Origin of the sequence: Streptomyces sp. SID10853 (assembly GCF_010548145.1) — a bacterium.
Taxonomy (GTDB): domain Bacteria; phylum Actinomycetota; class Actinomycetes; order Streptomycetales; family Streptomycetaceae; genus Streptomyces.
This window is the reverse complement of the sequence record NZ_JAAGLN010000013.1, coordinates 1-56929: the sequence shown is the minus strand read 5'-3', so window position 1 is coordinate 56929 and position 56929 is coordinate 1. Positions and strand designations below refer to the sequence as shown.

47 protein-coding genes and 1 pseudogene (1 of these 48 cut by a window edge) are annotated in these 56929 nt (G+C 70.8%); 24 read left to right on the top strand and 24 right to left on the bottom strand.

Annotated features, from left to right (window positions below):
- On the top strand, nt 1-1553 hold part of the coding region annotated (locus tag G3I19_RS05235; RefSeq protein WP_164259963.1) for a BTAD domain-containing putative transcriptional regulator (this coding region is incomplete at its 5' end). The annotated region extends 1565 nt beyond the left edge of the window; 1553 of 3118 annotated nt are visible.
- 9 nt (nt 1554-1562) lie between these two features.
- Here G3I19_RS05235 and G3I19_RS05230 read toward each other — a convergent pair.
- The 3 genes from G3I19_RS05230 to panB form a co-directional block, all read right to left on the bottom strand.
- Nucleotides 1563-2399 carry an ABC transporter permease gene (locus tag G3I19_RS05230; protein ID WP_164259961.1) on the bottom strand — a complete coding sequence of 279 codons (837 nt, stop codon included), beginning with the start codon at nt 2397-2399 and terminating at the stop codon, nt 1563-1565.
- On the bottom strand, nt 2396-3436 hold the full coding sequence (locus G3I19_RS05225) for an ATP-binding cassette domain-containing protein (protein ID WP_203599199.1): 1041 nt from the start codon (nt 3434-3436) through the stop codon (nt 2396-2398). The genes G3I19_RS05230 and G3I19_RS05225 overlap by 4 nt, the downstream gene beginning before the upstream one ends.
- Nucleotides 3437-3545: 109 nt before the next feature.
- A complete protein-coding gene (gene panB, locus G3I19_RS05220; RefSeq protein WP_164259956.1) occupies nt 3546-4457 on the bottom strand; it encodes a 3-methyl-2-oxobutanoate hydroxymethyltransferase in 912 nt (303 codons plus the stop codon).
- Nucleotides 4458-4630: 173 nt separating this feature from the next.
- Here panB and G3I19_RS05215 point away from each other — a divergent pair, with 173 nt between their 5' ends.
- From G3I19_RS05215 to G3I19_RS05200, 4 genes are all read left to right on the top strand, one after another.
- Complete coding sequence (locus G3I19_RS05215; protein WP_164259955.1) at nt 4631-6241, top strand: MFS transporter; 1611 nt, start codon at nt 4631-4633, stop codon at nt 6239-6241.
- A 25-nt stretch (nt 6242-6266) separates the two neighbouring features.
- Complete coding sequence (locus G3I19_RS05210) at nt 6267-6893, top strand: TetR/AcrR family transcriptional regulator (protein ID WP_164259953.1); 627 nt, start codon at nt 6267-6269, stop codon at nt 6891-6893.
- A 161-nt stretch (nt 6894-7054) separates the two neighbouring features.
- Nucleotides 7055-8083 (top strand): endonuclease/exonuclease/phosphatase family protein, encoded by a 1029-nt coding sequence (locus G3I19_RS05205; protein WP_164259951.1) that lies wholly within the window; start codon nt 7055-7057, stop codon nt 8081-8083.
- A gap of 202 nt (nt 8084-8285) precedes the next feature.
- On the top strand, nt 8286-9509 hold the full coding sequence (locus tag G3I19_RS05200) for an MFS transporter (RefSeq protein ID WP_164259949.1): 1224 nt from the start codon (nt 8286-8288) through the stop codon (nt 9507-9509).
- Here the strand turns inward: G3I19_RS05200 and G3I19_RS05195 are convergent.
- From G3I19_RS05195 to G3I19_RS05180, 4 genes are all read right to left on the bottom strand, one after another.
- On the bottom strand, nt 9481-11232 hold the full coding sequence (locus tag G3I19_RS05195; protein ID WP_164259947.1) for an NAD+ synthase: 1752 nt from the start codon (nt 11230-11232) through the stop codon (nt 9481-9483). The genes G3I19_RS05200 and G3I19_RS05195 overlap by 29 nt on opposite strands.
- Before the next feature lie 176 nt (nt 11233-11408).
- A complete protein-coding gene (locus G3I19_RS05190; RefSeq protein ID WP_164259945.1) occupies nt 11409-13361 on the bottom strand; it encodes a S53 family peptidase in 1953 nt (650 codons plus the stop codon).
- A gap of 109 nt (nt 13362-13470) precedes the next feature.
- On the bottom strand, nt 13471-14061 hold the full coding sequence (locus G3I19_RS05185; protein WP_239073983.1) for a DUF305 domain-containing protein: 591 nt from the start codon (nt 14059-14061) through the stop codon (nt 13471-13473).
- Nucleotides 14062-14129: 68 nt separating this feature from the next.
- On the bottom strand, nt 14130-14813 hold the full coding sequence (locus G3I19_RS05180; protein WP_239073979.1) for a DUF3105 domain-containing protein: 684 nt from the start codon (nt 14811-14813) through the stop codon (nt 14130-14132).
- A 142-nt stretch (nt 14814-14955) separates the two neighbouring features.
- Between G3I19_RS05180 and G3I19_RS37275 the strand changes: the two genes are divergently transcribed.
- The 7 genes from G3I19_RS37275 (at nt 14956) to G3I19_RS05150 (ending at nt 20239) form a co-directional block, all read left to right on the top strand.
- Nucleotides 14956-15129 carry a hypothetical protein gene (locus G3I19_RS37275; RefSeq protein ID WP_239073984.1) on the top strand — a complete coding sequence of 58 codons (174 nt, stop codon included), beginning with the start codon at nt 14956-14958 and terminating at the stop codon, nt 15127-15129.
- Nucleotides 15126-15584, top strand: coding sequence for a monovalent cation/H+ antiporter complex subunit F (locus tag G3I19_RS05175; protein ID WP_164259943.1), 459 nt, complete (start codon nt 15126-15128; stop codon nt 15582-15584). The genes G3I19_RS37275 and G3I19_RS05175 overlap by 4 nt, the downstream gene beginning before the upstream one ends.
- Complete coding sequence (locus G3I19_RS05170; protein ID WP_164259940.1) at nt 15577-15843, top strand: DUF4040 domain-containing protein; 267 nt, start codon at nt 15577-15579, stop codon at nt 15841-15843. Before G3I19_RS05175 ends, G3I19_RS05170 begins: the two co-directional genes overlap by 8 nt.
- Nucleotides 15840-16589: an MnhB domain-containing protein gene (locus tag G3I19_RS05165; protein ID WP_164259939.1), complete on the top strand. Its 750-nt coding sequence runs from the start codon at nt 15840-15842 to the stop codon at nt 16587-16589. The genes G3I19_RS05170 and G3I19_RS05165 overlap by 4 nt, the downstream gene beginning before the upstream one ends.
- Nucleotides 16589-16936, top strand: coding sequence for a sodium:proton antiporter (locus tag G3I19_RS05160; RefSeq protein ID WP_164259937.1), 348 nt, complete (start codon nt 16589-16591; stop codon nt 16934-16936). Before G3I19_RS05165 ends, G3I19_RS05160 begins: the two co-directional genes overlap by 1 nt.
- A complete protein-coding gene (locus G3I19_RS05155; protein ID WP_239073978.1) occupies nt 16933-18705 on the top strand; it encodes a complex I subunit 5 family protein in 1773 nt (590 codons plus the stop codon). The genes G3I19_RS05160 and G3I19_RS05155 overlap by 4 nt, the downstream gene beginning before the upstream one ends.
- 172 nt (nt 18706-18877) lie before the next feature.
- Nucleotides 18878-20239, top strand: a complete 1362-nt coding sequence (locus G3I19_RS05150) for a glutamine synthetase family protein (protein ID WP_164259935.1) — start codon at nt 18878-18880, stop codon at nt 20237-20239.
- Nucleotides 20240-20341: 102 nt separating this feature from the next.
- Here G3I19_RS05150 and argH read toward each other — a convergent pair whose 3' ends face one another.
- Genes argH through G3I19_RS05120 form a run of 6 tightly spaced genes read right to left on the bottom strand, consistent with a single transcriptional unit; the run spans nt 20342 to nt 26235 of the window.
- Entirely contained in the window at nt 20342-21637 is a 1296-nt protein-coding gene (gene argH / locus G3I19_RS05145; RefSeq protein WP_164259933.1) for an argininosuccinate lyase, read from the bottom strand.
- A gap of 25 nt (nt 21638-21662) precedes the next feature.
- Complete coding sequence (locus G3I19_RS05140) at nt 21663-22352, bottom strand: AroM family protein (RefSeq protein WP_164259932.1); 690 nt, start codon at nt 22350-22352, stop codon at nt 21663-21665.
- On the bottom strand, nt 22349-23599 hold the full coding sequence (locus tag G3I19_RS05135) for an amidohydrolase family protein (protein ID WP_164259930.1): 1251 nt from the start codon (nt 23597-23599) through the stop codon (nt 22349-22351). Before G3I19_RS05135 ends, G3I19_RS05140 begins: the two co-directional genes overlap by 4 nt.
- Entirely contained in the window at nt 23596-24531 is a 936-nt protein-coding gene (locus G3I19_RS05130) for a transporter substrate-binding domain-containing protein (RefSeq protein ID WP_164259928.1), read from the bottom strand. The genes G3I19_RS05135 and G3I19_RS05130 overlap by 4 nt, the downstream gene beginning before the upstream one ends.
- The gene (locus G3I19_RS05125; RefSeq protein WP_203599195.1) at nt 24531-25307 is read right to left on the bottom strand and encodes an amino acid ABC transporter ATP-binding protein; all 777 of its coding nucleotides are present in this window, start codon (nt 25305-25307) and stop codon (nt 24531-24533) included. The genes G3I19_RS05130 and G3I19_RS05125 overlap by 1 nt, the downstream gene beginning before the upstream one ends.
- The gene (locus tag G3I19_RS05120) at nt 25300-26235 is read right to left on the bottom strand and encodes an amino acid ABC transporter permease (RefSeq protein ID WP_164259926.1); all 936 of its coding nucleotides are present in this window, start codon (nt 26233-26235) and stop codon (nt 25300-25302) included. Before G3I19_RS05120 ends, G3I19_RS05125 begins: the two co-directional genes overlap by 8 nt.
- Nucleotides 26236-26430: 195 nt before the next feature.
- Here G3I19_RS05120 and G3I19_RS38215 point away from each other — a divergent pair, with 195 nt between their 5' ends.
- Nucleotides 26431-28071 (top strand): helix-turn-helix domain-containing protein, encoded by a 1641-nt coding sequence (locus tag G3I19_RS38215; RefSeq protein ID WP_164259924.1) that lies wholly within the window; start codon nt 26431-26433, stop codon nt 28069-28071.
- A 379-nt stretch (nt 28072-28450) separates the two neighbouring features.
- On the opposite strand, the gene G3I19_RS05110 is transcribed toward G3I19_RS38215, so the two are convergent.
- Complete coding sequence (locus tag G3I19_RS05110; protein WP_164259967.1) at nt 28451-29014, bottom strand: GNAT family N-acetyltransferase; 564 nt, start codon at nt 29012-29014, stop codon at nt 28451-28453.
- 354 nt (nt 29015-29368) lie between these two features.
- On the opposite strand from G3I19_RS05110, the gene G3I19_RS05105 reads away from it, so the two are divergent.
- Both G3I19_RS05105 and G3I19_RS05100 read left to right on the top strand, forming a co-directional pair.
- Nucleotides 29369-30124 carry a hypothetical protein gene (locus tag G3I19_RS05105; protein WP_164259922.1) on the top strand — a complete coding sequence of 252 codons (756 nt, stop codon included), beginning with the start codon at nt 29369-29371 and terminating at the stop codon, nt 30122-30124.
- A gap of 183 nt (nt 30125-30307) precedes the next feature.
- Entirely contained in the window at nt 30308-33313 is a 3006-nt protein-coding gene (locus tag G3I19_RS05100; protein WP_164259920.1) for a bifunctional [glutamine synthetase] adenylyltransferase/[glutamine synthetase]-adenylyl-L-tyrosine phosphorylase, read from the top strand.
- 266 nt (nt 33314-33579) lie between these two features.
- Here G3I19_RS05100 and G3I19_RS05095 read toward each other — a convergent pair whose 3' ends face one another.
- The 3 genes from G3I19_RS05095 to G3I19_RS05085 form a co-directional block, all read right to left on the bottom strand.
- Entirely contained in the window at nt 33580-34485 is a 906-nt protein-coding gene (locus G3I19_RS05095; RefSeq protein ID WP_164259918.1) for a phosphatase PAP2 family protein, read from the bottom strand.
- A gap of 67 nt (nt 34486-34552) precedes the next feature.
- On the bottom strand, nt 34553-35614 hold the full coding sequence (locus G3I19_RS05090) for a LacI family DNA-binding transcriptional regulator (RefSeq protein ID WP_164259916.1): 1062 nt from the start codon (nt 35612-35614) through the stop codon (nt 34553-34555).
- Nucleotides 35615-35639: 25 nt separating this feature from the next.
- Nucleotides 35640-37244: a glycoside hydrolase family 13 protein gene (locus G3I19_RS05085; protein ID WP_164259915.1), complete on the bottom strand. Its 1605-nt coding sequence runs from the start codon at nt 37242-37244 to the stop codon at nt 35640-35642.
- 289 nt (nt 37245-37533) lie between these two features.
- On the opposite strand from G3I19_RS05085, the gene G3I19_RS05080 reads away from it, so the two are divergent.
- The 7 genes from G3I19_RS05080 (at nt 37534) to G3I19_RS05050 (ending at nt 44842) form a co-directional block, all read left to right on the top strand.
- A complete protein-coding gene (locus G3I19_RS05080) occupies nt 37534-38805 on the top strand; it encodes an extracellular solute-binding protein (RefSeq protein WP_164259913.1) in 1272 nt (423 codons plus the stop codon).
- A gap of 86 nt (nt 38806-38891) precedes the next feature.
- Nucleotides 38892-39872, top strand: coding sequence for a sugar ABC transporter permease (locus G3I19_RS05075; protein ID WP_164259911.1), 981 nt, complete (start codon nt 38892-38894; stop codon nt 39870-39872).
- Nucleotides 39873-39904: 32 nt separating this feature from the next.
- Nucleotides 39905-40810 carry a carbohydrate ABC transporter permease gene (locus G3I19_RS05070; protein ID WP_164259909.1) on the top strand — a complete coding sequence of 302 codons (906 nt, stop codon included), beginning with the start codon at nt 39905-39907 and terminating at the stop codon, nt 40808-40810.
- Nucleotides 40811-40890: 80 nt separating this feature from the next.
- A complete protein-coding gene (locus G3I19_RS05065; protein ID WP_164259907.1) occupies nt 40891-42606 on the top strand; it encodes a glycoside hydrolase family 13 protein in 1716 nt (571 codons plus the stop codon).
- Nucleotides 42603-43625, top strand: a complete 1023-nt coding sequence (locus tag G3I19_RS05060; RefSeq protein ID WP_343234987.1) for a LacI family DNA-binding transcriptional regulator — start codon at nt 42603-42605, stop codon at nt 43623-43625. Before G3I19_RS05065 ends, G3I19_RS05060 begins: the two co-directional genes overlap by 4 nt.
- Before the next feature lie 109 nt (nt 43626-43734).
- Nucleotides 43735-44082, top strand: a complete 348-nt coding sequence (locus G3I19_RS05055) for a 5-carboxymethyl-2-hydroxymuconate Delta-isomerase (RefSeq protein WP_164259905.1) — start codon at nt 43735-43737, stop codon at nt 44080-44082.
- Nucleotides 44083-44233: 151 nt separating this feature from the next.
- Nucleotides 44234-44842 carry a DUF4230 domain-containing protein gene (locus G3I19_RS05050; RefSeq protein WP_343234986.1) on the top strand — a complete coding sequence of 203 codons (609 nt, stop codon included), beginning with the start codon at nt 44234-44236 and terminating at the stop codon, nt 44840-44842.
- 7 nt (nt 44843-44849) lie between these two features.
- Here G3I19_RS05050 and G3I19_RS05045 read toward each other — a convergent pair whose 3' ends face one another.
- Together G3I19_RS05045 and G3I19_RS05040 are read right to left on the bottom strand one after the other, a co-directional pair.
- Entirely contained in the window at nt 44850-45590 is a 741-nt protein-coding gene (locus tag G3I19_RS05045; RefSeq protein ID WP_164259901.1) for a TetR/AcrR family transcriptional regulator, read from the bottom strand.
- A gap of 62 nt (nt 45591-45652) precedes the next feature.
- Nucleotides 45653-46786: a CoA transferase gene (locus tag G3I19_RS05040; protein ID WP_164259899.1), complete on the bottom strand. Its 1134-nt coding sequence runs from the start codon at nt 46784-46786 to the stop codon at nt 45653-45655.
- Between the two features lie 139 nt (nt 46787-46925).
- Here G3I19_RS05040 and G3I19_RS05035 point away from each other — a divergent pair, with 139 nt between their 5' ends.
- On the top strand, nt 46926-48101 hold the full coding sequence (locus G3I19_RS05035) for an acyl-CoA dehydrogenase family protein (protein WP_164259897.1): 1176 nt from the start codon (nt 46926-46928) through the stop codon (nt 48099-48101).
- 12 nt (nt 48102-48113) lie between these two features.
- Here G3I19_RS05035 and G3I19_RS05030 read toward each other — a convergent pair whose 3' ends face one another.
- The 4 genes from G3I19_RS05030 to G3I19_RS05015 all read right to left on the bottom strand — a co-directional run bounded on the left by G3I19_RS05030 (nt 48114) and on the right by G3I19_RS05015 (nt 55475).
- Nucleotides 48114-49607: a PucR family transcriptional regulator gene (locus G3I19_RS05030; protein WP_164259895.1), complete on the bottom strand. Its 1494-nt coding sequence runs from the start codon at nt 49605-49607 to the stop codon at nt 48114-48116.
- A gap of 186 nt (nt 49608-49793) precedes the next feature.
- Nucleotides 49794-53075: a GH92 family glycosyl hydrolase gene (locus tag G3I19_RS05025; protein WP_164259893.1), complete on the bottom strand. Its 3282-nt coding sequence runs from the start codon at nt 53073-53075 to the stop codon at nt 49794-49796.
- Between the two features lie 269 nt (nt 53076-53344).
- Nucleotides 53345-54427, bottom strand: a complete 1083-nt coding sequence (locus G3I19_RS05020; RefSeq protein WP_164259891.1) for a PDR/VanB family oxidoreductase — start codon at nt 54425-54427, stop codon at nt 53345-53347.
- Nucleotide 54428: 1 nt separating this feature from the next.
- The gene (locus G3I19_RS05015) at nt 54429-55475 is read right to left on the bottom strand and encodes a metal-dependent hydrolase (RefSeq protein WP_164259890.1); all 1047 of its coding nucleotides are present in this window, start codon (nt 55473-55475) and stop codon (nt 54429-54431) included.
- A gap of 161 nt (nt 55476-55636) precedes the next feature.
- Between G3I19_RS05015 and G3I19_RS05010 the strand changes: the two genes are divergently transcribed.
- On the top strand, nt 55637-56341 hold the full coding sequence (locus G3I19_RS05010) for a nucleotidyltransferase domain-containing protein (RefSeq protein WP_164259888.1): 705 nt from the start codon (nt 55637-55639) through the stop codon (nt 56339-56341).
- 45 nt (nt 56342-56386) lie between these two features.
- On the opposite strand, the pseudogene G3I19_RS05005 reads toward G3I19_RS05010, so the two are convergent.
- A pseudogene (locus G3I19_RS05005) lies at nt 56387-56929 on the bottom strand (hypothetical protein); the annotation flags it as partial.

The window sequence follows — 56929 nt, the reverse complement described above, 5'->3', positions numbered from 1 at the left end:
CCGTCGGCGAGTACGCGGCCGAGCGGCTGGACGAGGCGGGGGACCGCCCCGACGCCGAACACCGCCATCTGGTGCACTACCGGGAGCTGGCCCGGCTGGCCGACCCCGAGCTGCGCGGGCACGGCCAGCTCGCGGCGATCGACCTGCTGGTGCGCGAGTACGAGAACGTACGCACCGCGCTGCGCCGGGCCGTCGCCGCGGGCGACGAGCAGGAGGCGCTGATCCTGGTGCACTCGCTGGCCTGGTTCTGGCAGATGCGCGATCTGCGCGCCGACTCCCGGCACTGGTGCGGCGCGACCGCGGATCTCGGCCCCGACCCCTTCGAGCCGCCGGTCGCGAAGGCCCCGCCGCTGCACGCGCGGTGCACGGACGCCCCGCCGCCGATGAGCCCCGAACTGCTCGAAGAGGCACGGCGCGGAGTACGGCTGATCCATCTGTCGTCCGCCGACCACGATTTCGACGACTGGACCACACCGGCCAACAAGGAGCGGCTCAGCCGGGTGGTGGCGGCCTACAGCCCCGGGCTGCCGCAGACCTGCCGGTCCCCGGCCTCGCTCTGGTTCTTCGCGATCATGCTCACCGGAGCCCCCGGCCGGCTGCGGGAGGTGCTCGACGACACGGTGCGGTCCTGCCGGGAGTTCGGATACGAGTGGGAGCTGGCCAGCGCCCTGCAGATGCGGGCCAACATACTGGCCAACCGCAGCGACTGGGCGGGTGACGCCACCAGGGACGCCGAGGAGGCCCTGGAGATCTTCATCCGGCTCGGCGACGCCTGGGGGGCGGCCGAGGCGCTCTCCGCGCGCGGCGAGGCCCGCGAGCGGCGGGGCGACTTCCAGCTCGCCGGTGAGGACTACCGGATGGCGTTCGGCTACGCCGAGCGGCTCGGCGCGCGGACCCAGGTCGCGGTGTTGCGGGCCAGATACGCCGGGGTGCTGCTCGAAGCGGGCCGGGACGATGAGGGCGAGACGGTCCTGCGGCAGGTCCTGGAGGAGGAACAGGGGCCCGACGTCGGGCACGAGGTCTGGCCGGTGGCCCGGATGATTCTGGCCATGTGGCTGGGCCGCGTGGGCAGGACGTCCGAGGCGCGCGCCGAACTCGGCCTGCTGCAGGAGAAGTTCATGAAGGGGCCGCTCGCGATCTTCGAGGGCATCGTGCTCGGTCTGATGGCCTGGCTTGACAACGAGGAGGGCCGGTACGCCGAGGGCCGCGGCAAGGCGTGGAAGGCGCTGACGCGGACGGGTGACCCGCTGTCGCAGATGGTGGCCCCGCAGATGCCCGCCACCCATCTGGTCACGTACGCCTGGGCGCTGGCGGGCCCAGGCGAGCCGGCGGACGCGCGGGACGCGGTGCGGCTGCTGGCCGCATCCGACGCGCAGCTGCCGCCGGGCCACTTCAGCGCGGCCACGGAGCGCGCCAACCGCGAGAAGGCCGAGGCGGCGGCCCGCGCCGCCCTGGGGGAGGCCGACTACGAGCGCGCGTACGCCGAGGGCGGCCGCCTCACGCCGGACGAGGCCGTCGCCCTGGTGGAGCGGTGCGAGCAGCCGTCGTCCTGAACGGCCGCGTCAGGTCTTCTTGCGGAACTTACGGATCGCAAGCGGCGCGGTGAGCGCGGTGATCGCCACCGACCAGCCGAGCGTCATCAGGACGGAGTGCGCGACCGGGCCGCCGTTCATCAGGTTCCGTGCCGCGTCCGCGAGGTTGGAGAGCGGGTTGTAGTCGGTGAACGCCTGGAGCCAGCCGGGCATCGTGGTCGGCGGGGCGAAGATCGACGATCCGAACTGCAGCGGCATCAGGACCAGCATGGCCATCCCCTGGACGGCCTGTGCCGTCTTCATGGTCAGTCCGAGCAGGATGAAGATCCACATCAGCGAGGCGCCGAACACCAGCGAGAGGCCGATCGCCGCGAAGAGCGAGAGCACCGATGTGTGGATGGTGAGACCCAGGATGAAGCCCACGGTCAGCAGGATCGTGATGGCGACCAGCATCCGGCCGATCTCGACGACGATCTTCGCGATGAGGACGGACGACCGGGCGATGGGCATGCTGCGGAAGCGGTCCATCACCCCCTTCTTGAAGTCGTCGTTGACCCCGGTGCCGACGGCCATGGCGATGTTCATGCCCATCATCGCCATCAGGCCGGGGACGACGTAGTCGACGTACTGCGTCTGGTTGCCCTTGCCCGCGATCGCGCCGCCGAAGACGAACACGAACAGCAGGGTGAAGATGATCGGCATCAGCAGGACGTCGAACATCGACTCCGGGTCGGCCTTGATCTGCAGCGCGTTGCGCCGGGCCAGTGCTCCGATGTGCCGGAGGTTGCCCCGCAGTCCGATCCGCCCCTCGTCGGCGGTCGCGGCCGGCACGGCCGGTGCCGGCTTCTCGATCGTTGCCGTGCTCATACCGCGGCCTCCTGGACCTGGTCGGTCTTCTCGTCGTAGCCGTCCTGCGCCGCGGTGGGCTTCTGGCCGGTGATGGCCAGGAACACCTCGTCCAGGCTGGGCAGATGGGTGCCGATGTTGGTGATGCCGAAGCCGCGCGAAGCCAGCAGCCCGACCACCGCGGTCAGTTGCTCGTCGCTGAGGATCGGCACATTGAGCAGGCCCTCGTCGGGCACCGCCTGCGAGCCGGCGACACCGTCGAGCCCGGCCTCGGCCAGGGCGCGTGCCATGGCGGGGAGCTGCCCGGGGTCGCTCGGCTGGATCTGCAGGGTGCGGCCGCCGACCTTCGCCTTCAGCTCGTTCACCTTGCCGTTGGCGATGACCCGGCCCTTGTCGATGACCGTCAGCTCGTTGGCGAGCTGCTCGGCCTCCTCCATGTACTGGGTGGTGATGAGCACGGTCGCCCCCTCCGCGACCATGCGCTGCACCTCGTCCCAGACCTCGTTGCGGGTGCGCGGGTCGAGGCCGGTCGTCGGCTCGTCCAGGTAGAGCACCGACGGGTTGCCGATCATCGAGGCCGCCAGGTCGAGCCTGCGGCGCATCCCGCCCGAGTAGTTCATCGCGGCCTTCTTGGCCGCGTCCGTCAGCGAGAACCGTTCGAGCAGTTCGTCGGCACGGCGCCTGGCGTCCTTGCGGGGCAGGTCCAGCAGCCTGCCGATCATGTAGAGGTTCTCCCAGCCGGAGAGCTTCTCGTCGACCGATGCGTACTGCCCGGTGAGGCCGATGACCCGGCGCAGCTGGCGCGGCTGGGTCAGGACGTTGTAACCGGCCACGGTGGCGGTGCCCGAGTCGGGCTGCAGCAGGGTGGAGAGGACCCGTACGAGCGTCGTCTTCCCGGCGCCGTTGGGCCCGAGCACGCCGAGGACCGTGCCCTCCTGGACGTCCAGGTCCACGCCGTCCAGGGCTTTGGTGTCCCCGTAGTGCTTCACCAGCCCCCGCACCTGTACGGCGGGTCCGCCGTTCCCGGGGTTCTTGTCGATTCGCGTCATGCCGACCATCAGACCAGCCGCCACTGACAAGTCACCGACAGAATGCCGACAGCCCGCCGATGGGGGATGTCGGCGGGCTGTCGGGCCGTGCGGCGGTGGCCTGGTCCGGACGGACGGATCAGTGGAAGGTGTGCTGTTCCTGCGGGAAAGTCCCGCCGACGACCTCGTCGGCGAACTCCTTCGCCGCGTCACCGAGCGTCCGGCGCAGATCCGCGTACTGCTTGGTGAAGCGTGGCACCTTGCCGCCGGTCAGGCCGACCATGTCGGTGTAGACGAGCACCTGCGCGTCGCACTCGGGGCCCGCGCCGATGCCGACCGTCGGGATGTGCAGGATGCGGGTGACCTCGGCGGCCAGCTCCGCGGGTACGAGTTCGAGTACGACCGCGAAAGCGCCCGCGTCCTGCACGGACTTCGCGTCGCGCAGCAGCTGCTGCGCGGCCTCCTCGCCGCGGCCCTGCACCCGGTAGCCCATGGAGTTGACGGACTGCGGGGTCAGCCCGATGTGTCCCATGACGGGGATGCCGGACTGCACAAGCAGCTCGATCTGCTGGTGCGAGCGCTCGCCGCCCTCCAGCTTCACCGCTCCCACGCCGGCCTCCTTGACCAGGCGCGTCGCGCTGCGCAGCGCCTGGACGGGGCCCTCCTGGTAGGCGCCGAAGGTCAGGTCGGCGACGACCAGGGCCCGCGAGGTGCCGCGTACGACGGCGGCGGCGAGCATCGTCATCTCGTCGAGGGTGACCGGGACCGTGGTGTCGTAACCGAGGTGGCAGTTGCCCATCGAGTCGCCGACGAGCATCACCGGGATGCCCGCCTCGTCGAAGACGGACGCGGTCATCGCGTCGTAGGCGGTGAGCATGGGCCACTTCTCGCCGCGCTCCTTGGCGCCGCCGATGTCGTGGACCGTGATGCGCCTGCTGCTCCGGCCGCCGTACAGCGCCTTGCTGTCGGCCGGCTTCTCCGCCGATGGGGCGCCGGGCGTACCGGCACCGGATGAGGGGGTGGGGCTCTGAGGGTTCAACGCGCGCGTCATCGCAACGCTCCTGTTCGTCATCTCGAGGCGCCCTGACGGCGTCCCCGGACCGCCTCCATGGTTGCACCCCACCATCGCCGCACGGAAGTGGGCTCCGCGCCCGCCGACCGCCGCCGGGTAAAATCTTTTCGATACGAGACGGTCTCGTATCGAAATTGCTCTACGCTGCTCCCATGACCAATTCCACGGGGCCGGTCGCAGCGCCCCGCATACCCGAAGCCGTCCACCGGCGCCGTTGGGCGATCCTGGCCGCGCTGATGCTGAGCCTGCTGATCGTGGTGCTCGACAACTCCATCCTCAACGTGGCGGTCAAGACGATCGCCTCCCCGGCGCCCACCGGGCTCGGCGCCACCCAGAGCCAGCTCGAATGGGCGATCAACGCCTACACGCTGGTCTTCGCCGGGCTGCTCTTCACCGCGGGCCTCCTCGGTGACCGCATCGGCCGCAAGAAGGTCCTGCTCTTCGGGCTCGCGGTCTTCGGTATCGGCTCGGTGTTCGCGGCCCTCTCCACCTCGCCGGCCGAACTCGTCGCGTTCCGGGCCGTGATGGGCCTCGGCGGTGCCTTCGTGATGCCCGCCACTCTCGCCGTGCTGATGAACGTCTTCGAGCGCGACGAGCAGCCCAAGGCCATCGGCATCTGGGCGGGCGGCGTCGGCCTGGCCATCGCCATCGGCCCCATCACCGGCGGTGTGCTGCTCGAACACTTCTGGTGGGGCTCGGTGTTCCTGGTCAACGTGCCGGTGGTGGCCGTCGCGCTGATCGCGATGGTGCTGCTGGTCCCCGACTCCAGGGACCCCCACCCGGGCCATATCGACCCGGTGGGCGTGAGCCTGTCCATCGTCGGTCTCGTGCTCCTGGTGTACGGGATCATCCGCGGCGGTGAACTGGCCGACTTCACCGCACCGTCCGTACTGCTGACCACACTCGGCGGCATCGCGGTGCTGATCGGCTTCGTGGTGTACGAGAAGCGCAGCAGTCACCCGGCCATCGACGTCACCTACTTCAAGAACCCGGCGTTCTCCGCGGCCGTCGCCGCCATCGCGCTGGTCTTCTTCGCGCTGATGGGCGTCACCTTCTTCTCCGCTTTCTACATGCAGAGCGTCCGCGGCTACAGCGCGCTGGAGTCCGGTCTCCTGCTGCTCCCGCTCGCCGCGGCCCAGATGATCTTCTCGCCGCGGGCCAGGCTCGTCGTCGAGCGGTTCGGCGCCCGCGCCGTCTGCACGGCCGGCATGGTGCTGGTCGCCGCCGGGCTCGGCTGCTTCGCGTTCTTCGGCGCCGATACGCCCGTCTGGGTGATGGAGGCCGTCTTCTTCGTCATGGGCACGGGAATGGCCCACATCATGCCGCCGGTCACCGTCTCGATCATGCAGTCGCTGCCCCGCGAGAAGGCCGGTTCGGGGTCCGCGATCAACAACACCTTCCGCCAGGTGGGCGGGGCGCTCGGGGTCGCCGTCCTGGGGTCCGTGCTGTCGGCCTCGTACCGGAGTGACATCCAGGGCCACCTCGGCGCGGTGCCGCCCGGTGCGCGCAAGGCGGCGGGGGAGTCGATCGAGGCGACGCTGGGCATCGCGGAGAAGCTCGGTCCCGCGGGCCGGACACTCGCGGGCCGTGCGGACACCGCGTTCCTGCACGCCATGCATCTGACGGCACTCGGCTCGGCAGGGGTCGCCCTGCTCGGCGCCGTCGTGGTGGTGCTCTTCCTGCCCGGGCGTCCGAAGGCGGCCGGCGGCGACGGAGCGGCGGCGGACGCCGTCCCCGCGTCGGCGACAATCGGTACGGACTGAACGGACAGTGAGAGGCGGAGCGGGCGTGCCCCCGACGGAACAGCAGAACAGGCCGGCCGAGCACCGGCGCGGCCGGCCCCGCTCGGAGGCGGTCGAACGGTCGATCGTCGAGGCCGTGGTGAAGCTGCTGGAGGAGGGCGTCCCGCTCACCCAGGTGTCCATCGAGCGCGTCGCCCGCACGGCGGGCGTCGGCAAGGCGACCATCTACCGCCGCTGGAAGGGCAAGGAAGAGCTCTTCATCGACGTGCTCAAGGACATCGAGCCCGTCGACCCCGAGCTGCCGGGCACCTCGGTGCGCGACGATCTGGTCGCCCTGCTCGAATCACTGCGCAGGCGGGGCCTCGCCAAGCGCTCGTCGGCCCTGCTGTACAACGTCTTCGCGCAGATGCAGAACTATCCGGAACTCTGGCGCGCCTACCACGACACGGTCGTCGAGGCCAGGCGCCGTACGGGGATGGAGGTCGTACGCCGGGGGATCGCCACCGGCGAGATCCGCTCCGACCTCGCCCCGGACCTGGTCAACGACCTCATCGTGGGGCCCATGCTGCTGCGCACCGTGCTCCGCCCCTACGCAGAGCTCGACGAGGGCCTGTCCGCGCAGGTCGTGGACGCACTGCTCGAAGGGCTCGCACCGCGCGGGAGCGAGGGGTAGCGCGCCGGAATATGCGCATTCCGTCACAGCCGGAACTCCAGGCGCCGCCTGCCACGTCCTCGTGACAGAAGGGCCGTGCCAACACGGCGCGGAAAGTGCCGTCCCATCGCTTAGTGTCAAGGGCGGGACGGCGTGTACGGCAAGGCAGCGAGGGCAACGGTATGGCGCAGGCGCACTTCACGGACACGGAGCACGGCAGCTCGGACCACGGGCATCCCGAGTCCGGTGCCCGGCGTCTGTTCGGCGGCCGCTGGAGGGGTGACCGCGGCATCTGGCGCCGCGGCATCGTCCTCGCGCTCTTCGCCGCCCTGCTCACGCTCACGATGCTCTTCCACGCCCGGATCCCCAACAGCGTCGGCAACCTCGGCAGCCTCACCGAGACCTTCCTGCCCTGGTTCGGTGTCGTCGGGATCCCGGTGCTGCTCGTCCTCGGGCTGCTGCGCCGCTCGGCCACCGCGCTGATCGTCCTGCTGCTGCCCGTCATCGTCTGGCTGAACATCTTCGGCGGGCTGATCTCCGACAAGTCGGCCTCCGGCGGCGACCTGGTGGTCGCCACCCACAACGTGAACGCGGCCAACCCCGACCCGGTGGGCACCGCGAAGAAGGTCGCAGCCTCGGGCGCCGACGTGGTCGCCCTGGAGGAACTGGCCGCGGGCAAGGTCTCCACGTACACGAAGGCCCTCGCGGCCACCTACCCGTACCACGCGGTGGAGGGCACGGTCGGGCTCTGGAGCAAGTACCCGATGAGCGCCACCGAGCCCGTCAACATAAGGCTCGGCTGGGTCCGTGCCATGCGGTCCACGGTGGCCACGCCCAAGGGCAAGGTGGCCGTCTATGTCGCGCACCTCCCCTCGGTACGGGTGAAGCTCGACGCCGGATTCACCGCGTCGCAGCGCGACGAGAGCGCGGACGCGCTGGGTGCGGCCATCAGGAAGGAGCCGCTGCACGATGTGGTGCTCCTCGGCGACCTCAACGGGACGATGAACGACCGTTCGCTGGACGCGGTGACCTCGCAGATGCGCTCCACCCAGGGCGCCGCCGGCAACGGCTTCGGCTTCAGCTGGCCCGCGAGCTTCCCGATGGCGCGGATCGACCAGATCATGGTCAGGGGCGCCGACCCGGTCTCCTCCTGGACGCTCCCCAGCACCGGCAGCGACCATCTGCCGATCGCGGCCCGCCTCAAGCTCTGAACGGCCGCGGGGCGCAGGAAGAGCGCAGGAAGAGCGCAGGAAGAGATACGCATCACTTCACGGGGCATTCACCTGCCGGAACAACGCGGCGGGGAGACTTTGTTCAGCAGGAGAACTTAAGCTGGTCTCTCCGTGCACCGTCGCACCGACGCACCACGCACCGTCCCCCGTGCTCCGCTCTCGTAAGAGAAGGTCTTCCTCCATGCCCCTGGCCCTGCTCGCGCTGGCCATCTCCGCGTTCGGCATCGGCACCACCGAGTTCGTGATGATGGGCCTGCTGCCCAACGTCGCCGACGACCTGGGCACCTCAGTGCCCACCGCGGGCTATCTCGTCTCCGCCTACGCGATCGGCGTCGTCATCGGCGCCCCGCTGCTCACCGCCATCGGCTCCCGTATCCCGCGCAAGCGGATGCTGCTGCTCCTGATGGGCCTGTTCACCATCGGCAACCTGGCGTCCGCCTTCGCACCCGGCTTCGGCTGGCTGCTGGCCGGGCGGGTGCTCGCCGGGCTGCCGCACGGCGCCTTCTTCGGCGTCGGCGCGGTCGTCGCGTCCGGACTGGTCGACGAGGGCAGGCGCGGCCGCGCCGTCGCCACCATGTTCCTCGGCCTGACCATCGCCAACATCGTCGGCGTCCCCGCCGCGACCCTGCTCGGGCAGCACCTGGGCTGGCGCGCCACCTTCGTCGTGGTCGGTGTGATCGGCCTGGTGGCGCTGGCCGCGCTGGCCCGGCTCGTTCCGTACGTCCCCGTCGACGCGCACCAGGGCCTGCGCCACGAGGTACGCGCCCTCGGCAACCGACAGGTCCTCCTCGGGCTGCTCACCGCTGTCTTCGGCTTCGCCGGGGTCTTCGCCGTCTACAGCTACCTCGCCTCGATCACCACCGAGGTCATGGGCTTCTCCGAGTCGTCGGTGACCCTGGTGCTCGCCCTCTTCGGGATCGGGATGACGCTGGGCGCGCTGGCCGCAGGACCGCTGAGCGACCGGGCGCTGCGCCCCACCGTGTACGGCTCGCTCGGCGGGCTGGCCGTCGTACTGATCGCCTTCGACTTCACCGTCCATGTGCAGTGGGCCGCGCTGGTCAGCGTGGTGCTCCTGGGCGCGGTCGGTTTCATGACCACGACACCGCTGCAGATGCTGGTGATGAAGAAGGCCAGCTCCGCGCCGACGCTGGCCTCGGCCTCCAACCACTCCGCATTCAACCTGGCCAACGCCGGCGGTGCCTGGCTCGGCGGGGTCGCCATCGCGGCCGGCTGGGGCTGGATGTCGCCGACCCTGGTGGGCGCGGTGCTCGCCGTGATCGGCCTCGCCGTCGCGGTGACCGCGGGTGTGCTGGACCGGGGTACGCCGAAGGGGGCCTCCCGCGTGGTCGCGGAAGGCCCCCGTACGGAGCGTGCGCTCAGCTCGTCTCGCGCCAGCGGTTCGTGATCGGCAGCCGCCGGTCCTTGCCGAACCCCTTCGCGGAGATCTTGGTGCCCGGCGGGTACTGACGGCGCTTGTACTCCGCGGTGTCCACCATCCGGAGCGTCTTCGCCGTCAGCTCCGGGTCGAAACCGGCCGCGACAATGGCGTCGAGGCCCTGGTCGGCGTCGACGTACCGCGCCAGGATCGCGTCGAGCACCTCGTAGTCAGGCAGCGAGTCCGTGTCGACCTGGCCGGGGCGCAGCTCGGCGCTGGGCGGCTTGGAGATCGAGTTCTCCGGGATCGGCGGGGTCTGGCCCCGCTCGGCCGCCGCCCGGTTGCGCCACTCGGCGAGCCGGAAGATCGAGGTCTTGTAGACGTCCTTGATCGGCCCGTACGCGCCGACCGAGTCGCCGTAGAGCGTCGAGTACCCCACCGCCAGCTCGGACTTGTTGCCCGGCGCGAGGACGATCTGGCCCTCCTGGTTGGAGATGGCCATCAGCGTGGTGCCGCGCAGCCGCGACTGGAGGTTCTCCTCGGCGAGACCGGTGAGCGCCAGCGAGTCCATGTACGCGTCGAACATCGGCGCGATCTCCACGGTCCGGTAGTTCAGCCCGGTGCGCCGGGCCAGCTCCGCCGCGTCGCCCCTGGAGTGGTCCGACGAGTACTTGGACGGCATGGACACGCCGTACACGTTCTTCGCACCGAGGGCGTCGCAGGCGATGGCCGCGACGAGCGCCGAGTCGATCCCGCCGGAGAGCCCGATCAGCACCGAGGAGAAGCCGTTCTTCGCGGCGTACGCCCGCAGGCCCACGACCAGCGCGGTGTACAGCTCCTCGTCGTCGTCGAGCCGGTCGGCGTAGCCGCCCGGCAGCTCGGCCGGGTACGCGGCGACCGGTTCGTCCGAGAGCGTCACGTGCTCGATACGCAGCCCGTCGGCGACCACGCCCGAGGGGACCGGGCCCGCGGCGGGCAGCTCCAGGTCGACCACGACGCAGCCCTCGGTGAACTGCGGCGCCCGTGCGACGACTTCGCCGTCCTTGTCGACCACGATCGAGTCGCCGTCGTAGACCAGCTCGTCCTGGCCGCCGGTCATCGCGACGTACGCGGTGGTGCAGCCGGCTTCCCTGGCCCGCTTGCGGACCAGTTCGAGGCGCTGGTCGTCCTTGTTCAGCTCGTAGGGCGACGCGTTGATCGAGACCAGCAGCCCGGCCCCTGCGGACCGCGTGGCGGGCACCCGGCCGCCGTCCTGCCAGAGGTCCTCGCAGATGGCGAGGGCGACATCGACGCCGTGCACCCGGATCACCGGGAGGGTCTCGCCGGGCACGAAGTAGCGGAACTCGTCGAAGACGCCGTAGTTCGGCAGATGGTGTTTGGAGAAGGTCAGCGCGACCTCACCGCGGTGCAGCACGGCCCCGGCGTCCCGCGGGGCGCCCGCGGGCTGCCCGTAGCGGGGCTGGGCCTTCTCGGTCCGGTCGAGATAGCCGACGACGACGGGGACCTCCCCGAGCCCCTCGGCGTCCAGCCGTGCGGCGAGCGCGCGCAGCGCGGCCCGGGACGCGTCGACGAAGGACGACCGCAGGGCCAGGTCCTCGACGGGGTATCCGGTCAGCACCATCTCGGGGAACGCCACGAGGTGGGCGCCCTGTCCGACGGCGTGCCGGGACCAGTGGACGATCGCCTCGGCGTTCCCGGCGAGGTCACCGACGGTCGAGTCGATCTGATTCAGTGCGAGGCGTAGTTGAGGCACGGGCCCAGTGTAATCGTCTCTCTGACGCGATGTCCTGCTGGGCGGGTGCGCGGTATGTCACTGCCCCGGGCCGTTCCCTCCCGGGGCCGCAGCGCCGCCGCCCCGCCCCCTCCCGTGGTCACGGGGTCGCAGGGGACGGGGCGGCGGCTGGTGCTGTGCTGTCCGCGGTGGCGGTGTCAGCGCCTGGCGTACGAGCTGATGTAGCTCCGGCCCGGGCTGCCGACGCCGGTCACATCGTCGTAGCCGACGGTGGCGACCAGCGAGGAGTCGGCGCCGAGCGTCCGCAGCGAGGTCAGCAGACCGCCGCTCGCGTCGACGCTGTTGGCGAAGTCCACCCGGACGACCGACTGGGTGCGGCCGGCGCCCAGCGGGTGGTCGGTGACGTCGTGGTACGCCGCCGTGCCGTAGCGGGAGTAGATCGACGGGTTGGCGAACCCGATCGGAACCCCGTGCTGCGCCTGCTGCGCCAGGGCCTGGATACCCGCGATGACCGGAGCGGCCAGGGAGGTGCCGCCGATGCGGTACTCGCTGTACTGCTGCGAACCGTCCGGGAAGGTCTGCGTCTGGCCGACCAGGAAGCCGGTGTTCGGGTCAGCGATCGCGGAGATGTCCGGGATGGTACGCATGGCCGTCTTGCCGTTGGCCTTGGCGAGCTTCCCGGGCACCACACCGCGCTGGTAGAACGGCTGCGCCACGGTCTTGCTCGTGCCGCCGCCCGCGCCGCCGTTGTAGCTGCCGGGGAAGGACGTCCAGGTCTTCTGGTCGTCCGAGAGGTTCGACTTCAGGGTGCCCCAGCCGGTCTCCCACTGGTACTTGTCACCCTTGCCCACGGCCAGCGAGGTGCCGCCGACCGCCGTCACCCAGGCGGAGTTGGCCGGGGTGTCGACCTGCTTCGTACCGGTGTTGGCGACCTCGTCGCCGTTGTCGCCGGTGGAGAAGTAGAAGCCGATGCCCTCGACCGCGCCCAGCTGGAAGACCTGGTCGTACGCGGCTGCGACGGCCGGGGTCTCGTTGGCCTCGATGTCGCCCCAGGAGTTGGAGACGATGTCGGCGAGGTGGTTGTCGACGACCTTGCCGAGCGAGTCGAGCAGCGCGTCGTCGTTGCAGGAGGCGGCACCGACGTACACGATGTCCGACTTGGGCGCCACCGCGTGCACGGCCTGCACGTCGAGGGTCTCCTCGCCGTACCAGCCGGCCGCGCCGCACTCGTCGATGTCGGTGTAGTCGCTCGGCAGCACCTGCGAGAGCTGGCCGGCCGCGTACTTGCTGTCGCCGTTGCGCTTGGCGTATTTGGCCGAGTCCTGCGCGATGGTCGGCGAAGCGTAGGCGTCCGTGATGGCGACCGTGACGCCCTTGCCGGTCTTGTTGCCCGCGCTGTAGGCGGCGCGCAGCTGCTTGCCGGTGTAGCCCTTGACGGCGTAGGGGGCCTTCTCGCCGTAGGCGTTCGGCAGCTTCTTGTTGACCTTCGAGCCGTAGTACGACGACATCGGCCCGGCGTTCTTGAAGACCGCGTCGGGCGGGGGCAGCGTCGTGGTGTCGTGCTTGACGTTGTGCGGGGCGTTGTCGAGGCCGGCGACCGTCAGCACCGCGTCCTGGAGGGAAGCGGGCGCGGAGGCCGTCGTCGTCGGGGCCCGGTAGGTCTTGCTGCCCTTGCGGTAGTTGTGCAGCTGGGTCGAGAACGCCTTCTCGGCCGCGCTCACGTCACCGCTGACCGACACGTAGTGCTGGTTCGAGCCGGTGACCTTCAGGCCCGACGCCTGCAGCCAGGCGGTGACCCGCTTGATCTGCTCGGGTGTGGCGCCGAAGCGCGCCTTGGCCTGCTTCGCGCTCAGGTACTTGCCGTAGGAGGCGGACTGCGGGTCCGACACCTGCTTCGCGTACGCGGCCAGGCCCTGGGCGTCGCGCCCGGCCAGATAGACGCGCGCGTTCACCTGGCCCGAGTTCGCGCTCGCGCCGCGGTCGGCCGACGCCTTCGCCCACTGCGGCTTGGTGCCCTGGAGCGTGTGGCGGCTGCCCGTACCGGAGTCGGCGTTGGCGCTGGGTATGGACAGAGCGAGCGCGCCGGCGAGCAGTGGCAGTGTCGCTGCCACGCTCAGCCCGGCGCGCATTCTTGAGCGGCTGGATCTCATGGAACCCCCTGTGTTGCGGTTCGTCGCAGGTACGCGTGTACGCCACACCTTGCCCGATGAACTGCTCATGCCAGGGGCATGCGATGACCAAGAAGACACCAAGGAACGGTCATGAACCGGCAGTTGATCCCGATGTTGCCGAAGCGCCCCTTTCCTTCAGCAGATCGGCTATGAGCTGCACCTCGGACTGCTGCGCGGCCACCATGCCCTGCGCCAGCTTCTTCTCCGCACCGGTCCGGCAGAGCTGTACGCACCCCTCCGCCATATGGATACCGCCCCGGTGATGGGCCGTCATCAGCTGGAGGTAGCTGATCTCCGCCTTTCTGCCACTGAGCTTCCGCAGGGTGTCGAGCTGCGCCGTGGTGGCCATCCCCGGCATCAAGGCCCCGTCGGTGGACGGCTCCTGACCCATCCCCATCCACTGCATCGGCAGCCGCTCTGCGTCGCTCACCGGCAGCCCCCAGAGATTCAGCCAGCCCGTCATCATGCCGCGCTGGTTGGCCTGGGTGTTGGCGATGTCGTACGCGAGACGGCGCACATCGGCGTCCTTCGTGCGGTCCCGCACGATGAACGACATCTCCACGGCCTGCTGGTGGTGGACCGACATGTCACGCGCGAAACCGGCGTCGGCCGAGCCCGCCGTGGGTGTACGGGCAGCGGGGGCGGCGGTCTCCTTGTCACTTCCGGTGGTGAACGCCATGGTCGCGGCGGCCGCGCAGAGCAGGACCAGAACGGCGGCGGCGACGGCCATCAGCCGGGTGCTCCTGCTCACTGGCCGTCCAGCCCGCCCGTGCACGCGGCGCCCGGTTCCGGGGTCTGCGGGCCCTGTACGTACTTGGTGAAGAACTGGTTCACCCTCGGGTCGTCGGCGCCGTCCACCGTCACCTGCTTCCCCCAGGCGCTCAGCATGATGGCGCCCGACTGGCCGGGGTAGGGGCTCATCAGCGAGTACGGGGTCCTGGCCACCTTCGCGCCGAGCTTCTTCACATCGGCGGCCGGGGCCTTGTCCGTGTAGGTGACCCAGACCGAGCCGTGCTCCAGCGAGTGCACGGCGTTCATGTCCGGGAGCGGCTTGGTGTAGACGTTCCCGTTGCAGTTCATCCAGACCTGGTTGTGGTCCCCGCCCACCGGCGGTGTCATCGGGTAGTCCACCTTCGTGGTGACGTGGGTACGGCCGAGCTTCTTGATGTCCCAGTCCTTCTCACCCTTGATGGGCCCGGCCGTCGTACCGCCGTCCCCCTTGGCGTCGGACGCGGTGCTGCCGGCGGTGCTGTCGGACTGCGACGAGTGGTCGCTGACGAGATACGTGCCGAAGCCGATCAGCCCCGCCACGGCGACGGCCGCCACCGTGATCACGGCGATGCGCACCCGGCGCTCGCGCGACCTGTCCGCACGGCGCATCTCCTCTATACGGGTCTTGCGATCGTTCTTCGAGCTCTGCGTCGAAGCCATCGATGAGTCCTCAAGTCCTGGTGGGATACGGACGGTCCGGGGGCTCAGATCGTAATGGCGGGGCACGCGGCATGGCACAGGGCCTGAGCGGCCGGAGTGCGGCACTGTGGCCGGGGCACCGGCACACGGAGGTGGACGAAGGGTGCACAAGTACGCGATCGCTGCGGAACTGCTGCTCTGGTGGGCGGCCCTGACGGGATTGTGGCTGATTCTCATCAGTACCGTGGACGGACTGGAAGCGGTGGTCGGAACAGCGCTCGCGCTGCCGACGGCGGTCGCCGCCCGCGCGGCGCGGACCGCGGTGAGGCAGCGGTGAACGGCTGGCTGTTCGCCGCCGCCACGCTGCTGGTGTGCGGGGTCGCGCCCGCCCTGTGGGGCGTGGCCACCGGGCCGCTGCGGCGCCGTGTCGTCGCCCAGAACCTGGCCACCCTGCTGGTCTGTCTCGCCCTGCTGCTGCTCGCCCAGGGGTACGGCCGCCCCTCCGCGTACACCGATCTGGCCCTGGTACTGGCGCTGCTCGGCCCGGTCGGGAGCCTGGTGTACGCCCGGCTGCTCGCCGACGACCTGGCGGACGACCCGCCGCACAGCTCCCGGACCACCTGGCCCGCGATCGCCGCCACCGCGCTGGTGGTGCTGCCGCTGTGCGTGGTCACAGGTCCCGGCCGGGCGACGGCCAAACTGCTCGTCATCGGGGCCCTGCTGGTCGCCGGGAACGTCGTCGCGTCCCGGGCACTCGACGACCCGGCCCCGGAGGCGGCGCCCCATGACTGACGCACTGACCGTCATCTCCCTGCTGCTGGTCGCGGCCGCGGCCACCGCGGCCGTCCTGGTCCGCGACCCCGCAAGACAGGCGTTGGTCCTCTCGCTCCTCGGCCTCGCGCTGGCCGTCCTGTTCACCGTTCTCCAGGCCCCGGACGTGGCGCTCTCCCAGCTCTCGGTGGGCTCGGCGCTCACCCCGCTGCTGGTGCTCCTGTCCGTACGCAAGGTCCGCCGCAGGCGCCGGGGCGAGCACAAGGAGCACAGCGGATGACCCGGCGGCTGCGCCTGTGGGTCCTGGCCGTGGGCCTGGCCGGGCTCGCCGCCATGCTCGCCGGCGCCTACCGGCTCCTCCCGCGGTTCGGCGGCGCCGTCCACCCGTACGGCGACCGCGCGGTGCGGGCCTCGCTGAGCCGGCACACCGCCAACGTCATCTCGTCCGTCAACTTCGACCAGCGGGCCTTCGACACCCTGGGGGAGGAGAGCATCCTCTTCGGCGCGGTCCTCGGCACGGTCGTGCTGCTGCGCCAGACCCGGGGCGAGCGGCAGTACCGCCCCCAGCCCGCGCCGGTCCTGCGGTCCGTGCGCCGCTACGCGCTGGTGGCGCTGCCCGTCACGCTGCTCGCGGGGGCGTACGTGGTCGCGCACGGCCAGCTCAGCCCCGGCGGCGGATTCCAGGGCGGCGTCGTCATGGCCACCGCCCTGCACCTGCTCTACATCGCGGTCGACTACCGGGCGCTGGAGCGGGTCAGGCCCATCGGCGTCTACCACATCGGTGACGCGGCGGGCGAGGGCGCCTATCTGGTCCTGGGGCTCGCGGGGCTCCTCTGCGGGACCTCCTTCCTCGCCAACTTCCTCCCGTACGGCACCTTCAACACCCTCGCGTCGGGCGGGACCGTGCCGCTGCTCAACGCGGCCATCGGAGTGGAGGTCGCCTGCGCGGTGGTCGTCCTGCTCGCCGGCTTCCTCGACCAGGCACTGGAGATCGAGGAGACGGACACGGAGAAGGAGACACAGTGATGTCCGTACTGCCGTACGCGATCGCCGGGTGGATCTTCATCATCGGCGTCTACGGCCTCGCCACCAGCCGCAACCTCATCCATGCCGTCGGCTGCCTCGCCGTCTGCCAGTCCTCCACCTATGTGCTGCTGCTCTCCGTCGGCTACCGCGACGGCGGCACCGCCCCGGTCTTCTCCGATCTGCAGCCGGGCTCGCGGCCCCTGGTGGACCCCATCGTGCAGGCCCTGGCCCTGACCGACGTGGTGGTCGGCGCGACCCTCACCGCGCTGCTGCTCGCCCTCGTCGTGCAGGTCGACAAACGGCACGGCACCGTCGACCCCGACGAACTCTCCGAGCTGCGCGGATGACCGGGTCCCGGCAGCTGAACGAGCTGCTGCCGCTCATCGTGGCGCTGCCGCTCGTCGGCGCCGTCGTGCTGGTCGCCGCCGGGCGCAGGCTGCCCAGGATCGCCGCCGAAGGGATCGCCGCCGCCTTCGCGGCGGGCACCGCCGCGCTCGCCGCCGTACTGCTCACGGGAGGCACGGACCACGCCGCCGAGTGGGTCGGCGGCTGGACCCCGGAGCACGGACAGAGCGTCGGCATCGTCCTGGCCGGCGACCCGCTCGCGCTCGGCCTCGCCACCCTGATCTCGCTGCTCGTCGTCGCCGTACTCGCCTACTCCTGGCGGTACTTCGCCGAGCCGCCGCTGCGGCACGCCGGGGCGTTCCCCGCGCTCGTCCTGCTCTTCCAGGCCGGCATGTGCGGCTTCGTCCTGACCGGCGACCTCTTCAACGCCTTCGTCTTCTTCGAGCTGATGAGCGTGGTCGCCTACGCGCTCACCGGCTACCGGGTCGAGGAGGCGAAAGCGGTCCAGGGCGCGCTCACCTTCGGCATCGTCAACTCACTCGGCGCGTACGCCACACTCACCGGGATCGTGCTGCTCTACGCCCGCACCGGTGAGCTGGGCATGCGGGCCATCGGACGGCGCCTCGACGAACAGGGCGGCCCCGACGCCCTCGTGATCACGGCCTTCGTCCTCATCCTCACCGGACTCCTCGTCAAAGCGGCCGCCGTCCCCTTCCACTTCTGGCTCCCCGACGCGCATGCCGTCGCCCCCACCCCGGTCTGCATGCTGCTCTCCGGGGTGATGGTCGAGCTCGGGGTGTACGGGACGGGACGGGTCTACTGGACCGTCTTCGGCGGTCCCGGTGGTGTCCCGGCGCCCGCGGCCGAACGGGCCCTGGTGACGCTCGGCGTACTGACCGCGCTGGTCGGGGCCGTCATGTGCTGGTACCAGCGCCATCTCAAACGGCTGCTCGCCTTCTCGACCGTCGCGCACACCGGGCTCTTCCTCGTCGGTACCGGCCTGCTCACCCCGCAGGCGTCGGCGGGCGTCGCGCTGTACGTACTCGGACACGCGGGGGTGAAAGCGGCGCTCTTCGCCTGCGCCGGGATCCTCCTCGACCGCTACGGCTCCATCGACGAGCACGAACTGCACGGCAGAGCGCGTGGACTCCCCGCCGTCGGCGTGCTGTTCACGGCCGGCGGCCTCGCACTCGCCGGGCTGCCGCCGTTCGGTACGGCGCTGGGCAAGGCGGTGATCGAGGAGTCGGCGGGACCGCCTCTCACGGTGCTCTGTGTCGCGGTGTCGGCGCTCACCGGGGGAGCGGTGCTGCGCGTGGCCGCACGGGTCTTCGGCGGGTTCGGCCGGCGCCCAGGCGAGCAGCGCGGCGGGCCGTACGAGACGAGCGGCGAGCACGAGGAGCCGGAGACCGGCGGGCGGCCGCTGTCCCGGGTCCCCGACACCATGCTCGTCGTACCTGCGGTCCTGCTCGCCGGGGCGCTGGCCGCAGGTCTGGTTCCGGGCATCGCGGGCGGGATCGGCCACGCGCTGGACGAGGCGCTCCCGGGGAAGGCGGAGCACGCACCGCAGTGGTCGGCTGCCGGGGTGCTCCTGGGGCTGCTGTCCACGGTGCTCGCCGCCGCCCTGGCCACGGTGGCCGTACGGCGGCCGGCCCGCGCGGGCGGCCCCGCCAGGTTCCAGCCACTGCGCCGGCTCCACTCGGGGCACGTCGGCGACTACGTCGCGTGGCTGGCCGCGGGGGTGTCCCTGCTGGGTGCGCTGGTCCGCTGGTAGCGCACGCTTCCATGTGACTCACAATGGAGGCTGCGGGACACCCGAGCGGGGTGAGATGTTCGGACGAGGGTTCGCAACAAGCTGGAAATCGTGTGGTGGGATGCTCATGAGCCCCGGGGACTCCGGAGGCGTGGGAGCAGGTGGCTGACCAGCAAGGATAGGTAGGAACGGTATGGATAAACAGCAGGAATTCGTGCTCCGTACGCTGGAGGAGCGCGACATCCGCTTTGTGCGCCTGTGGTTCACCGACGTCCTCGGGTTCCTCAAGTCGGTCGCCGTGGCACCCGCCGAGCTTGAGCAGGCGTTCGACGAGGGCATCGGCTTCGACGGGTCGGCCATCGAGGGCTTCGCCCGGGTCTACGAGTCCGACATGATCGCCAAACCGGACCCCAGCACCTTCCAGATCCTGCCGTGGCGTGCGGAGGCTCCCGGCACCGCCCGGATGTTCTGCGACATCCTGATGCCGGACGGCTCCCCGTCCTTCGCCGATCCCCGCTACGTACTGAAGCGGATCCTGGCCAAGACCTCCGACCTGGGCTTCACCTTCTACACCCACCCGGAGATCGAGTTCTACCTCCTGAAGGACAAGCCGCTCGACGGCACCCGCCCCACCCCCGCCGACAACTCCGGCTACTTCGACCACACTCCGCAGAACGTCGGCATGGACTTCCGCCGCCAGGCGATCACCATGCTCGAATCCATGGGAATCTCGGTCGAGTTCAGCCACCACGAGGGTGCGCCGGGCCAGCAGGAGATCGATCTGCGGTACGCGGACGCGCTGTCGACCGCCGACAACATCATGACCTTCCGGCTCGTCATGAAGCAGGTCGCACTTGAGCAGGGGGTGCAGGCCACCTTCATGCCGAAGCCGTTCAGCGAGTACCCCGGCTCGGGCATGCACACCCACCTCTCGCTCTTCGAGGGCGACCGCAACGCCTTCTACGAGTCGGGCTCCGAGTACCAGCTCTCCAAGGTGGGCCGCTCCTTCATCGCGGGCCTGCTGACGCATGCCGCCGAGGTCTGCGCGGTCACCAACCAGTGGGTCAACTCGTACAAGCGGATCTGGGGCGGCTCGGCGCGCAGCGCGGGTGCGGGCGGCGAGGCCCCCTCGTACATCTGCTGGGGCCACAACAACCGCTCGGCGCTGATCCGCGTCCCGATGTACAAGCCGGGCAAGACCGGCTCGGCCCGGGTCGAGGTCCGCTCCATCGACTCCGGGGCCAACCCGTACCTGACGTACGCGCTGCTGCTCGCCGCGGGCCTCAAGGGCATCGAGGAGAGCTACGAACTCCCGGCCGGCGCCGACGACGACGTGTGGGCGCTCTCCGACTCGGAACGCCGCGCGATGGGCATCGAACCGCTGCCGCAGAACCTGGGCGAGGCGATCGAACTGATGGAACGCAGCGAGCTGGTGGCCGAGACGCTCGGCGAGCATGTCTTCGACTTCTTCCTGCGCAACAAGAAGCAGGAGTGGGAGGAGTACCGCTCCGAGGTCACCGCTTTCGAGCTGCGGAAGAACCTGCCGGTGTTGTAGGGGCGGGGCGGTGGTGCTTCTCCTCGTGGAGCGACGGCTGCGGGCCGGCGGCGCGATGCTGCCGGCCCGCAGCCGTTCCGCCGGCCCTGACGGCCGCCGCGCCTACGGCACGAGGTCGTCGAGGCGCGCCTGGAGCCGGTCGAGCTGCTCCCGGTAGGCGGCGGGCATACCCCGCGCGTGACGTGCGGCGACCGCCTCCTCGACCGTGGGGGACATGAACTGCTCGCCCGCCGCGACTCGCGCGGCGACGGCGTGGTGGGCGTCACGGAAGGTGCTCCCCTCGACGACCAGCCGTTCCGCCACATCGGTCGCCACCGTGCGCCCATCGGCCGCGGCCGCGTGCATGGTGTCGGCGTTGAATCCGATCGTGCCGTAGGCCAGCGAGAACACCTCCGCGGACTGCCGTACGGCATCGATCTGCTCGAACGCCTCCGGCCTGGTGTCCTGCAGGTCGCGGTTGTACGAGAGAGGAATCCCCTTGTGCAGGGCGAGCAACCCGGTGAGCCTGCCGATGGCGATGCCCGTGCGTCCCCTCACGAGTTCGGCGACGTCGGGGTTCTTCTTCTGCGGCATCATGCTGGAACCGGTCGCGACGGAGTCCGCCAGTTCCGCGAAGGCGAACTCCTGCGAGGTCCACAGCACGAGCTCCTCGGCCATGCGTGAGAGGTGCACCATCGTCACCGTCGCCGCGTAGCACAGGTCGAGCAGGAAGTCCCGGTCGGCCACGGCGTCGAGGCTGTTCTCGAAGCTCGCCGTCATGCCGAGTTCGTCCGCGCTGAACTCCGGGTCAAGACCGAGACTGCTGCCCGCGAGAGCCCCCGCGCCGAGCGGAGAGACGGCGGCGGCTTCTCCTGCGGCGCCGAACCGGGCGATGTCACGCAGGAGTGCGGTGGCGTGCGCCGCGAGGTGGTGCCCCAGGGTGATCGGCTGTGCACGCTGCAGGTGGGTGTAGCCGGGGAGGATCAGATCGCCGTCGCCGCGTGCGCGGTCGAGGAGGGTCTGTACCAGCTTGCCCACCGAGTGCGCCGCCCCGGCGGCGGCGTCGCGGGCCCACAGCCGGGTGGCCACGGCCGTCTGGTCGTTGCGGGAGCGCCCGGCGTGCACGCGCTTCCCGAGTTCACCGAGGCGCTCGACGAGGATGCGCTCGATCATGGAGTGGATGTCCTCGTCGCGGTCGGGCGCGAACTCCACATCGGCCAGCGCGTCCCGCAGCGCCCGCGCATCCGACGCGTCGAGCAGCCCCTGGCGTTCGAGCATGCGGACGTGGACGATCGAGGCCCTGATGTCGTACGGCAGCAGCCGGCGGTCCTGCTCGACGAGCACGCTGAAGTCGAACACCTGTGGATCGAGGCCGCGTTCCAGGCGTCCGCTCCACAGGGGCTTGGGTCGGGTCGTCATTCCTACTCCGTTTCGTCGGGTCTCGTCAGCGTGCGCGGTGCTCGGGGTCCGGCACGGTGAGAGCGGTGAGCGCGTGGCCGAGCACCACCGCGGGGCAGATCACCGGGAGGGCGGAGCCGCGTGCGGCCTCCGCCTGGTGCCCGGCGTCGAAACCCATGCAGTCCAGTACCAGGAGCGTCGCGCCGGAATCGGCCAGCTCGCGTGCGGCCTCGGTCACGGGCGGCCCGTCGCCGTACGGGTCGGCCGCCGCGTACAGCACCTCCGGACCATGGTGGGCCCAGGACTCGGGCGCATCGGCGAGATCGGAGGGAAGGCTGATCACACCCAGCCGCCGGCCCTGCGCGGTGGCGGCGACAGTGCCGTGCAGGATGGCGCCGGAGTCGAGGAGCAGCAGTCCCTCGCGCGCGATGTCCGGGAGCGCGCCGGTGCACAGATAGGCCGCGAGCCGTACGTCGGACGGCAGCCTGGCCACGGCAGCCCGCAACAGCGAAGGCAGTGCGTCCCGCCGGACCACGACGGTGCTGCCGTCGGCGAGCCGTGTTTCGATGCCCGCCGGGCCCGCCGGGGCCTCCAGCTCGCCGAGCTGTTCGGACGACAGGCCGTCCAGCGCGCCCTCACACACCAACGGGACATTCGCCCCGAGGATGCCGGCGAGGGCCGGCTCGATGTCGGTTCGCGGGCTCTGGCCGATGGTGAGCAGGCCGATGGGCCTCATGCGGAACCGCCCAGGACGACGCGTCCCTCGATGACCACCGCGCCGAGGGGCGCGGTGCCCATGCTGACGCAGATCTCGTTGGGATGCGGGCAGTCGACGATGGTGAGATCGCCGCGCTTCCCGAGGTCGATCGAGCCGCGGTCGTGGCCGCGTGCGCAGGCGTAGGCGGCGTTCAGTGTGGTCGCGACGATCGCTTCGGCAGGGGTCATGCGGAACCAGCTGGTCCCGAGCGCGAGGCTGAGCAGGGTCGACGTCGGGTGGAGGGCGGAGCAGTAGTCGGTCGCCAGCGCCACCGGGACTCCCTCGTCGATGAACAGCCGTGCGTTGGCCCGGCGTTCGTCGAGGTAGAGCTGCTCGGCGACCGGCAGCAGCACGGCGACCGTGGAGGTGGTTCCCACCTCGCGGATCTCGGAGTCCGGGGTGTAGGTCAGGTGGTCGGCGGCGATCGCGCCACCGGCGACCGCCGTCGCCCAGCCGCGCGAGGCGGCATTGGCGTCGGCGTGCACCCGTGCGGGGAGTCCCGCCTTCCGGGAGGCGTCCAGCAGCTCCGCGGCGACGCCCTCGTCGAAGACTCCCCTCTCGCACACGAGGTCGTGCAGGTCGGCGATGCCCTGCTCGACCACGGCGGGGAGCATCTCGTCGCGCACGAGCCCGGCGTAGCTCTCCGCGTCCGCCGCCTCGGGGGGCACCACATGCGCACCGAGGAAGGTCAGCACCAGCGACTGCGGCGTCGTGGCCCGCGAGCGGTGCAGCAGGTCGAGTGCGCGCAGTTCCTGACGCGTCGACTGTCCGTACCCCGTCTTCACCTCGACGGTCGTGGCGCCCCCGCGCAGCAGCCTCGCGTAGGCACGTGCGGCGTCGGAGAGCAGCGCACCGTCATCGGCCTCGCGGGTGTGCAGCACGGCCGCGCCTATCCCGCGCGGCGCGGTCGGGTCCCGCGGGACTGTGCCGGAGAGCTTCTCCGCGTACTCGTGGTGCCGGTCACCGCCGAAGAGCGGGTGGGTGTGGGACTCGACCAGCCCCGGCAGAACGGTGCGTCCGCGGGCGTCCAGCGTCGGGGCGGGGCCCGCGGCGCGCAGCACCTCGTCGGTCGGTCCTGCGGCTACGATGCGGCCGGACCGGATGGCGACCGCGCCGTCGGTGAGGATCTCCACCTCGCCCTGCGCCCGCCCGCGCCTGGGGCCGCCGTCGTCCCGGACGAGGACGAGGGCCGCGGCGCCCACCACGTTGAGGTCTTCTCCGCTCATTGCCTTCCCTTCAGGTTCAAGCCAGGTTTCGGTAGCGCGGACCCCTGCAAGTTCCAGGTCCTCAGCAACTCGGCGTACACGCCGTCGCCGAAGAGCTTGCGGGCCGCGTGGAGCACCGCCGTTGTGAGCTGCTTCTTGTGCTTCGAGATCGCTATCGCGTACGGGGCGGGGTTCAGCGGCTTCCCCAGCCGGACGAAGGTGCCGGGCGCCTGCTTCATGACGTAGGCAAGCGTCTCCGGTTCCTGTACGGAGGCGTCCACCCGGCCCTGCTGCAGCTGCAGTCGGGCGCTGGCCGACGAGTCCACGCCGACGATGTCGATCGGTGGCTTCCCGGCCGCCACACACTGTTCGGCGCTGAACTTCTGGATCGTGCCGTAGTTGTCGGTGGTCTTGCTCAGCCCGATCGACCGTCCGCAGAGCTGACCGAGGCCGTGCTGGGCGCCGGCCTTCCGCGTGGTGGTGAAGACCTGGGCGCCGGACTGGAAGTAATCGATCATGTCCAGGGTCTGCTCCCGGGCCCTGGAGTCGGACAGCCCGGAGATCACCAGGTCCACGCGGTCGGTGTTGAGCGAGTTGATCAACTGGTCGAACGGCGAGACCGATACCTGCAGGCGGACCCCGAGCGTCCTGGCCAGCGCCCGCGCGAAGTCCAGGTCGAATCCGTGCATCTCCTCCGAGCCAGGTGGCTTGAACTCCATCGGCGCGAAGATGGGGTTCAGGCCGAGGACCAGGCGGCCGCTCCTGCGCACATCGGCCGGCAGCATCTGCCGCAGCCGTGGGTCGACCTGTACGGAGTCGAGCGCCTTCCGGTTCGACGGGGGATGCAGCGCCGGGGTGTCCCGCGGGCTGCCGCATCCGGCGATGGCGAGCAGCATGACGACGGTCGGCACGATCAGCGCGCGCGGCGTGCGCCGCCTGGTGGGGATCGCCATCACAGCACCTTGGACAGGAAGGAGCGGCAGCGGTCACTCCGGGGGTTCTCCAGCACGTCGGAGGGTTTCCCCGCCTCGACGATCACGCCGCCGTCCATGAAGGCGACCGTGTCGGCGACCTCACGGGCGAAACCCATCTCGTGGGTGACCACGATCATCGTCATGTCGCGCGCGGCAAGCGCGCGCATCACGCCGAGCACATCGCCGACGAGCTCGGGGTCGAGCGCCGAGGTCGGTTCGTCGAACAGCAGCACTGCCGGATCCATCGCCAGTGCGCGGGCGATCGCCACCCGCTGCTGCTGGCCGCCGGAGAGCTGCGAGGGGTAGTTGCCCTCCTTCCCGGCGAGGCCGACCTGGGCAAGCAGCTCACGGCCATGCGTCGCGGCGGCCGCCTTCGGGTGCCCGAGTACGTGCACCGGCCCCTCGATCACGTTCTCCAGCGCGTTCATGTGCGGGAACAGGTTGAAGTGCTGGAACACCATGCCGACGCGCGCGCGGAACGCAGCCACGTCGCGCTCGCTGAGCTGGTGGAGCTTGTCGCCCTTTCGGCGGTAGCCGACGAACTCGCCGCCGACTTCGAGCACACCGCCGTCGATGGCCTCCAGCCGGTTGATGCACCGCAGGAACGTGGACTTGCCCGAACCGGAGGGACCGATCAGACAGCACACCTCCCCGGCCGACACCGAGAGCGAGACCCCGTTCAGCACATCGACGTGGCCGAAGCGCTTGCGCACCTCGCGGGCGAAGACCAGTGGTTGCTGTGGTTGCTCATCCATGTGCGTCTCCCGTCCGCCGGTTCCCGCGCCGCGTCCGTCGCGTCGAGGTCATCGCCTTCCACACCGTTTCGGCCAGCGTCGGGCTGGAGCCGTGTGTGCTACCGCGGTTGAACCGCCGCTCGACGAAGTACTGCGCCACGCTGAACACCGAGACGACGACCAGGTACCAGACGGCCGCGACGATCAGCAGTTCCATCACCTTGCTGTTGATGAAGTAGATCTGCTGCGCGCTGTTGAGCAGTTCGCTGTAGGAGATCGCGCTGGCCAGAGCGGAGGTCTTGAGCAGGTTGACGAAGTCGTTGCCCAGCGGCGGGACGACCACTCGCATCGCCTGCGGAAGCACGATCCGCCGCATGATGCGCATCGGCCGCATCCCGATGGCCATGGCCGCCTCACGCTGGCCCGGGGCGACCGAGGAGATCCCGGCGCGCACGATTTCCGCGATGTAGGCGCCCTCGTTGACGCCAAGTCCCAGAACCGCGGCCACGAACGGCGTGATCAGCGACACCGTCGGTGCGCTTCCCAGGCCGGGGAGACCGATGCGCGGCAGGATGATCGCGAGGTTGAACCACATCAGCAGTTGCAGGTACACCGGCGTACCGCGGAACAGCCATACGTACAGCCACGAGATGGCCCGCGTCACCGGGTTCTCGGAGAGCCGCATCAGTGCGAAGACGATCCCGAGCACGACACCGAGCACCATCGAGACGACGGATATGAGGACCGTGTTGCCGAGGCCCTTCAGGATGACGCCGATGGTGAGGAACGAGCGGACCGTTCGCCAGTCGATCGAGCTGTGACCGAACAGCCACACTATGTATCCGAACACCACGAGCGCGATCGCGCCGTAGATCCACCGTCCGTAGTGACGCAGCGCCACCATCTCCGGTTCGCCCCGGAGAGTCGTCTCCGGGGATGTCTGCACCATGGTCTCCCCTTTGGTCGTGCCTGTTCATGCCTGGTCGTGTCTGTTCGTGCCCGGTCGTGTCTGTTCGTGCCGGATGGCTGGGCGGCGCCTCTTGTGCGGGTGCCCGTGGTCACTCTTCACCACGGCGTACGGCGCTCGCATGCTCGTGACGGAGAGAACCTGGGCCCCCGATTGCTCGTATGCGAGCATGCTCGGGTGACGACTCTTCATGAGCTGCTGCGGGGTGTCGGCGCGCGACGGCTGCGGCTCCGCACCGCGGAGGACGACGACCGGCCGATATCCGGCCCGGTCTTCGTCCACGAGCGCCCCTCGGCCGGGTGGGACAACCACGACCCCCTGGCGGGAAGCTGCCACGGGGGTGTCGCCCTGCTCGTCGGTGCGGTCCCGCAGGGCTCGGCCGTCCAGGAAACGGTCCGGTCGCTCACTGCGAGCGGCGCCGGTGCGGCGGTGGTCCGGGCATCGCCGGACGCCGGGCTCGCGTCCGCCGAGCTCGCCCGTGGTTGCGCGGAGGCCGGCATCGCACTGCTGGAGCTGGCCGATGAGGTGCCCTGGCTGGATCTGGCGGGGCAGCTCAGGGACGTTCTGACGATCACGGCATCGGCGCCGCAGCTGGGCACGGGAGCCGGCGAAGGCGTCGCCGACCTGTTCGCGCTCGCCGACATGATCGCCGCGACGGTCGGCGGCGCTGTGGCGATCGAGGACCAGCACGAGCGAGTGCTGGCCTACTCCAGCCTCGCGGACCAGCCCACCGACGAGGTCCGCAGATCATCGATCCTCGGCAGGCAGGTGCCCGATCTGCCGTACAACCCGAACACCTACGAGCGGCTGCTGAAGTCCGTCTCGGTCGTGCGGTTCGCCGGGGTCGCGCCGACCCTGCTCCCCAGGCTCGCCGTCGCCGTACGGGCGGAGGGCGAACTGCTCGGCGCGTTGTGGGCCATCGACGCGGGAGGGGACCTCGGCGCTGCCGCGGAAGACGCGCTTCAACGCGCCGCGAACCTCACCGCGGTTCACCTCGTGCGAGCCCGCCAGGCCCGGGACGCCGAGCAACTGCAGCGGACCCGGGCACTGGAAGCGATGCTCGGCGGCACGATGACACCCAGCTCCTGTGCTGCGCAGCTCGGCACAGATGTGTCGGCCACGGCGCTCGTCGTCAGCTTCGGCGTCACTGCCGGGGAACGCTCGCCGCGATCGGTCCCGGCGCGACTCGCTCAGGTGGTCCACAGCCACTTCGAGGTCTACCGCAGGCCCGCGTTGTGCGGTGTGGTGGACGACCGGGCCTACGCGGTGCTCGCGGAACCACAACGCACCGGGGAACTGCTCGGACTGATCAGGTGGACGGCCGCGAACGCGTCCGTGGCGCTCGGTACAGCGGTGCAGGCGGGCGTCGGCCACGACACCGCGAACTGGACGGCCCTCCCACGAGCACGCCGGGACGCCGACCGGGCCCTGCGGGCCGTCTCGGCCGAGCCGTCGAGCGGTCCCGTCGCCACCTGCGCCGACGTCGCCTGCCTCGTCGTGCTGGAGGAACTCGCCTCCGACCCGAATGAGGCGCTCGCCGACCCCGTCCCCGCGGTCACGGCGATGCTCGACCACGACCGGCGATTCGGTACGCACTACGCCCGCACGGTCCACACCGTACTGGCGCACGGCCCTCGCGGCGGCGACGCGGCAACGCTGCTGAAGGTGCACCCGACCACACTGCGCTACCGCATGCGGCGTGCCGAGGAACTGTTCGGTCTCCGTCTCGACGATCCCGACGCCCGCCTCGTCACGTGGCTCCAGCTACGGCTCCGCGGCACGGCGGATTCCGCCCCTACCCGCACCGACGGGCCGTAGCGGAATCGCCTGTCATCCGCACAGCGGCGACCTTCGACGTCGGGATGCGCTCCTCCGTACGAGGTGGGTCACCGGGGGCGCCGGGACTCGGCACGCAAGTGCGGTCGCTCCGGCCTCGGTTGCGAGCCCGCCCAGCAACGCCACGCCCCCGGCCCCGGCCCCGGAGCGCAGTGTGCGGTGCACGGGGCGCGCGAATGTCAGGAAGAGACCGGCTTCCTGAGCCGCCAGAGCCGAATCCACCCAGCTCACAGCAGCGTGGATGCCGGGCGATTCTGACGGATGATCCGCCCACCAGGCTGTGCGGAAGGGCTTCTCCTGATGGAGTGACGACTGCGGGCCGACGGCGCGATGCCGCCGGCCCGGAGCTGTGTGAGGAGCCCTACTGCTGCTCCCACTGCTCCTTGGTGATCTCGTACCGTACGCCGCCGTGCTGGGCGCCCTCGACCATCTCCATGTCGGGGGGAGTGGGGATGGTGTCCGCGTGCGTCATCCGGAGCTTCTCCATGATGTTGCGCGAACCGTGGTTCACGGACATCGTCTCGGCCCAGACCATGCGCACACCGAGTTCGGTGAACGCCTTGCCCAGCAGAGCCCGCGAGCCTTCGGTGGCGTACCCCTTGCCCCAGGCCGCCCGCCGGAGCCGGTAGCCGAGTTCGACCTCGTCCAGTGGGCCCTCCCGCTCGGGACGCAGGATGAACCAGCCGATGAACGCGCCGCCGTCCTTCTCCTGTGCGGCGAACAGTCCGAGCCGGCCGTGCCACTTCTCGTAACCGGCGATGATATTCGGCAGGTAGCTCTCGCGGACGACCTCAGGCGGCGTCGGCTCGCCGCCGGTCAGATAGCGCATCACCGCCGGGTCGCTGTCCAGCTCGATCAGCAGGTCCGCGTCGTCGGCGGTGAAGTGGCGCAGAGCCAGACGCTCGGTCTCCAGATAGGTGTCCACGGAACGGATCATGCCGGATGCGGATCGGCAGCTCAACGGCTTTAATCGAACACCGGCGCTGCGACGCCAACTGCCGGGCTCAGCAACGCCGGGACCGGCCCAGGCCCAGCCCCCGCGCCTCAGGGCGGACTGTGAACTCGCCCGTCGGGGAACGGTGTTGACCGATCGCCCGCCCGGCGAAGTGCTCTTGGACTTTGCGGAGGCACCTGTTGTCTTTTCGTCGTCAGGCGTTGACGGGGTGTCAGTTGGTGCGTGAACGTGCTTGTTCAGTGCCTTCGGTGAACAGAACCACTCACCGGTAGTCCATCAGCGAGCAGTCCATCAGTGCACTCCACCCCCACTCAGGAGACACACATGCGGATCCGGCACCTGATCACCTCCGGAACACTGGCCACCGCGGCGGGCGCCGCCGTTCTGCTCATGGGGCCCGCCGGTCCCGTGCAGGCCGCCGACACCGGGCAGACCCCCGGTACGTACGCCTACTGGAGCGCACCCTCCGACGTCACATCGGTCTCCATCCCGATGACGCTCCAGCACTCGCCCGGCGACTACAACGCCTACTGGTCGACCCAGTTCGACTTCGCGGGCAGCGGTGCCTCCGGGTACATGGGGTTCCAGACCCACGCGGACGGCGGCGGGATGTTCCTCGTCTCGATCTGGAACGGTACCGAGGCCACCGCGGGCGGCTCCGGCACCTACTGCCAGGACTTCGACGAGGGCGGCACCGGCAAGACCTGCCGTCTCGACCAGCGGCCCGTCGAAGGGCACCAGTACGCGATGGAGGCGGCGCAGCAGTCCGGCTCGTACTGGAAGTACTCCATCGTCGACAGGACCGCGGGCACCACCACGGTCCTCGGCACCATCAAGATCGACGGCGACCATCCGATGGCCGGGTCCAGTTTCAACAGCTGGACCGAGTACTTCGACTGGAACAACCCGGCCACCGTCTGCGCCGACGCCAAGTACTCCAAGCTGCTGTTCGGCATCCCCACCACCAGCGCGGGCAAGGGCACTTACAACTCCTCCAGCCTCAGCGACACCTGCCAGTCCATCGCCAAGGTGACCCTGGACGCCTCCGGGGCCACCGAGGAGAACGGCATCGGGCAGTAGGCCCGGGCCCCGGCCGTCCACTACGGCATTCATCCGCGGGCGGCCGGGTCCTCCGAGGGCCCGGCCGGACCCCGCAGCGCGATGCGGCAACGCCACCGCGGCCCGCTGCGACTACGCTCGGCACCGGACTTCGATCAACCGGTGTTCCGGCCAGCCGGGTGCCACGTGACGAGAGGCGGCAGCATGAGCGTGCCGGGACGCAGAGGCAGTACGTTCACCCGGCTGCTCCGGCACGGATTCACCGATCCCGCGGCGGCCGAGCGGCTGCTCGACGCCCCGGAGCTGGCCTCCGTACGCACCGACCCCGTCCTCCTCGACGCGCTCGGTGCCACCGCCGACCCGGACCTGGCGCTGCTCGGCCTGGTCCGCATGGCCGAGTCGCAGCAGCCCGACGAACGGCAGACGCTGCTGGACACCCTGATCGCGGCCAAGCCGCTGCGCGACCGGCTGCTCGGGGTGCTCGGCGCGTCCGAGGCGCTCGGCGACCATCTGGCGCGGCACCCGCACGACTGGCACGCCCTCGTCACGTACGAGACAGCCGACCTGCACCCCGGCATCGCCGAGTTCGAGCAGGGGCTCGCCGAAGCGACCGACGCGGTGGAGCTGCGGATCGCCTACCGGCGGTGTCTGCTGGCCATCGCCGCCCGGGACGTCTGCGGCACCACCGACGTCAGGCAGGCCGCCGCCGAGCTGGCCGACCTGGCCACCGCCACCCTGCGCGCCGCCCTCACCATCGCATCGGCCGCGGCCCCCGAGGACGCCGCTGCCTGCCGTCTCGCCGTCGTCGCGATGGGCAAGTGCGGCGGTCACGAACTCAACTACGTATCCGACGTGGACGTCATCTTCGTCGCCGAACCGGCCGACCCCACCGGCACCGGGCAGGGCGCCGACGAGACCGCGGCCATGCAGGCCGCCACCCGGCTCGCCGCGCACCTGATGCGGATCTGCTCCGACACCAACATCGAGGGCACGATCTGGCCCGTCGACGCGAACCTGCGGCCCGAGGGGCGCAACGGACCGCTGGTCCGTACGCTCTCCAGCCACCTCGCCTACTACGACCGCTGGGCCAAGACCTGGGAGTTCCAGGCGCTCCTCAAGGCCCGCGCGGTGGCCGGTGACGCGGCGCTCGGCTTCGAGTACACCGAGGCGGTCCGGCCCCTGGTCTGGCAGGCGTCCGAGCGGGAGAACTTCGTCGCCGACGCCCAGAAGATGCGCCGCCGGGTCATCGACAACATCCCGCCCGACCTCGTCGACCGCGAGCTGAAACTCGGCCCCGGCGGGCTGCGCGACGTCGAGTTCGCCGTCCAGCTGCTCCAGCTCGTGCACGGCCGTAACGACGCCACCCTGCGCAGCGGCAACACCCTGGACGCCCTGGAGGCCCTGGCCGCGGGCGGCTACGTCGGCAGGACCGACGCCGCGCAGCTCGACGCGGCCTACCGCTTCCTGCGGACCATGGAGCACCGGATCCAGCTGTACCGCCTCCGGCGCACCCACCTGGTCCCGGACGACCCGGCGGACCTGCGCAGGCTCGGACGCTCCCTGGGGCTGCGCGCCGAACCCGTCGCCGAACTCACCAGGTCCTGGAAGCGCCACGCGACGGTCGTCAGGCGGCTGCACGAGAAGCTGTTCTACCGGCCGCTCCTCGACGCCGTCGCCCAGCTCGCGCCCGGCGAGAACCGGCTCAGCCCCAGAGCGGCGGGCCAGCGCCTCGAAGCGCTCGGCTACGCCGACCCGGTCGGCGCCCTGCGGCACCTGGAGGCCCTGGCCTCCGGGGTCTCCAGGAAGGCCGCCATCCAGCGCACCCTGCTGCCCGTGCTGCTCGGCTGGTTCGCGGACTCCGCCGACCCGGACGCCGGGCTGCTCGGCTTCCGCAAGGTCTCCGACGCGCTGGGCAAGACCCCCTGGTACCTGCGGCTGCTGCGGGACGAGGGCGCCGCGGCCGAGAACCTCGCCCGGGTCCTCTCGGCCGGCCGGCTCGCCCCCGACCTGCTGCTGCGCGCCCCCGAGGCGGTCGCCCTGCTCGGTGCGCGCGGCGGCCTCGAACCGCGCCCCCGCGAGATCCTGGAGCAGGAGGTCCTCTCGGCGGTCGGCCGTGCCGAGACCCCGGAGGGCGCCGTCGCTTCCGCGCGCGGGGTGCGCCGCCGCGAACTGTTCCGTACGGCCGCCGCCGACCTCATCGGCTCGTACGGCACCGAGGAGAACCCGGCGGAGTCCGACCCGGGTGCGCTGGTCGACCGGGTCGGCAACGCCGTCACCGATCTGAACGCCGCCACCATCTCGGGCGCCCTGCGCGCCGCCGTACGGGCGCAGTGGGGCGACACCCTGCCCACCCGGTTCGCGGTCATCGGCATGGGCCGTTTCGGCGGCCACGAGCTGAGTTACGGCTCGGACGCCGACGTGCTCTTCGTCCACGCCCCCCGGGACGGCGTGGACGACCAGGAGGCGGCCCGCGCGGCGAACGCCGTCGTATCCGAGATGCGCAGGCTCCTCCAGCTGCCGACCGCCGACCCGCCACTGCTGATCGACGCCGATCTGCGCCCCGAGGGCAAGAGCGGACCGCTGGTACGGACCCTGGCGTCGTACGCCGCGTACTACCGGCGCTGGTCGGGGGTCTGGGAGAGCCAGGCGCTGCTGCGCGCCGAGCCGATGGCGGGCGACGCGGAGCTGGGCCGCAGCTTCATCGAGCTCGTCGACCCGCTGCGCTATCCCACCGAGGGGATCGGCGAGGACGCCGTACGCGAGATCCGCCGCCTCAAGGCCCGCATGGAGTCCGAGCGGATGCCGCGCGGGGCCGACCCGACGCTGCACGCGAAGCTCGGCCGGGGCGGGCTCAGCGACGTGGAGTGGACGGTGCAGCTCCTGCAGCTGCAGCACGGGTGGGAGCTGCCGGGGCTGCGGACCACCCGTACCAGGACCGCGCTGGCCGCCGCGCATGCCGCGGAGCTGCTCTCCACCGAGGACGCACAGACCCTGGACGAGGCGTGGGTGCTGGCTTCGCGGGTGCGCAACGCGGTGATGCTGGTGCGGGGGAGGGCCGGCGACACGTTTCCCTCGGACGGGCGGGAGCTGGCTGCGGTGGCCCGGTATCTGGGGTACGAGACGGGGCACGTGGGGGACATGCTGGACGACTATCGGCGGGCTACGAGGCGGGCCCGGGGGGTTATGGAGGAGCGGTTTTACGGGGCGTGACAGGGGTGCGGTGGCGTGGTGCGGGCCGTCTGCTCGGGGCTCTGCCCCGGACCCCGGTCCTCAATCGCCGGACGGGCTTGAATTCGGGCCTCAGTCGGCGGACGGGCTGAATTCGGGCCTCAGTCGGCGGACGGGCTGAATGCGGGCCTCAGTCGGCGGACGGGCTGAATGCGGGCCTCAGTCGGCGGACGGGCTGAATTCGGGCTTCAGTCGCCGGGCGGGCTTGAATGCGGGCCTCAGTCGGCGGGCGGGCTTGAATGCGGGTCTCAGCGGTCCGATGGGACCTGCTTGGCCGGTACCGGCTTCAGCGTGCCGTGGATGCCCTGGGTGAAAGTGCCGCCCGTTCTGACCTTTTCCGGGGCCCGGGGGAGCCGGTGCGGCAGGGCTCCGTACCAGGCGTACGAGAGGCCCGCTCCGAAGGTCAGGCAGAGTACGCCGCCCACCGCGTCCAGCCAGAAGTGGTTGGCGGTCGAGACGATCACCAGCAGGGTCAGCGCGGGGTAGAGCAGGCCCAGGATCCGGACCCAGGGGGCGCGGGCCAGTGCGAAGATGATCAGGCCGCACCAGAGCGACCAGCCGATGTGCATCGAGGGCATCGCCGCGTACTGGTTCGACATGTTCTTGAGGTTGCCCGAAGCCATCGAACCCCAGGTGTGGTGCACCAGCACCGTGTCGATGAAGTGGCTGTGGTTCATCAGCCGGGGTGGCGCCAGCGGGAACAGGTAGTAGCCGGCCAGCGCCACCGCCGTGGTCGCGAAGAGCGCGAGCCGGGCCGCCGCATAGCGCCCCGGATGGAAGTGGAACAGCCAGACCAGGACGCTGATGGTCATGATGAAGTGCAGCGTCGCGTAGTAGTAGTTCATCCCGATGATCAGCCATGTCACCGAGTTCACGGCGTGGTTGATGTTCTGCTCGACCGAGATACCCAGCAGGTGCTCGGCGTGCCAGATCCACGTCGCGTTGCGCAGTGCCTCCGCCTTCTGCTCCGGTACCGCGTTGCGGATCAGGGAGTAACCCCAGTAACTCACCGCGATCAGCAGTACTTCGAACCAGATGCGGGGGCGGCGGGGCGCGCGCAGTCGCCCGATGAATGAGATGTGAGGCTCCTTGGCCACGACGGGTGACGCGGTGGCCTGATGGCCGTCCAGTGTCTTCACGGTCGTTTCACCCATAGGGGAAGAGTCTGCCAGAAACCAACTACCCACAGATCATCCCTCGGGAGGGACGCGCCCGCACCCGCTACGCCTTGTTGACGCTCTCGCCCCGGGATTCCGGGCCCGTCGAGGATCCCGGCCCGGACGCGGTGGAACCACGGACTACCAGCTCGGTCATAAAGACGAATTCGCTGTGCGGCGCGGGGGTGCCGCCGACCTCTTCGAGCAGGGTGCGGACAGCTGCCTGGCCCATGGCGGTGACCGGCTGTCTGATGGTGGTCAACGGCGGGTCAGTGAACGCTATGAGCGGGGAGTCGTCGAAGCCGACCACCGAGATGTCGCGCGGAACGTCGAGCCCCAGCCTGCGGGCGGCTCTGATGGCACCGAGTGCCATCATGTCGCTGGCGCAGATCACCGCCGTACAGCCGGACGCGATGAGTTCGGACGCGGCCGCCTGCCCGCCCTCCAGCGTGTACAGCGAGTGCTGGATCAGCTTCTCGCTCCCGTCCGCAGGCAGGCCGAACCGGGCCTCCATCTCCGCCTGGAAGCCCTCCGTCTTGCGCAGCACGGGCACGAAGCGCCGCGGTCCGAGCGCGAGCCCGATCCGGGTGTGGCCGAGCGACGCGAGGTGCGTGACGGCCAGCCGCATCGACGCCCGGTCGTCGGGTGAGATGAAGGGCGCCTGCACCTTCGGCGAGAACCCGTTGACGAGGACGTACGGCACGCCCTGCGCGCGCAGCTGCTCGTAGCGCCCCATGTCCGCCGTGGTGTCGGCGTGCAGCCCCGAGACGAAGATGATGCCCGCGACCCCGCGCTCCACCAGCATCTCGGTGAGCTCGTCCTCGGTGGAGCCGCCGGGGGTCTGGGTGGCCAGCACCGGCGTATACCCCTGCCGGGTCAGGGCCTGCCCGATGACCTGCGCCAGCGCCGGGAAGATCGGGTTCTCCAGCTCGGGCGTGATCAGACCGACCAGACCGGCGCTGCGGCGGCGCAGCCGCACCGGGCGTTCGTAACCGAGGACGTCGAGTGCGGCGAGTACGGACTCGCGGGTGGCCGCGGCAACCCCGGGCTTGCCGTTGAGGACCCGGCTGACCGTCGCTTCGCTGACCCCCGCCTGGGTTGCGATGTCGGCAAGCCGTGCGGTCATGGGAATGGACTGTACCGGGCGTGTGTCAGATTGCCCACCAGGTGCAGGAATCACCGGGAACGCGCACCGACTCACCGGAGATGTCCGGGGCTGCCGACGACAGCAGCGGCCGCCCGGGTACGCGCAGTTCGACCGCGCCCGGCAGGGTGTTGACGGTGCAGACGAAACCCGGCCGGGTGAAGACCAGTACCCCGGGGGGCCCTTCGAGCCAGCTCATCGGGCCGTCGCCGAGACCGTCCAGCCGGCGCCGGAGCGCGAGCGCGGCACGGTACAGCTCCAGGGTCGATCCGGGGTCCCCGGTCTGCGCCCCGACGGAGTACCCGCCCCAGCTCTCCGGCTGCGGCAGCCACCCCGGGCCCGGCCCGAATCCGTACGAGGGCCCCTCCTCGGTCCAGGGCACCGGCACCCGGCAGCCGTCCCGCAGCCCGTCCTGCCCGGCGCCGCGGAAGAACGACGGGTCCTCGCGCAGCTCGTCGGGCAGATCGGTGACTTCGGGCAGCCCGAGTTCCTCGCCCTGGTAGAGGTAGACCGAACCGGGCAGCGCCAGCATCAGCAGCGCCGCCGCCCTGGCCCGGCGCAGCCCGGCCGCGCCGCCCCCGTACCGCGTCACATGGCGTACGACGTCGTGGTTGGAGAGGACCCAGGTGGTGGGCGCACCCACCGAGGCCGTCGCGGCCAGCGATTCGTCCACCACCGTGCGCATCGCCGCCGCGTCCCAGGGGCACCGCAGGAACTGGAAGTTGAACGCCTGGTGCAGTTCGTCGGGGCGTACGTACAGGGCCAGGCGCTCGGAGGACGGGGCCCATGCCTCCGCGACACCGATGCGTTCGCCCGGGTAGGAGTCGAGCAGCGTCCGCCAGGAGCGGTGGATCTCGTGCACGCCGTCCTGGTCGAAGAAGGGGAGCGTCTGCGAGCCGATCATCCGCACCTGCTCGGCGGTGCCGATGTCGGGCAGCCCGGCGGCCTTGACCATGCCGTGCGCCACATCGATACGGAATCCGTCGACCCCGCGCCCGCCCAGCTCCAGCCAGAACCGCAGGACCGAGTCGAACTCGGCGCGCACCTCCGCGTTCTCCCAGTTGAGGTCGGGCTGCTCGGGGGCGAAGAGATGGAGGTACCAGGAGCCGTCGGCCACCCGGGTCCAGGCCGGGCCGCCGAACACCGACTGCCAGTCGTTGGGCGGCAGTTCGCCCTCGGGGCCGCGCCCCGGCCGGAAGTGGTAGCGGGCGCGGGCCGGGCCGCCCGCCAGCGCCTCCCTGAACCACACATGCCGGTCCGACGTGTGGTTGGGGACCACGTCCACGATCACCCGCAGCCCCAGCCGGTGCGCGGTGCGCAGCAGCGACTCGGCGTCGGCCAGCGTCCCGAACAGCGGGTCGACGACGCGGTAGTCGGCGACGTCGTAGCCGCCGTCCGCCTGCGGCGACGCGTAGAAGGGGGTGAGCCAGACCGCGTCGGCGCCCAGCTCCGCGAGGTACGGAAGCCGCTCCTCGATGCCCCGCAGATCGCCGATGCCGTCGCCGTCGCTGTCCGCGAAGGACCGTACGTACACCTGGTAGATGACGGCGTCCCGCCACCATCGGGTGCGGGCCCCGGATGTGGTGGCCGCGCCGGTGAGCTGCTGCGTCATGTGATCCCTTTCGGAGGTCCTGCAACGTACGGGAACAACGCCGGTGCGCCCCGAAAGTAACAGCCTTGCAAGCTCTTGCGTAGACCGCCGCGACCTCAGGCGCGGGCCCACGAGACCCCCAATGCCCCGTTTGACAAGGGCTGTCACGGCAACTGTGCGGACACGCCGAGGTAACGAAGACGGCTTCTTGCGGAAATCCTTCGCAAGGTCTTTCGGTCTTCTTTCATCCTTGTTACGTTCCTCGACGACCCGGAGCCGTGACGGAACGGCACCCCTCGAAGGAGTTCACATGCGACGTGGCATAGCGGCCACCGCCCTGGCCGGGGCCCTGGCGCTCACGGCGACTGCCTGCGGCGGCGACAGCGGCAGTGACAAGGCGGACGGCGTCACCACCATCACCTGGTGGGACACATCGAACGCCACGAACGAGGCCCCCACGTACCGCGCCCTGGTCAAGGAGTTCGAAGCGGCGAACAAGGGCATCAAGGTCACGTACGTCAACGTCCCCTTCGACCAGGCACAGAACAAGTTCGACACGGCCGCCGGTGCCAAGGGCGCCCCGGACGTGCTGCGCTCCGAGGTCGGCTGGACCCCGGCCTTCGCCAAGAAGGGCTACTTCCTCCCGCTGGACGGCACCGAAGCCCTCAAGGACAAGGCGCACTTCGAGCCCAACCTGCTGAAGCAGGCGCGGTTCGACGGCAAGACCTACGGTGTCCCGCTGGTCACGGACACCCTCGCCTTCGTCTACAACAAGGCGCTCTTCGCCAAGGCCGGCATCACCAAGGCCCCCGCCACCTGGGGCGAGCTGAAGAGCGACGCGGCCGCGGTCAAGTCCAGGACCAAGGCCGACGGCTACTGGGCCAGCACCGCCGGCTACTACGCACAGCCCTTCCTGTACGGCGAGGGCACCGACACCGTCGACGTCGCGCAGAAGAAGGTCACCATCGCCGGCGCCCCGGCGGTCAAGGGCCTGCAGACCTGGCAGGGCCTCTTCGACGGCCCCGGCCTGCACAAGGCGGACACCACCGCCGACGCCTACGCCCACCAGCAGGACGCCTTCGTCAACGGCAAGGTCGCCTCGATCATCCAGGGCCCCTGGGAGATCACGAACTTCTACAAGGGCTCGGCCTTCAAGGACAAGAAGAACCTGGGCATCGCCACCGTCCCGGCCGGCTCCACCGGCAAGGCGGGCGCCCCGACCGGCGGCCACAACCTCGCCGTCTACGCGGGCTCGGACAAGGCGCACCAGACCGCGTCGCTGAAGTTCCTGAACTTCATGACGTCGGCGAAGAGCCAGGAGCAGATCGCGCTCAAGAACTCCACGCTGCCGACCCGCTCCGACGCCTACACCGCCAAGGTCACCGCGGACCCCGGGATCGCCGGGTTCCAGAAGGTACTCGGCGCCTCGCAGCCACGGCCGGAGCTGCCCGAGTACAGCTCGCTCTGGGGCCCGATGGACACCGAGCTGCCCAAGGTCGCCGACGGCAAGGAATCACTCCGGAGCGGCGTCAAGGCGCTCAACGAGGCCATGGCCAAGCTGGTCCCCGACTTCACCAAGTGATCAGCCGGCCGCCGGCCCGCAAGCACCCGCGGGCCCGGCGGCCGATCGCCGTGCGTCCCGCCGAACTCCCCTGAAAAGGTGTCAAGATGACCGTTGCCGTCGCAGGCGCGGGCCCCAAGCGTCGTGGGCCGGCGCAGCGCATCAAACAGTCCTGGCAGAAGCACTGGTACGCCTACGCGATGGCGGCCCCGGTCGTCGTCGTCCTCGGCGTGCTGGTGGGCTACCCGCTGGTCCAGGGCCTCTACCTCACCCTGACCGACGCGAACAGCCTGAACTCGGCCCGCACCATCGGCGTCAACCACATCGACGCCACCTACAAGTTCATCGGTCTGCACAACTACGCGGACATCCTCTGGGGCCCGACGGCCTGGGACCGCTTCTGGTCCCACTTCCTCTGGACCGTCGTCTGGACCGCCGCCTGCGTGGCCCTGCACTACTGCATCGGCCTCGGCCTGGCCCTGCTGCTCAACCAGAAGCTCCGCGGCCGGACCTTCTACCGGATGCTGCTGATCCTGCCCTGGGCGGTGCCCACGTTCGTCACCGTCTTCTCCTGGCGGATCATGCTCGGTGACTCCGGCATCGTGAACGCGGTGCTCGGCGGCCTCCAGCTGCCCCAGCCCGCCTGGCTGGAGGAGCCGCACTTCCAGCAGCTCGCCGCGATCATCGTCAACACCTGGTGCGGTGTGCCCTTCATGATGGTGTCGCTGCTCGGCGGACTCCAGTCGATCTCCGCCGACCTGTACGAGGCCGCCGAGATGGACGGCGCGAGCCCCTGGCAGCGCTTCATCAACGTCACACTGCCCGGCCTGCGCTCGGTCAGCTCCACCGTCGTCCTGCTCGGCATCATCTGGACGTTCAACCAGTTCGCCATCATCTTCCTGCTGTTCGGCAACGGCGCACCCGACGCCCAGATCCTCGTCACCTGGGCCTACCGCCTGGGCTTCGGCCAGCAGCCCAGGGACTACGCCCAGTCGGCGGCGTACGGCGTACTGCTGCTCTCCATCCTGATCGTCTTCACCTCCTTCTACCGGCGCTGGCTGGCCCGTAGCGAGAAGGCCAACAGCTGAGACCGGCCGGAACCCCGAAGGCAGGAACCCCGATGACTCTCACCACGGAGACCACACCGGCCGAGCGGACGCCGCAGCCCGTGCGGCGGCCCGCCCGCCCGGTCCGCCGCGACCGGCCAAGCCGCAGGGCCACCGTGCTCTCGCACACGGCGCTCAGTATCGCCAGTCTGATCGCGCTCTTCCCGATCGCCTGGCTGGCCTTCCTCTCGCTCGGCCCCGACAAGAGCGACTATCTGCACCCGGGCCGGATCTGGTCCAAGCTCTCGTTCTCCAACTACTCCTTCGTCCTGGAGCACACCCGCTTCTTCACCTGGCTCGGCAACACCGCCCTGATCGCCGTCGCGACCAGCGTCATCGGCGTGTTCATGGCCGCCACCGCCGGCTACGCGGTCTCCCGGATGCGGTTCCCCGGTCACAAGAAGCTGATGTGGCTGCTGCTCGTCACCCAGATGTTCCCGGTCGCCGTCCTGATGGTGCCGATGTACGTGATCCTCGCGGACCTCGGCCTCATCGACACCTTCGGCGCCCTGATCCTGGTGTACTGCTCCACCGCCGTGCCGTACTGCGCCTGGATGCTCAAGGGGTACTTCGACACCATCCCGTACGAGATCGACGAGGCGGGACGGGTCGACGGGCTCAGCCCCTTCGGCACCTTCTGGCGGCTCATCCTGCCGCTCGCCAGGCCCGGCCTCGCGGTGGCCGGCTTCTACACCTGCCTGACCGCCTGGGGCGAGGTCGCCTTCGCCTCGACGTTCATGCTCGACGACAGCAAGTACACCCTCGCGGTGGGCCTCTCCAGCTTCGTCAGCGAGCACGACGCCCAGTGGAACTACATGGCGGCCACCGCCGTCCTCATCGCCATCCCCGTCTCCGTCATCTTCTACCTGGTGCAGAAGCACCTGGTCACCGGCCTGACGGCGGGCGGGACCAAGGGCTGAGCCCCTTCCGCACACCCCCCATGACGCATCTGACACATCTGACGCATCTGACTGACGCATCTGACTCACCCAGGGAAGACATGACTCAGCACTCCGCCGCCCCCGCCGACCGCGCCGCCGCCCCGTCGGCCGCTGACCGCACCGGCTGGTGGCGGGACGCGGTGATCTATCAGGTCTATCCGCGCAGCTTCGCCGACAGCAACGGCGACGGCATGGGCGACATCGAAGGCGTCCGCAGCCGGCTGCCGTATCTGCGCGACCTCGGTATCGACGCGGTCTGGCTCTCGCCGTTCTACGCGTCCCCACAGGCCGACGCCGGATACGACGTCGCCGACTACCGGGCCATCGACCCCATGTTCGGCACGCTCCTGGACGCCGACGCGCTGATCCGCGACGCCCATGACCTCGGGCTGCGGATCATCGTGGACGTGGTGCCCAACCACACGTCCGACCAGTACGAGTGGTTCAGGCGCGCCATCGGCGACGGCCCGTCGTCGCCGCTGCGCGACCGCTACCACTTCCGCGCGGGAAAGGGCGAGAACGGTGAACTCCCGCCCAACGACTGGGAGTCCATCTTCGGCGGCCCCGCCTGGACCCGGGTGGCCGACGGCTCCTGGTACCTCCATCTCTTCGCCCCCGAGCAGCCCGACCTCAACTGGGAGCACCCGGCGGTCGCCGACGAGTTCCGCTCGATCCTGCGGTTCTGGCTCGACATGGGCGTCGACGGCTTCCGGGTCGACGTCGCCCACGGGCTCGTCAAGGCGCCCGGCCTGCCCGACCTCGGCGGCAGCGACCAGCTCAGGCTGCTGGGCAATGACGTCATGCCGTTCTTCGACCAGGACGGCGTCCACGAGATCTACCGCTCCTGGCGCACCATCCTCGACGAGTACCCGGGCGAGCGGATAGCCGTGGCCGAGGCATGGACGCCGACGGTGGAGCGCACCGCACACTACGTACGCCCCGACGAGCTGCACCAGGCGTTCAACTTCCAGTACCTGGGCACCCACTGGGACGCCGCCGAGCTGCGCGAGGTCATCGATGGGTCGCTGGCGGCGATGCGCCCGGTGGGTGCCCCCGCCACCTGGGTGCTCTCCAACCACGACGTCACCCGGCACACGACCCGCTTCGCCAATCCGCCGGCCGGCACCCAGATCCGTACCCCGGGCGACCCGGAGCTCGGCCTGCGGCGGGCCCGTGCGGCGACCCTGCTGATGCTGGCGCTGCCCGGCTCGGCCTACCTCTACCAGGGCGAGGAACTGGGCCTCCCGGACGTCACCGACCTGCCCGACGAGGTCAGGCAGGACCCGTCGTTCTTCCGCGCGGCCGGCCAGGACGGCTTCCGCGACGGCTGCCGGGTGCCCCTTCCGTGGACCGCCGAAGGCTCCTCGTACGGCTTCGGCAGCGGCGGCAGCTGGCTCCCGCAGCCCGCGGGCTGGGGCGCGCTGAGCGTCGAGGCGCAGACCGGCGACAGCGGATCCACCCTGGAGCTGTACCGGCGCGCGCTCTCCCTACGGCGGGAGCTGCCCGGCCTCGGCGCAGGCGAGTCCGTCGAGTGGCTCCCCGGCACCCCGGACGGTGTGCTGGCGTTCGCCCGCCCCGGCTTCCGCTGCACGGTCAACACCACCGGCCGCCCGGTGCGCCTGCCCGTGCCGGGGCGGATGGTACTGGCCAGCACCGAGGTCACCGGAGCCACCGGAGCTGCCGAAGTCACCGGAGCCACCGGAGCCACCGGAGTCCTGCCGGAGAACAGCGAGTTCGAGCTGCCCGCGGACAGCACCGTCTGGTGGTCGGTGTGACGGCACCTCCCCGCCTCGCGCACATCGCCGCGCAGGCCGCCGTCAGCGAGGCCACCGTGAGCCGGGTGCTCAACGGGAAGCCGGGCGTCGCGGACACCACGCGCCAGCGGGTGCTCGCGGCGCTCGACGTCCTCGGCTACGAGCGGCCCGTACGGCTGCGCCGGCGCAGCGCCGGGCTGATCGGTCTGGTGACCCCCGAGCTGACCAACCCCATCTTCCCGGCCTTCGCCCAGGCCGTGGAGCAGGTGCTCGCGGGGCACGGCTTCACCCCGGTCCTCTGTACGCAGATGCCGGGCGGCGCCACCGAGGACGAACTGGTCGAGCAGCTGGTGGAGCGCGGGGTGGGCGGCATCGTCTTCCTCTCGGGACTGCACGCCGACACCTCGTCCGACCCGGAGCGGTACGCCGGTCTCACCGAGCGCGGGGTGCCGTTCGTCCTGATCAATGGCTACAACGAACGGATCAGCGCGCCCTTCGTCTCGCCCGACGACCACGCGGCGGCCCAGATGGCCGTGCGCCATCTCGCCGACCTCGGGCACCGCAGGATCGGTCTGGCCATCGGCCAGCTCCGCTATGTGCCGTCGCGCCGCAAACGCGAGGGGTTCATCGAGGCGGTGGCGGCCCGGCTCGGACAGTCGGCCGACGAGGCCGGAGCCCTGATCCAGCACACCCTGTTCAGCGTCGAGGGCGGCCGGGCCGCGGCGGGCGCGCTGTTCGACCAGGGGTGCACGGCCGTGGTGTGCGGCAGCGACCTGATGGCGCTGGGTGTCGTCCGGGCGGCCCGCGAGCGCGGACTCGAAGTCCCCGACGACATCTCGGTGGTCGGCTTCGACGACTCGCAGCTGATCGCCTTCACCAGTCCGCCGCTGACGACGGTCCGCCAGCCCGTCCAGGCGATGGCCGCGGCTGCGGTGGGCGCGCTCCTGGAGGAGATCGGCGGAAACCCGGTCCAGCGTACGGAGTTCGTCTTCCGGCCCGAGCTGGTGGTACGGGGCTCCACGGCCCGGCGTACCGGCTGACCGGCGGCGGGAGCGGCGTGCGAGGCTGGGCGGTGGCAGCGCGCCGCTCCGCCCTGCCGCCCCGGGGCGGGCGCCGTCCGTCCCCGACCGCAGCCGGGAGGAATCCGCCATGCCGCAGATCACCGTCGAGTACTCCGACTCCCTGGAGGACGCGTTCGACCGTACGGGCTTCGCGCTCGGCGTGCACCCGGTCGTCGTGGAGACGGTCGCCGCCCGGCTCCCCGCCTGCAAGACGCGCTTCGTCAGGACGGCCGGATTCGTCGTGGGTGACGGCGCCGGTGACGACGCCGTGGTGCATGTCGACATCGCGCTGCTGGCCGGCCGCACGGACGAGGCCAAGGCGCGGCTCAGCGAGGCGGTCATCGGCCTCGTACGCCGGCATCTGAAGCCCACGCCCGGCACGGTGCACCTCTCCGCCGAGACCCGCGATCTGGACCCGTCCTACCGCAACGGCTGAGCAGGGGCCGAGTGTTCATGGAGTACGGGGGAACCCGGACCCCATGACGCAGACCCGAGCAGAGACCGAAGCGGAGAGGGACCCAGCGAGGGGCGCGGCGAGTGATCAGGGGCGTCGCGGTACCCGTCGCTCCTGGTGGATCAAAGCGCCGGTGGGCCTGGTCCTGGTCCTCGCGCTGCTGCTGCTCGGCAGCAGGCTCGACCTGCTGCCGGGCCTCGGCGACGTGTTCGGCGAGAAGACCCAGGACCGGTCGGGCCCCGCCCTGCTCAAGTCGATCCAGGACATGAGCCGGTACGAGGCCGCGTCAGGGAACTTCCAGGTCGTCGTGGACCTGGAGAAGGACACCAAGTTCCTGCCGGACGCGATCCGCGGCTCCCGGATGCTGTACGTGGGCGCCGGCACCGTCGGCTCCTATGTCGACCTCGGCAGGACCGGCACCAGCGGGGTGACCGTGAACAAGGACCGCACCACGGCCACGCTCCGGCTGCCGCACGCGGTGCTCGCCAAGCCCGCCATCGACCCGGACCGCTCGTACGCCGTCTCCAAGCAGCGCGGGCTGCTCGACCGGCTCGGCGACTTCTTCTCGGACAACCCCAACAACGAGCACGCGGTGCAGAAGCTCGCGGCGCGGCACATCGCCGACGCGGCCAAGGACAGCGGCCTGGCGGCACGCGCCGAGAAGAACACCACGAGCATGCTCCAGGGGCTGCTGCACTCGCTCGGCTTCAAACAGGTCACCGTGGTCTACGGAAAACCCTGAGCTGGACTCAGCCGGTCCGCTGGGCGGGCAGCTCAGCGGCGGGCGGCTCAGCCCCGGGCAGCGGTGCCAGGGAGAGCAGCCGCCCCACCAGGTCCCCGAACGGCCCGTCGGCGGGTTCCTCGCTCAGTATCCGCCGTACGACCGACGCCATCGCTGTGTCGTACGCTGCGCTCACCGCGGCCAGCGCCGCGAAGTCGTGCACCAGCTGCAATTCCAGCTCGGCCCGCGGAATGCTCCGCCCGTCCAGCCAGATCAGCGCGGTCGACTCGGCGAGCGACACCCAGGATCTGACCACCAACTGGAGCCTGGCGGGCGGCTCCTGGACATCCAGATGGGACAGGATCTGGAGATACGCGGCGGTGCGCACCTCGTCGATCATCGCGCTGGTGGTGGTGGAACCCACCGCGGGGCCGCCGCGCATCAGCGCCGAGAAGCCGGGGCCGTGCTCGTCGACGAAGTCGAAGAACCGCTGCATCACCCGCAGCAGCCGTGCCCCCAGCGGCCCTTCGCGCGGCTCGACGAACCGCTCGGCCAGCTCGTCGGCGGCGCGGCGCAGCGCCGCCTCGTACAGACTCTGCTTGCCGGGGAAGTAGTGGTAGACGAGCGGCCGCGAAATGCCCGCGGCCGCGGCTATCTCGTCGATGGAGACATCGTCGGGGGAGCGGTGGCTGAACAGGTCGAGGGCGACGCTGATCAGCTGCTGCCTGCGCTCTTCGACGCCCATCCTGCGGCGTACCCCGGTCGTCATGGAGAACAGGGTACCGACTGTGGTGCCGCCGGGTGTTGGGCGGACCGGCTCCCCCGTGAGCATCAGCCGCCGGTCCAGTCGCGGATGATCTCCTCGTGGTGCGCGTCCAGGTCCGGGGTGCTGGACGGCGCGGCGCCGGACGCGCCCTGGAACACGACGGGTTGGCGCAGGGCGGTCATGCCCTCCAGCGAAGGATGCAGGAACCCGCCGGTGACGCCCCGCGGGCGGACACTGTCGATGGCCTGCTGGAGATCCTGCACCGGGCCCGCGGGAACGCCCTGTTCCCCGGCGAGCGCGACGATCTCGGCCGCGGAGTGCTGCCGCGTCCAGCTCTCGATGGTGGCGCGGACCTCCGGCTCGTGGGCCGTACGCGCCTCGTCGGTGCGGTAGACGGGGTGTTCGGCCAGCTCGGGGCGGCCGATCAGATCCAGCAGCCGGTGGAAGGTGCGGTCGTTGGCGGCGGCCAGGACCACCGGTGCGTCGGCCGCCCGGTAGACACCGAACGGCGTGGAGACCGGATGCCGGTTGCCGACCCGGGTGGGCGGGGCGCCGTCGGCCGCCAGCAGGCTGGCGCCGGTGAGCTGGAGCGAGACCATCGCGTCCAGCATGGCGATGTCCAGGTGCTGGCCCCGGCCGGTGCGGGCCCGTTCGACCAGCGCGGCGCAGATCGCCCACGAACCGTAGAGACCGGCCTGCAGATCGGCGATGGACTCACCGACCTTGGTCGGCTCGCCGTCCGGACTGCCGGTGGTCTCCATGATCCCCGACATGGCCTGGATGATCAGGTCGTAGGCGGGGCGCCCGGACATGGCGCCCGACTGCCCGAAACCGGAGATGCTCGCGTACACCAGCCGCGGGTTGTGGGCGAGCAGCGCCGCCGCGCCGATGCCGAGCCGGTCGGCGACGCCCGGACGGAAGTTCTCCACGAGTACGTCGGCGTGCGCGGCCAGCGACCACAGGGTCTCCAGGTCCGCGGGATCCTTGAGGTCGAGTGCGATGCTCCGCTTGTCCCGGTTGAGCATCGCGAAGTAGACGCTGACGTCCTTCGCGAACGGGCCGAGCCGCCTGGTGTCGTCACCGCCCGGCGGCTCGACCTTGACGACATCGGCCCCGATGTCGGCCAGCAGGGACGTACAGAACGGGCCGGCCAGTACCCGCGACAGGTCCAGCACACGAATGCCGCTCAACGCCGGCATGGCAACTCCTCAGTTCGACTGCGCCGAACGCTAGGAGCGCGGGCGGGCCCGGGGATATGTGCATGAACACGGAGATCGCTGCCACTGTTGTGCACGCGCACATGGTGCCGGGCGGTGGAGGGGTGGATGACTTGAGGCCATGAGCACCTCTGAACAGACACCGCAGGAACAGCCCGCGTACCGGATGCCTGACGAGTACGAGGACTTCCGTGCCTCCGTACGCGCCTTCGCCGAGGACCGGATCCAGCCGCTGGCGGACCGCGCGGACACCGAGGACGTCTTCTCCGCCGACGGCTACGCGGAACTCGTCTCCGCCGGATTCCACGCGCTCGGCGTCCCCGAACGGTACGAGGGGGCGGGCGCCGACACACTCGCCCAGGCCATCGCCATCGAGGAAGTGGCACGGGTGTCCGCGGGCATCTCCACCGTGCTCAGCTCCAACAAACTCGGCGTCACCCCGCTGCTGCTCGCCGGGTCCGACGCACAGCTCGACCGGTATCTGCCGCAGGTGGCTTCGGGCGATGCGCTGTGCGCGTACGCGATCTCCGAGCGCGAGGCGGGCAGCGACGTCGCGGCGATGACCTGCCGGGCGGAGCCCACTGACGACGGCTGGCGGCTCTCCGGCACCAAGAGCTGGATCACATCGGCCGGCGAGGCCGCCGTGCTGATCGTGTTCGCGGTCACCGACCCCGGCCAGGGCAAGCGCGGCATCTCCGCTTTCATCGTCGAAGGGGCCGACGAAGGCATCTCCTACGGTGCCCCGGAACGCAAGATGGGCCTGCACGGTTCGGTCACCAAGGAGGTCCACTTCGACGGTGTCCACCTCCCCGCCGACCGGCTGCTGGGCGAGCGGGGGCGCGGGCTGCGGCTGGCGCTCGGGACGCTGGACCACACCCGGATCTCCATCGCGGCCCAGGCCGTGGGCATCGCCCAGGGCGCCCTGGACTACGCGGTGGACTACGTACGCGAGCGCCACCAGTTCGGGCATCCGGTCGCGGAGTTCCAGGGCGTCCAGTTCATGATCGCCGACATGGCGATGCGTATCGAGGCGGCCCGCACTCTGACCTACCGCGCCGCCGCGGCCTCCCAGGCCGGGGCCGCCGACCTGACCTTCCTCGGCGCCGCCGCGAAGTGCCTCGCGTCCGACACGGCCATGGCCGTCACGACCGACGCCGTTCAGCTGCTGGGCGGGGCGGGATACGTCCGCGACCACCCGGTCGAGCGGATGATGCGCGACGCGAAGATCACCCAGATCTACGAGGGCACCAACCAGATCCAGCGGGTGGTCATGGCCCGCCAGGTGCTGGGCCGCTGACCCGCGGCGCCCTCAACCGTCGGCGGGGCCCAGCACCTGGAGCGCCAGCCAGAGCTCCAGCCGGTCCTGGGTCACCGTGAGCCGCTTGCCCAGCAGGCGCTCGATCTGCCCGAGGCGGTACCGCAGCGAGTTGCGGTGCAGATTCATGGCACGGCAGGTCTCCGTCACCGAACCGTCGTGTGCGAGATAGCTGCGCACGGTGGCCTCCAGGGCGGCGCCGTGCACGGCGTCGTAACGGCGCACCGGTTCGAGCAGGGCCGTCGCCAGCTCCGTCAGCGGCAGATCGGCGCTGCTCAGCAGCAGCCCCGGCAGCGACAGCGTGCGGCACTCCTGCACGCCCGGCCCCTGGCGCTGGGCCTGCCGGGCCTCGTGGTAACCGATCCGGATGCCTTGGGCCCCCTGGTGCGGCCCGCTCACCCCGACCGCCGTCGTCGTGCCGGGCCCGCCGCCGATGTGGTGCAACAGCCGGCCGGCGACGGTCCTGGCGTCGCCGTCCGCACCGACGAGCACGACGATCCCGTCGTCCAGCGGGCACATGGGGTACGGGTCGGACTGCCCGCGCAGCAGCGCCGCCAGGTCGAGGGGCCGCTGCCGCAGCAGCGATGCGGCCTGCCCGGAACTCGCCACGACCACCCGGTGGCTGCCCTGCGGATCCACCCCGATCCTGGCCAGCTTCCGCTCCGCCTCGTTCCCCCTCAGACCGTGGTGCAGGATGTCGGTGACGACCTGGCCGACCAGTTCACGGCGGCCGGACAGCAGCGCCTGGCGGCGGGCGATCTCCAGGCCGGCCAGACCGGCCACCGGCGCGAGCAGCGTCACCTGCTCGTCGGGGCCCCGGGCCACGAGATACCCGGCGACGGTGCCGTCCGCCCGTACCGGGAAGGACACCAGGCCCGGAGCCGCTGTCCGCGGCGCGTCCGAGGCGGCGGCGACCTCGTCCACGGACCACCGCGCCGACCGCGGGTGCTGTTCGAGGACCGCGCCGGCCGGATCGAGGACGGCCACATCGGCGCCCAGCCGGCGGGCCAGCACCGACACGAGGTGGCGCAGCCCGCGGCCGGCGAGCAGGGCCTCGGTGATCTCCTCCTGCAGATGGATCATCAACCGGGTACGGGCGTACTGCTCGGCGAAGATCTGGTCCGCCGTCCACCGGCTGATCTGGATGAACGGGATCTCCACCGGCGACCTCAGAAGCGCCAGCCCGTGCCGTTCGGCGGCGGCCCGCAGCCCGGCAGGCACCCGGTCGTGGACCAGCCCGGTCCCGACACAGAGCGCCGCGACCGGCACCGCCACCAGGTCACGCACCAGCCGGTCCCACTGGTCACGCGTGCGCCTGCGCAGCGCGGTGGTCAGCACCAGCTCACCGCCGCGCAGAAACGGGACGGGGTCCTCCAGCTCGGTGGTGGACGACCAGCTGATCGGCACGTCGGGCCAGGAGTCGGGGGAGGTCACCGCGGTCAGCCGCAGTTCACGCTGGGCCAGCAGATCGGACGCGAGGACGGGCACCAGCCCAGAGTGCCACAGCCGCTCCGGCCACCGGCGCGGTGCACCGGCCCCGGGGGAGGAGAGGGCAGCGAAGGGGGAATCGGGGGAGACGGGGAGGGTAAACGGGGACGGGCGAGGGGAGAAGCGAACGGGCCGGCGCCGCACGGAATCCGTGCCGCGCCGGCCCGCCGGCCGGTGGCCGCCCCGTCAGGCGGTGGCCACCGCGAAGACGTGCAGCACACCGCCGTCCGTCGAGGACGGCAGCGTCACGCTCGCCAGCTGCTTGCCCGCCTGGAGCGCGATCGGCGCGGTCGCGAAGACCTCCGTGCCGACCGGGTCCGTGCCGCCGCCCTGGACATCGCGGTACGCGGTGTGGACCGCGACCGTGTTGCCGAAGGACGGCTTGTCGGCCCCGCCGCCCAGCGTCCAGTCGCTGAAGCCGATGTCCGCCTTCTGCGTGGTGCCGTCGGTGTACGTCAGCGTCGCCGTACCGCTGGCCGAACCCTCCGCCGCGCTGCCCAGCAGACCGAGCTTCGTGGCACCCTGCGCCGCCGGGACGTTCAGCACCTGCGGGGTGTCCCCGGCCACCTCGATGTTGTCGGGGTCGCCCGCCGCCACCTTCGGCCAGCTGAAGTCGAAGCCGCCGGACGACACCGTGCCGCCGGGGGCAGCGCCCGCCGCTGCCAGCGCCTTGCCCGAGTAACTCCAGCCCTCACCGTCGAAGTTGGCCTGCGGGTTGTCGTCGTCGGTGGAGATCGCCGTGCTGTTCCGGTTCCAGAGCATGCCGTTCTTCGCGGCGACGGTCACCGCGACCGACGTCTTCGGCAGCTCGGTGCCGGTGGACGACTGCAGCGTGACCGGCACGGTGTAGTGGCCCTCCGCCGTACCGGACGCGGCCGACACGGACAGCTTCGCGCTCACCGAACCGCCCGCCGGGACCGTGAAGTCGCCCTGCGCGGGAGTCACCGTGACGCCGGCCGGCGGGGTCGCCGTCCAGTGCACCGTGGTCGGCTTCTTCTCCAGCGTCTGCACCTTGACCGTGGTGTCGGCGCCGGCCGAGCCGGGCTCGACCTTCAGCTGCTCGGGGGTGGCACCGGTGAAGTACTTCAGACCGCCGCCCGGGAAGGACGGCGGGGCGTCGGCCGCCGCGCTGCCCCACGAGGTGTCTGCCTTCGCACCCAGCGTGTAGTCGAGGGTGCCGCCGCGGGTGACCAGCGAGGCCGGGACCCAGGGCTTGGCGGACGTGTGGCCGTTGACCTTCAGCCCCTGGATGTACGTGTTGTCCGCCGATGCGGCCGGGGCGTTGACGGTGATGGTCCGCCCGTGCCCGGTGTGCACCACCGCGTGCGGGAACAGCGGCGCCGAGAGTGTCATATCGGCGCGGCTCGGGTTCTGCGGGTACATGCCGAGCGCCGAGAAGACGTACCAGGACGACATGGTCCCGGCGTCGTCGTTACCGGGGATGCCGCCCGGAGCGTCCGTCCACAGCTGGTCCATCTCCGCGCGGACGGTCTCCTGCGTCTTGTACGGGGCGCCCAGGTAGTCGTACAGATAAGGCGTGTTGATGTCCGGCTCGTTGGTCGCGTCGTACCGTGTGTCGTCCTTCGCCGAGAAGTCGAACTTGCCGTCCGGCGTGCGGAAGAACGCGTCGAGCCGCTTCACCGCGGTGTCGTTGCCGCCCATCGCGGACGCCAGGCCCGCCACGTCCGAGTACACCATCCAGGTGTAGCGGGCGCTGGTCCCCTCGACGAAGCCGCTGCCGGTGCCGGGGGTGAAGGTGCCCGCCCAGGTGCCGTCCGCCTTGCGGTCGCGGATATAGCCGCCCTGCGGTGTGGCGTTGGCGTCGAAGACGTTCGTCCAGTTCCCCGAACGGTCGAGGAACTTCTTCGCGTCGGCGTTCTTCCCGGTCTGCCGGGACAGCTCGGAGAGCCCGTAGTCGGCCGCCGCGTCCTCCAGCGTCTCGGCGGCGCCGCCCCAGCAGTGGCAGTTGTCGGACGGCACGTACCCGAGGTCCAGATACTTGTCGAGCGCCGGGCGCTGGCCCACACACTCGACATTGCAGCCCGCACTGTCCGAGTCGTTCGCCGTCGGCACGGTCGCCGCCTTGACCAGCGACTTCAGTGCGCCCTTGACGTCGAAGTCATGGCCGCCGAAGGCGTATATCCCGGCGAGTGCCGCGTCCGACGGGTCGCCGGACATCACGCTCGTCTTGCCGTTCTCCAGGAGCCAGCGGTCCCACTCGCCGCCGCGCTGGCCCGCGTAGTTGTAGAGCGACTGCGCGTAGTCGCTGCCCGCCCGCGGGTTGAGCAGCGTCATCAGCTGCACCTGCGCCCGGTACTGGTCCCAGCCGGAGAAGGTGCCGTACTGCGCCTTCTGTCCCTTGGCAAGGCGGTGCGGCTTGCGGTCGGCGCCCAGATAGCGGCCGTCGACGTCGCTGGTCAGCGTCGGCTCCAGCATCGAGTGGTAGAGCGCGGTGTAGAAGGTCGAGCGCTGGGCGTCGGTGCCGCCGCCCACCTCGACCGACTTCAGCACCTTGTTCCACACCTTGGCCGCCTGCGACTTCACGGAGCCGAAGCTCTTGCGGGGGGAGTTCTCGGCGCGGAGGTTGGCCTCGGCGTTCTGCGGGCTCACATAGGAGACGGCGACCTTGGCCTGCGCCTTGGTGGTGCCGTCGGCGAAGGTGATGTACGCGCCGGAGCCCTTGCCCTCCACGGCGTTGCCGGACGAGCTGTAGCCCGTACCGCCGGACGCCGCGGTGGAGCCGGGGCTGACCGTGCTGTCCTTCCAGGTGCCGACCTTGGCGAACGCCTTGTCGAAGTGCGCGGTGAAGTACAGCGTGTACAGGTCGTGCCGGTTGTTCGCGCTCTGCGGACCGCAGAAGTTGCCCGCGGTGACCGAGCCGGTCACGGTCCGGGCCTTCTTGTCGATCTTCACGGTGGCGTCCGTGCTGCCGCTCTCCGAGTTCGATGTACGGAAGAGCATGCTGGCCGGCTTGGACTTGGGGAAGCCGAACTGCCCGGTGCCGGTGCGCGCCGTCGTGGTGAGCGCGGCGGAAGCGCCGCTGTCCAGGCCGACCTTGTAATAGCCGGGCGAAGCGCTCTCGTCGGTGTGCGAGAAGCCGCTGGCGTACTTGGCGTCGGTGGTGTCCGCGCTGGGCGATGAGTCGACGTCACCCGTGTACGGCATGATCGGGATATCGCCGTTCGCGCCGGAACAGCCCACCCCGTTGAGGTGGGTGAGGCTGAAGCCGCGGATCTTCGTGGCGTCGTACTGATAGCCGCCGGGCGCGGGCGTGGAGACCTGCTTGCCCTTCGAGTTCTGCGGGCTCCAGGCAAGCATCCCGAAGGGCTGCACGGCGCCCGGGTAGGTGTTGCCCGCGTTGGCGGAACCGATCAGCGGGTGGACGTACGACACCGGATCCTTGACGGTGCCGTGCGGGGATGCGGCCGAGGCGGGGGCGGCGGTGGCCGCCATCCCCAGGGCGGCCATGGCGGTCACCACGACAGAGCTGAGCGCTCTGGTCCCGGTGCGCGTCCGACGGTTGTGCGTGTCTGACACCCGTTCCTGCCCTTCGTGTGTGACGGACGGTCAACGTGCCGGAAGCGGATGCGCCGTTGACCCTCCGGACGACCTCCCGGAACGGCGCGCCGTCCGACAACGTTGTCAACGACGTGAGGATGCTCCTCCTGCCGATCCGGGGTGTCAAGGGCTCCCCGGGCCCGCGGAGCCCTTGACATCCGGCATCTGCCCCGCGGGGTTCACAGGTCGAGGACCAGCCGCCCGCCCCGGGCCCGTGACACACAGATCAGCATCGAGCCGTCCCGCTCCGCGTCCGTCAGCAGCTCGTCCCTGTGGTCTATCTCGCCTGCCACGACGCGCTGTTGACAGGTCCCGCAGAAGCCCTGCTCGCAGGAGTACGGCACATCCGGCACCTCCGCGCGGACGGCGGCCAGCACCGTGGAGCCTGGTGCGACCGCCACCGTCCGTCCGGAGCGCAGCAGTTCGACGTCGAAGCCGCCCGAGTCCGCCGCCTGGGCCTGCGGCGCGAACCGCTCCAGATGGAGCGCCGCCCCGGCCGGGAGCGCGGCCGTCACCGCCGCGAGCAGCCCCTCAGGGCCGCAGCAGTAGTACGCGGTACCCGGCGGGTCGCCCGCGAAGTCCAGTACGGGGTGGCCGAGTTCGTCCTGCGGCACCACGGTCACCCGGCCCTGGTCACCGCCGGCCAGGCTCTCGGCTTCCGCGAGGAAGGGCATCGAGGCGCGGGTGCGCCCGCAGTACACCAGCCGCCACCGTGCGCCCGCCGCTTCGGCCGCCCGGACCATCGGCAGGACCGGCGTGATCCCGATGCCGCCCGCGACGAAGACGTACGAAGCGGCCTCGACCAGCGGGAAACGGTTGCGGGGGCCGCGGATCTCGATCTCCGCGCCCTCGTGGAGCTGTTCGTGGACCTCGCGGGAGCCGCCCCGGCCGTCCTCGATCAGCCGGGTGGCGACCGTGTACGCGGTGCGGTCGGCCGGATCCCCGCACAGCGAGTACTGGCGGACCAGCCCGGACGGCAGCACCAGATCCAGATGGGCGCCTGGAGCCCAGGCGTCGAGCGGCTCACCGGACGCGCTCGCCAGCCGGAGCCGCACCACACCGTCGGCCTCCACGGCGCGCTCGGTGATCAGCAGCCGCCGGCCGGCCGTCCGGCGGCGGCCACGGCCGGAGACCGGGGTCTCCAGCGCGGGCAGCGGCCAGAGCGGGGAGGCGGCGATACGGCGGTGCAGGGCGCGCTTGGCCAGCAGGGCCGCACCGGCGACCAGGACCACCGTACGGACGCGGGGCAGGGACGGCGCCATCTCAGCGGTCTCCGTTCACGGATGAGGAGTCATCGGATACGGAGTCCAGGGCGGGGGGCTCCACGGCGGGGGGCTCCACGGTGCTGGAGTCCACGGCGGGGCAGCCCGCGGCGGGGGAGTCCGCCGTGCCGGAAGCCGGGTGCGCGGCCGGGAAGTCCGCCGTGCCGGAACCCGGGTTCGCGGCCGGGGAGTTCGCGAGATAGGCCACCGCCTGCGCCGTGCTGCCCTCCTGCGAGGGGTGGTACGTACGGCTCAGATAGCCGGGCACCGACCGGGCGATGGCCCCGGTCGTGGGCAGCAGCCCCTGCCTGCCGCGCCGGTGGTACGCCCGCAGGGTCGCCCTGCCGTCCACCAGCAGCGGGTCGTTCGCCATGAAGAACCTGACGCCGCGCTGCCAGAGGAAGACCAGCGCGGAGAAGGCGGTCGCCCAGGTGCGGACCCTGCGGCGGTAGCCGCCGTCGATGTGCTGGAAGACCTCGAAGGCGACCGACCGGTGCTCGACCTCCTCGGCACCGTGCCAGCGCAGCAGATCCAGCATGGTGGGATCGGCCCCGCGCCGGTCGAGCGCCTCCGCGTTGAGCACCCAGTCGCCGAGGAACGCCGTGTAGTGCTCGATCGCGGCGATCGTCGCGACCCGCTCCTTCAGCCACCACCGGCTCGCCCGGCCGGGCGGCAGCGTCCGGTCGCCGAGCAGCTTCTCGAAGAGCCAGTCGACCTGCGCGGTGTACGGGGAGGGGTCGAGCCCCTGCGCCGCCAGGTGCGGGAGTACGTCGTCGTGGGCCTGCGAGTGCATCGCCTCCTGGCCGATGAACCCGATGACGTCCTCGCGCAGCCGCTCGTCCCGGATCAGCGGCAAGACCTGCTTGTAGACGTGCACGAACCAGCGTTCGCCCGCCGGGAGCAGCAGATGCAGCACATTGATGGTGTGCGTGGTGAACGGGTCGCCCGGCACCCAGTGCAGCGGGGTGTCCGCCCAGTCGAAGGAGACCTTGCGGGCCTTGAGCGCTATGTGTTCCGAAGCCACCGGGGCGGGCTGCGTATTAGACATGGCGTCAATGTACCGATGGGTACGCCCGAGCGACAGGGCCTTGCACGCGGCCGTTCGGCCCGTTTGCGGTCCGGGGCGGGCACCGCTGTGCCAGGCTGGGCGAAGGGGGGGGCGGGCCTGCCCCACAGGCCTGACCAGCATCTGACTCACCGGGGGGACACATGGAACGGATGGAGCCTGTCGCCGCTGCCCGCCTGCTCGCGCGCGAGTCCTACGGAGACGCTCTTACCGTGATCGTCGGCGGAAGCGTGCTGACCGAGCACCGGACCAGCACCTCCGATCTGGACATGGTCGTGGTGACCGGGGAGCGCGACAGCCCTTGCCGGCACTCGTTGAGCTGGGCCGGGTGGCCGGTGGAGGTACTGATCCACGACGAGCGGACCCTGGCCGCGTACTGCGCCGACAACCTGGCTCGCCGGTGGCCGGGGATCCCCCGGCTGATTGCCGGTGGGGCGATCGTCAGCGACCGGTGCGGGCTGGGGGGACGGCTGCAGGCCGAGATGCGCCATCGGCTGGCGGAGGGCCCCGCCGCCGCGAGCCCGGCCGAACTGGACGCGCACCGCTATGAGCTCACCGACCTGCTCGACGACCTCACCGGTACCGACGACCCCGGCGAGACCGCCTTCATCGCCTGCCGAATCCTGACCAAGACCGCGCAACTGGCCCTGCTGGCCGCGCGGCACTGGCAGGGCAACGGGAAATGGATGTTCCGCGAACTACGGGACCATGACGTGGCGTTGGCCGACCGGCTGGCCCACGCCCTGTCCGACACCGCGCAGCTCTCCGCCGTGGCGGGTGAGGTGCTCGACGGCGTGGGTGGCCCGCTGAGGGAGGGGTACCGGGTCACCGATCCACGGGACCCGTGACCTGCGGGGGCCGCTTCGAGGAACTCCGGGGCCACGCCGGCCCCGTCACCGCAGCGCGCTGACCCGGGTCCCGTCCGCCAGCCGGCCGGTCAGCTGTGCCTTCGCGCCCTGTTTCGCGGGTACGGCGAGCAGCCGGCCGGTCGTGCTGCCCGTGACGCCGCCCGTCGTGGCCAGCGAGGCGAACTGTGTACTGCCCGCCGCCAGTACGTACCACTGGCCGCCGCGCGACTTCCACAGCACACCCGCGAGCACCTGTGGCTGCCGCTTCCCGCAGGCCGGTGAGTTCTCCGCGCGGGCCACCACCGTGTCCGGATCCGGACCCCGGCCCGCGCCCGGCACCGGGACCCGGAACTGGGCCAGTACCCGGCTCCCGGTGCCGCGCCAGGTGTCCGCGCGGGTGCAGAGCCAGGCCGCCCGGCCGCCGGTGGCGGGCAGCTGCTGCGAGGCGAACTGCCAGGAGTTCACCGTGCGTACGCCGTGCGAGCGGACCGCCGGGAGCAGGCAGGCGGTGTGCGCCCAGCCCGCGAGGTCCGTCGCGCCCGTCACGTCGTGCGGCCCGGTCGGCGGGCCGGTGAGCAGCCGGGCCGG

Excerpts from the sequence above, each read along its gene's own strand:
- G3I19_RS05170 (WP_164259940.1), top strand. The coding sequence starts at position 15,577 with ATGACTGACGCACTGACCGTCATCTCCCTGCTGCTGGTCGCGGCCGCG.
- G3I19_RS05125 (WP_203599195.1), bottom strand. The coding sequence starts at position 25,307 with ATGGATGAGCAACCACAGCAACCACTGGTCTTCGCCCGCGAGGTGCGC.
- G3I19_RS05150 (WP_164259935.1), top strand. The coding sequence starts at position 18,878 with ATGGATAAACAGCAGGAATTCGTGCTCCGTACGCTGGAGGAGCGCGAC.
- G3I19_RS05130 (WP_164259928.1), bottom strand. The coding sequence starts at position 24,531 with ATGGCGATCCCCACCAGGCGGCGCACGCCGCGCGCGCTGATCGTGCCG.
- G3I19_RS05135 (WP_164259930.1), bottom strand. The coding sequence starts at position 23,599 with ATGAGCGGAGAAGACCTCAACGTGGTGGGCGCCGCGGCCCTCGTCCTC.
- G3I19_RS05180 (WP_239073979.1), bottom strand. The coding sequence starts at position 14,813 with ATGGCTTCGACGCAGAGCTCGAAGAACGATCGCAAGACCCGTATAGAG.
- G3I19_RS05080 (WP_164259913.1), top strand. The coding sequence starts at position 37,534 with ATGCGACGTGGCATAGCGGCCACCGCCCTGGCCGGGGCCCTGGCGCTC.
- G3I19_RS05070 (WP_164259909.1), top strand. The coding sequence starts at position 39,905 with ATGACTCTCACCACGGAGACCACACCGGCCGAGCGGACGCCGCAGCCC.
- G3I19_RS05205 (WP_164259951.1), top strand. The coding sequence starts at position 7,055 with ATGGCGCAGGCGCACTTCACGGACACGGAGCACGGCAGCTCGGACCAC.
- G3I19_RS05120 (WP_164259926.1), bottom strand. The coding sequence starts at position 26,235 with ATGGTGCAGACATCCCCGGAGACGACTCTCCGGGGCGAACCGGAGATG.
- G3I19_RS05015 (WP_164259890.1), bottom strand. The coding sequence starts at position 55,475 with ATGTCTAATACGCAGCCCGCCCCGGTGGCTTCGGAACACATAGCGCTC.
- G3I19_RS05190 (WP_164259945.1), bottom strand. The coding sequence starts at position 13,361 with ATGAGATCCAGCCGCTCAAGAATGCGCGCCGGGCTGAGCGTGGCAGCG.
- G3I19_RS05010 (WP_164259888.1), top strand. The coding sequence starts at position 55,637 with ATGGAACGGATGGAGCCTGTCGCCGCTGCCCGCCTGCTCGCGCGCGAG.
- G3I19_RS05155 (WP_239073978.1), top strand. The coding sequence starts at position 16,933 with ATGACCGGGTCCCGGCAGCTGAACGAGCTGCTGCCGCTCATCGTGGCG.
- G3I19_RS05140 (WP_164259932.1), bottom strand. The coding sequence starts at position 22,352 with ATGAGGCCCATCGGCCTGCTCACCATCGGCCAGAGCCCGCGAACCGAC.
- G3I19_RS05035 (WP_164259897.1), top strand. The coding sequence starts at position 46,926 with ATGAGCACCTCTGAACAGACACCGCAGGAACAGCCCGCGTACCGGATG.
- G3I19_RS05160 (WP_164259937.1), top strand. The coding sequence starts at position 16,589 with ATGTCCGTACTGCCGTACGCGATCGCCGGGTGGATCTTCATCATCGGC.
- G3I19_RS05185 (WP_239073983.1), bottom strand. The coding sequence starts at position 14,061 with ATGGCGTTCACCACCGGAAGTGACAAGGAGACCGCCGCCCCCGCTGCC.
- G3I19_RS05230 (WP_164259961.1), bottom strand. The coding sequence starts at position 2,399 with ATGAGCACGGCAACGATCGAGAAGCCGGCACCGGCCGTGCCGGCCGCG.
- panB (WP_164259956.1), bottom strand. The coding sequence starts at position 4,457 with ATGACGCGCGCGTTGAACCCTCAGAGCCCCACCCCCTCATCCGGTGCC.
- G3I19_RS05225 (WP_203599199.1), bottom strand. The coding sequence starts at position 3,436 with ATGGTCGGCATGACGCGAATCGACAAGAACCCCGGGAACGGCGGACCC.
- G3I19_RS05055 (WP_164259905.1), top strand. The coding sequence starts at position 43,735 with ATGCCGCAGATCACCGTCGAGTACTCCGACTCCCTGGAGGACGCGTTC.
- G3I19_RS05025 (WP_164259893.1), bottom strand. The coding sequence starts at position 53,075 with ATGGCCGCCCTGGGGATGGCGGCCACCGCCGCCCCCGCCTCGGCCGCA.
- G3I19_RS05095 (WP_164259918.1), bottom strand. The coding sequence starts at position 34,485 with ATGGGTGAAACGACCGTGAAGACACTGGACGGCCATCAGGCCACCGCG.
- G3I19_RS05045 (WP_164259901.1), bottom strand. The coding sequence starts at position 45,590 with ATGACGACCGGGGTACGCCGCAGGATGGGCGTCGAAGAGCGCAGGCAG.
- G3I19_RS05040 (WP_164259899.1), bottom strand. The coding sequence starts at position 46,786 with ATGCCGGCGTTGAGCGGCATTCGTGTGCTGGACCTGTCGCGGGTACTG.
- G3I19_RS05165 (WP_164259939.1), top strand. The coding sequence starts at position 15,840 with ATGACCCGGCGGCTGCGCCTGTGGGTCCTGGCCGTGGGCCTGGCCGGG.
- G3I19_RS05100 (WP_164259920.1), top strand. The coding sequence starts at position 30,308 with ATGAGCGTGCCGGGACGCAGAGGCAGTACGTTCACCCGGCTGCTCCGG.
- G3I19_RS05075 (WP_164259911.1), top strand. The coding sequence starts at position 38,892 with ATGACCGTTGCCGTCGCAGGCGCGGGCCCCAAGCGTCGTGGGCCGGCG.
- G3I19_RS05065 (WP_164259907.1), top strand. The coding sequence starts at position 40,891 with ATGACTCAGCACTCCGCCGCCCCCGCCGACCGCGCCGCCGCCCCGTCG.
- argH (WP_164259933.1), bottom strand. The coding sequence starts at position 21,637 with ATGACGACCCGACCCAAGCCCCTGTGGAGCGGACGCCTGGAACGCGGC.
- G3I19_RS05200 (WP_164259949.1), top strand. The coding sequence starts at position 8,286 with ATGCCCCTGGCCCTGCTCGCGCTGGCCATCTCCGCGTTCGGCATCGGC.
- G3I19_RS05105 (WP_164259922.1), top strand. The coding sequence starts at position 29,369 with ATGCGGATCCGGCACCTGATCACCTCCGGAACACTGGCCACCGCGGCG.
- G3I19_RS05215 (WP_164259955.1), top strand. The coding sequence starts at position 4,631 with ATGACCAATTCCACGGGGCCGGTCGCAGCGCCCCGCATACCCGAAGCC.
- G3I19_RS05085 (WP_164259915.1), bottom strand. The coding sequence starts at position 37,244 with ATGACGCAGCAGCTCACCGGCGCGGCCACCACATCCGGGGCCCGCACC.
- G3I19_RS05020 (WP_164259891.1), bottom strand. The coding sequence starts at position 54,427 with ATGGCGCCGTCCCTGCCCCGCGTCCGTACGGTGGTCCTGGTCGCCGGT.
- G3I19_RS05090 (WP_164259916.1), bottom strand. The coding sequence starts at position 35,614 with ATGACCGCACGGCTTGCCGACATCGCAACCCAGGCGGGGGTCAGCGAA.